Here is a 57671-nt window from a genome sequence, read left to right as displayed (position 1 = left end):
TCAACTAAGAAATTAGTTGTAACTTTATTTTTATGATGAAGCCTTTTTTGTTTCTGTTGATGTTGTTCCCGGGCTGGTGTTTTGCGCAAATTAATATTAACGGTAAAGTGAGTGACGGCGTTACACAGAAGCCCGTGGCTGATGCAAGCGTTTTCTTAAGCAATGCCACGGTGGGTGATAAATCAAATGCTGAGGGCCTTTTTAAATTGCAGCAGGTGCGCCCCGGCAAGTATGAGCTGGTGGTAACCGTTGTGGGATACGAAACCTACCGCCAGAATGTAGCTGTTGAAAATAAAAACATCGAGCTGCAGAACATAATGCTCGTTCCCAAAACCACCCAGCTTAAAGAGGTGACTATTATGCCGAATAAAGATTGGGAGATGTATTATGCTATGTTTAAACGCGAGTTCCTGGGCGAATCTGAAGTTGCTAAACAATGCAAAATTCTGAATCCTGATGTGGTTGATCTTGAGTATGATAAAAAAGCTCGCCAGCTTACAGCATCATCGGCTGATTTTATTGAGGTGGAGAATAAGGTTTTGGGCTATAAAGTAAAATACCTGCTCAATAAATTTATTAAAGACAACAAAACAGGGTGGACATATTTTGAAGGATCGACCCTTTATGAACCCATGACAGGTAGCGACAGGCAGCAGCGCAAATGGCTTAAAAAGCGCCGCGAAGTATTTGATGGCTCAAACATGCACTTTTTACGGGCGGTGCTAAGCAATACGGTGAAAGAAAGCGGCTTTGAAGTAATGCGATTGATACGCAAGCCTAACCCCGCTTATCAGCCTGGTTCACTCAAAGACAAATACATACAAACCCTGGTGAACCAGCCGTTAAAAACCGAGGAGTTTACCAGCATTACCGACAAACGCGGCACCTTTGCTTTAAATTTTAATGATTGCTTGTATGTAATGTATACCAAACGAAACGATCTGCAACCCGACCGCAGCCTGCAAAAGCCGTTAACGGCACCTAATTATGAAACCAGCATAGCCTCATTTACCGATGAGTATCCACTGTTTGATTATAACGGCGTTATCGAAAACCCGGCTTCGCTCATTTTTGAAGGTCATTGGGGTAAAAATCGTGTAGCCGAAATGCTGCCGGTTGATTATATGCCCGAGCAGAGCAAATAACCTCAACAAAAAAGCCCGCCTATAAATAAGCGGGCTTTGATATTTATTAAAGAATAGCTTATTTCTGCTCTTCTTCTTTTGGCTCTTTGTTTTCGCCTTTTTGATCGATAACTTTTATTTCGTTGGTTTCTTTGTCGTAATCAACTAATAAAACATCGCCTTCGTGCATTTCGCCTTTAAGGATCTCTTCGGCAATTGGATCTTCCAGGTATTTCTGGATGGCGCGTTTAAGCGGCCTTGCACCAAATTGTGAATCGTAACCTTTCTCGGCAATAAACTCTTTGGCTTCAAGCGTAAGCTCTACTTTATAACCCAGGCTGTTTACACGGCCAAACAGGGCAGCCAATTCGATATCGATGATCTTAAAGATCTCTTCTTTACCCAATGAGTTAAACACGATAACATCATCAATACGGTTCAGGAACTCGGGTGCAAAAGCGCGTTTTAACGCGTTCTCTATCACACCACGAGAGTGAGCCTCTGCCTGTGTGGTTTTGGCAGCCGTAGTGAAACCTACACCTTGTCCAAAATCTTTCAACTGGCGTGCACCAATGTTTGATGTCATGATGATGATGGTATTCCTGAAGTCAACCTTACGGCCTAATGAGTCGGTCAGCTGGCCTTCATCCAACACCTGTAACAAGATATTGAACACATCAGGGTGAGCTTTCTCTATCTCATCCAGTAATACTACTGCGTATGGTTTACGGCGTACTTTCTCAGTAAGCTGCCCGCCTTCTTCATAACCTACGTAGCCCGGAGGCGCACCAACTAAACGAGATACCGCAAATTTCTCCATGTACTCGCTCATATCAATCTGGATAAGCGCATCCTCAGTATCGAACATAAAGCGGGCAAGCTCTTTGGCAAGCTCGGTTTTACCAACACCGGTAGGGCCTAAGAAAATAAATGAACCGATTGGTTTCTTCGGATCTTTCAAACCTGCGCGGGTACGTTGTATAGCGCGGGTCAGTTTCTTAATCGCATCATCCTGACCGATAATTTTACCGCTGATGGTTTCGCTCATGGCAAGCAGTTTGGCACTGTCTGCCTGGCCAACACGTTGTACAGGGATACCTGTCATCATGCTTACCACTTCGGCAACGTTATCTTCGGTTACGGTGTAACGTTTTGCTTTGGTTTCGGCTTCCCATGCTGCTTTAGCCTGGTCAAGCTCTTCAAGCAGGTGTTTCTCGGTATCACGCAGTTTGGCAGCTTCCTCGTATTTCTGGCTGCGTACCACTTTGTTCTTCTCGATCTTGATCTGCTCTATCTTAGCTTCAATATCCAGGATGTTCTGCGGAACATGGATATTGGTTAAGTGCACACGTGAACCGGCCTCGTCTAAAGCATCGATAGCTTTATCCGGTAAAAAGCGGTCGGTAATGTAACGGGTAGTTAAACTAACACACGCATTGATAGCTTCGTCAGTATAAGTTACACCATGGTGCTCTTCGTATTTCTCTTTAATGCGGTTAAGTATCTCAACAGTTTCATCAGGTGTGGCAGGTTCTACCATTACCTTTTGGAAACGGCGGTCTAACGCGCCATCTTTTTCAATATACTGGCGGTACTCATCCAATGTAGTTGCACCTATGCACTGGATCTCTCCACGAGCCAAGGCCGGTTTAAACATGTTAGATGCATCTAACGAGCCCGAAGCGCCACCAGCACCTACAATGGTGTGGATCTCATCAATGAACAGGATCACATCCGGAGATTTTTCCAGCTCATTCATTACGGCTTTCATGCGCTCCTCAAACTGGCCGCGGTATTTGGTACCTGCAACCAATGAGGCAAGGTCTAAAGTAACTACGCGTTTGTTGAACAATACGCGGGATACTTTGCGTTGCACAATGCGTAATGCCAAACCTTCGGCAATGGCAGATTTACCAACGCCCGGTTCGCCAATCAAAATAGGATTGTTCTTTTTACGACGGGATAAGATCTGCGATACACGCTCAATCTCTTTCTCGCGGCCAACGATAGGGTCTAAACGGCCTTCCTCGGCAGCTTTGGTCAAATCACGACCGAAGTTGTCCAATACAGGTGTTTTTGATTTAATGTCCGACACCTTTTTAGGCTGGGTGAAAGAATCATCCTCTTTAAAGTCGTCGTCGCCACCGGTTGATGAACCCGGCATCTCGTCGGTAATATCGTTTTTGCTCGATTCAACTTCGCTTTTAAATACCTCATAGTTTACATTAAACTGCATCAGTATCTGTGAAGCAATATTGTCTTCATCGCGCAGGATAGACAGCAGCAGGTGCTCGGTGCCTATCACATCACTTTTAAATATTTTGGCTTCAAGATAAGTTATCTTTAAAACCTTCTCGGCTTGTTTGGTTAACGGGATACTGCCTATATGTACATTTGTGCCTATTGTTCCTTTCACAGCATCCTCAACAGCACGGCGTAGTTTAGCGGTATCAACGGTTAGCCCTTTTAATAGTTTAATTGCCACACCATCACCATCACGGATGAGGCCAAGCAAAAGGTGCTCAGTTCCAATATAATCATGACCAAGGCGCAATGCCTCTTCGCGACTGTACTGTATCACATCTTTAACCCGTGGCGAAAATTTAGCTTCCATATATACCTTTCTGATTATGATCGTCCTAATCTAATTTTTTGTTTTCGTCAGTTAAGTCCGATTCTTTAAACTTTCATCAACAATATTGCCAACTTTTTTTGACCGGTTGTTAACAGACAATTGAATGATAAACGCCTGTTAAAATTAAATCTTTAAAGCCCCTTATTGTTTCAAATAACACTTAAAAAACCGCTGAGCACAAGTATAAAACAAGTAAATACTTTATTATTTGATGTTGCACCGCCCAAATAGTTTAAGATAACCGTTAAATTATAGCAACTATGTTAGCAGGCAGGGCAATTAGTCATGTTTTATGACAATACGGCATGGCTTGCGAAAAGGATGCCGCCGTATATAAATACGTTGTTAGCAAACCAAACGATTTACTTTGAAAGATACAAATTATAAGATGAATTTGTGATGAAAATTATGGAATATGCTGCCCGGATGCATCAATAAATAAAATGAAACCATTTATGAAAACAGCTTTAATTTTAATGTTACTAATCGCACCTATAATCGCTTTCGCGCAGGACGGAATACTGCGGCCCGGTTTGCATGCCCTGGAAAGCAAGAAAGTTACTTTTGTAGTAGATTCGATAGCGAAGGATATGGATATCTATGTTGATTTTATCGACCCTAAGGACATCGAAAATGTACGCCGGAAAAAGGATCTGAAATACCCTGATGGTGTAATTTTTATCACGTTAAAAAATCATAAAAAATTAACTGATCTAATAAACGACAGGCTTATTTCATTAAAGGAAATAGCCGATGTCAATATAGCAATGGCAGATAAAAAGAAGCCTTTGCTTTATATTATGGATGACAAAATACTTACCGACACAAACCGAGTCCGCATTCCGTCCAAACATTTTTACAAAGTAGATGTAATCAAAGCATCGGATTTACCATATTTTAAAGTTGCGATGCCCGAGCTGTTAATATTAAAGATAATTACTAAGCCCGAGCCTATATACTTAAGATAAACAGTTCATAAGTGGGTACTTTAGAAATTACTAAAACCTAAACAGTATTAATCAATTTTTCCATCCTATATTTGTCTCCTCTAAAATTATAACCAATAATGGCTGACGAAAAGATCATTTTTTCAATGGCCGGCGTAAGCAAAGTTTACCCGCCGCAAAAAACAGTTCTGAAAAATATATACCTGTCGTTTTTTTACGGTGCCAAAATCGGTGTTATCGGTTTAAACGGTTCAGGTAAATCATCCCTGCTGAAAATTATTGCCGGTATTGATAAAACCAACATAGGCGAGGTGGTATTTTCGCCGGGCTACAGCGTAGGCTACCTGAGCCAGGAGCCCGAGCTTGACCCTGAGAAAACCGTACGCGAAATTGTGGAAGAAGGCGTTGCCGAAACAACTGCCCTGTTAAAAGAGTACGAAGAGATAAACGAGAAATTTGGCTTAGAAGAGTACTACAGCGATGCCGATAAAATGGATAAGCTGATGAACCGCCAGGGCGAATTGCAGGATAAAATTGACGCCACCAATGCCTGGGAGTTGGATACCAAGCTGGAACGCGCCATGGATGCTTTGCGCTGCCCTGAGCCGGATACTAAAATTTCGGTACTATCTGGTGGTGAGCGTCGCCGTGTGGCTTTGTGTCGCCTGTTATTACAGGAGCCGGACGTTTTGTTGCTGGATGAGCCTACCAACCACCTGGATGCTGAATCTATTGACTGGCTGGAGCAACACTTGCAACAATATAAAGGTACCGTTATAGCCGTAACGCACGACCGTTATTTCCTTGATAACGTTGCCGGCTGGATCCTGGAGCTTGACCGTGGCGAGGGTATCCCATGGAAGGGAAATTATTCCTCATGGTTAGATCAGAAAGCCAAACGTTTGGCTGCCGAAGAGAAGAGCGAAAGCAAACGCCAGAAAACTTTAGAGCGCGAGCTGGAATGGGTGCGTATGGGTGCTAAAGGCCGCCATGCAAAATCAAAAGCCCGTTTATCAAACTATGAGAAACTGGCCTCTGAAGAAACCAAAGAGCGCGAAGAAAAACTGGAACTGTTTATTCCGCCGGGCCCGCGTTTGGGTAACATCGTTATCGAAGCCAACAACGTAACTAAAGCCTATGGCGATAAGGTGTTGTTCGAGAACCTGAGCTTCTCGCTGCCGCCTGCGGGTATAGTAGGTATCATTGGTCCTAACGGTGCCGGTAAAACCACTTTGTTCCGTTTGATAACAGGGCAAGACCAACCGGATGCCGGTACTTTCCGCGTAGGCGAAACCGTGGCGTTGGGTTATGTTGACCAGATGCATGATGACCTTGACCCTAACAAATCTGTTTGGGAAAACGTAACCGGCGGCCTGGATAACATTATGGTAGGTAACCGCCCGCTTAACTCACGTGCTTACGTATCAAAATTTAACTTTAATGGTGCCGATCAGCAGAAGAAAGTTGGAGTGCTATCTGGTGGTGAGCGTAACCGTGTGCACCTGGCTATCACGCTTACTAAAGGTTCAAACGTATTACTGCTGGATGAGCCTACCAACGATATCGACGTGAACACGCTACGTTCGTTAGAAGAGGCCCTTGAAAACTTTGGCGGCTGTGCCGTTATCATCAGCCACGACCGCTGGTTCCTTGACCGTGTATGTACCCACATCCTGGCATTTGAAGGTAACTCGCAAGTTTACTTCTTCGAGGGTAACTACAGCGATTACGAAGAAAACCACCGCAAACGTGTAGGCGATGTAACTCCGAAAAGGATAAAGTATAAGAAGTTGACGGCTTAGTTTTTGAGATTCAAGAATCAAGAGCCAAGAATTAAGACAAGAAAAGCCCGGTTGCGTTAGCAATCGGGCTTTTATGTTTTTCGTGCTATTTCTAAATCATGTCATTGCGAGGAGCGTTAGCGACGCGGCAATCTCATAGGCATATCCACAATCTGCTTGTCCTATGAGATTGCCACGCTATCGCTCGCAATGACATATCGGGATGTTTGTCTTGATTCCTGATTCTAATAGTCCTGACTCTCTTAATTTTCTTTCACCATTCTCTCCAGCGCATCAATCCACTTTGGCTCGGCATTTAAGCTTTCTACCAGTTGAACGTGCTCGCCGCCTAAGGCTTTAAATTCGTCGCCGTACTCATGGGTTACTTCAAAAACGGTTTCGAGGCAGTCGCTAACGAAGGCAGGACAGAATACCAATAGGCGTTTTTTGCCTTCTTTGGCCATTCGCGCAATTACTTCGCTGGTGTAGGGCTGTACCCACGGGTCATTACCCAGGCGCGATTGGAAACACACCGAATATTTCTCTTTCGGCAGGTTCATTTTAGCGGCGATCAATCTTGCTGTATCGTGTGATTGTGCCGAGTAGCACAATTTATTGGTATCATTTAATGTATCGCAGCAGCCATCTTTTTGCAGGCAATAGCTGCCGGTATGGTCGCATTTTTTTAGCTGGCGTTGTGGCAGTCCGTGGAAACTGAACAACACGTGGTCGTAGCTATCCGGGTTGTGCCGTTGTGCGTTATCGGCAAAGGTCTCAATCATCAGGTCATCGTTATGGAACGAGTTGATGAAAGTGATCTGCGGAACAGTTTGCCAGTCTTTAACAATGCTCATGATCTTCTCATGTACCGAGCCGGTACTTGCCGATGCATATTGCGGGAACAAGGGGATAACTACGATATCGCCGATCAAAGCCTCTTTCAATCGGGCTAAAGCAGCATCGATAGAAGGGTTTTGGTAGCGCATGGCCAGTTCAACAACATAGCCGTCGCCAAGGCGTTCCTGCAGCATTTTTTGTTGTAAAAGGCTGTAATGTAACAGGGGCGAACCGGTTTCTTTATCCCAGATGGCCTGGTAAAGCTTAGCCGATTTTGGTGCCCTGAACGGAACAATAACTGTTTTAACCAGGAAAGTACGCAGAACAGGGTTAACATCGATAACCCTTGCATCCATCAAAAACTCATTAAGATACTTGCGTACATCCGCTGTCGACGGACTATCCGGTGTACCCAAGTTCACCAGTAAAACTCCCTTTTTTGCCATAATTATTTGAGCTGCAAATGTACAAAAAAATGACCTGACGATTTGTGGCTGTGTTCATTATTGCAAAATGATGATACCCTTACGCTTCTCTACTTTTTGCTTGATCAAAAAGTAGCAAAAAATCAAGTCAGCAAAGAGGCTTCTATACGCACAGGGCCTTTGCCCTGCAAGCATCCAGAACCACGGGCTGGGAATCTATCACCCAGCCCCTTAATCCCCTCGCTGCTGTAATAGATTCCGCAATGCCCTGGCGGCCGCACAGCCCACCATCGTTCTGTCAGCTTTCGCCCGAAGCTTTTTTGCTGACAGGATAAGAAAAGAGAAAGCACAGGCAGAATGCCAGCGAACAATGCGACATAGTGTAACGTGCGGATAGTAAAGGCATTGATAAAGCACTAACATTGTAGCGCGTTACCAAGTCGCGAGTTTTCTTTGGTTACTTTCTTTTGCGGAAAAAGAAAGTGACATCCACTGACGATTTATATTACTCACTGCCATTCCTCACTAAAACTACCTAAGCCTTCGGTGGTTCCGGCGCACGCCACAACTTCCACCACGGCAGCCACGGCGACTCATGATGTTCATAATGGTACCCGAAAAAGTAACAGCTAAAAAAAGCAAATACATGGTTGCGTGCTAAACTGCGCGATTGGTGTTTATTATGGTGCTCGCCTTTGTGCGGCAGGTAGGTTCCAAAGTAAAATAATTGCAAAGTGCTCAGCAACGATGGTGCAACCCAAAAAAGTAACAGGTTAGCTTGCGGGATCCACAGTTTTAAAACGTTAAACACAACCGCCATTACCACTATCTGCCACACCGACAAATAGTTTTTGATGAACTGCACATACCATTTAAAGAAACTACCATCATAATAATCAGGATCTTCATGTGTATGCACATGGTTGTGATGCTGGTGATGTTTGGTATATAGTTTTGGGTACCAGAATGATGCGTATAAAAATGTGCTGGCAAAACCAACGGCTTTGTTTATCCATGGCTTGGGTGCAACCGAGCCATGCATGGCATCGTGTGCGGTTATGAACAAACCTGTGTACAAATGCATCTGCAATAAAATAAACAGGTAAAGCAACGGGTTACTGAAATCTACCTGCCATTGCATCAGTAGTACAATAGACAGCCCCCAGCAACCAATTACGGTTAAGGCGACTAATAGACCTGTATATGTGGGTGTTTTTTGCAATGCAGATATTTAAAGCAGTGGATGGCAAAAGCCGTTCCGTTATTTTACACGGTTACCATGCGGGTCAATATAGAACCATTTGGTGCTTACCCAGCCGGTATGTTCATCGCCTAAGTCAACAAGTTTGCAATCATTGCTCACCTTTGAGAAACCGTTGGCAAAGTTATAAGCACAGCTGTACTGCGGTTCAATAACAATTTTACCGGTAGTATCGGCAAACCCTATTTTATTGTTATCGTCAACAATGCGAAAGTAGCCTTCAGATGGATAATCGGGGCCATTATCAAAAATGAAAGGCTTAAACAATACCTTTTCTTCACGGTCAATAGCAATCATCTTGTTATCTTTAGTTACCACAAAGGCAAAGTTTTTGAAAGTATCGGTAAGGCAGTGCTTGTATTTGCCGGGTGTGATAATGGTATCATGTTTGGCATTAATGTAGCCCTCATTATCGGTAATCGTATCGCGGATCAGATACAGATCACCTTTATGCTCCGCATTGCAGGCAGATAGCATTATAAGTGCAAGTATAAATACCGGCAGTATCCGCATATTAATATTTCTCCAGTTCGGCTTTAACCTGCTGCATTAACCACATTGGGGTTGATGTAGCGCCGGCAATGCCTATGGTATCATTAGGGGAAAACATGCCCGGGTTTAACTCATCTATTGACGATACGAAATAGGTATCAGGATTATGCTTTTTACATACCTCGTACAACACCTTTCCGTTTGACGATTTTTTACCCGATACGAATACTACTTTATTGAATTTGGTAGCAAACAGCGGCAGGTCTTTATCGCGGTTACTTACCTGGCGGCATATAGTATCATTGGCCTTTACCTCGTAGCCGCGGGCCAGCAGTTGTTCTTTTACGCTGTAAAATTTCTCCATGCTTTTGGTGGTCTGGCTGTACAGGGTAAAGCTGGCAGGCAAATCGGCATCTTCCAACTCGGCAATATCCTGGAAAACCAGTGCATCGCCATTGGTTTGGCCTTGCAAGCCAATCACTTCAGCATGGCCATGCTTACCAAATATCAAGATGCTCTCGTTATTATCGTACGATGTTTTGATACGGTTCTGCAGTTTTAGCACTACCGGGCACGAGGCATCAATCAGGGTAATATTGTTCTCTAAGGCTGTACGGTAAGTTTCAGGAGCCTCGCCATGCGCGCGGATCAACACTTTCTCATTACGCAGGTCTTTAAGGTCATCATGACCGATAATACGCAGGCCTTGAGCTTTCAAACGCAACACTTCCTCATCGTTATGTACAATATCGCCGAGGCAGTACAGGTAGCCATCTTCGGCCAAAATCTCTTCGGCCATGTCAATAGCGTAAACCACCCCAAAGCAAAAGCCCGAGTCCTGATCTATGGTAACCTGTAAGTTGTGTGTGCCCATTGGTACAAAAATACTAAATTCTGACGATGTGAAACGCTAAATTATAAACGGTTAATTTTGAAAATAGTGTGTGCTAACTCCAAGTTTGTCATTGCGAGGAGCCGGAGGCGACGTGGCAATCTCATAGGCAGTTTCATATGCTCGTCCTAAAGAGATTGCTTCGTTCCTCGCAATGACGCGTTGGGGAGATTTCTTGATACTCCAATGCTAACTTTCCTGCTCCCCCTTCAGGGGGCTGGGGGGCTACAAATTCAACACCCCAAAAAACACAAACTGTGTTATCAGTAACACCAACGCAGCCATATTCTGTTTTTTAAAACGGAATAGCTCAAATAGGCTTAACAGCAAAATACTCAGGCCAAACCAGCAGCCGTAATTCTTTAGCGGGATACCGGCGCTTTCCCAGTTCCAGTAATCAAAACGAATGGCTACGGGTTCTATCAGCACATCAAGCAACACCAGTATCGCTGCGCCCAAAAGTATCCTTATTAATGCATTTCTTAAGCGGCTGTATTGTATCAAAACGCCAACGCTGTAGATGAGCAGAAACCAGTTTACGCCTATCAATAAGGGTATATCTAATAATTTATAGCCTAAAGTTGGGCCATAGCTGTAATCACCAAAGATCCAGTATTTGTGCACGCCCAGCCACTCGGCGGTAAACCCAAGTACGGCTATCAGGATAATAAAAATGAAGAATTTTGCATCCACCCATTTATGCGAAAAGATGATCACCAGTAACATCAGCAATAAATGGTAAGGTACCAGTTGTTTAAACAGCGACTGAAGTGATGGTATGCAAAAGCCAACCAGGCCTACCAAATGGAACAGGATGATAATAACGATGGCCGCACGGGCGGGTTTTATGATATCTTTCTGCCTTTCCATACGGTTGTTTTTGTGAGGCGTTGCTGTATTGAGGTAACACCGATGTGCAGCAGCGCCAGCATTTGCACCGGATGCCACAGGAAGTTTCGCAAAGCGTTTTGCCCGGCGGATAAGGAGATCATCAGTCGCGCTGATAGGATGAGCGTTACCGCCATGGATATCAGTCCCGGTTTGCCGGTAGCAATAACCAACACCGGCCCACCGATAACGATGAGCAGGTACAGCGAAAAGCCAATGATATTATAATTAAAAGCTGCCAGAAAATTTTTGCCAAAACCATTAAGGGCCTCGTTGTAGTTTTTATACATGCGGCAGCTGATCATGCCGTTGGCCAGCAGGGCTTCGCCGTTTAGTTTGGATGCTTTTACCAATTTCATGATCTCTACATCCTCTACCACTTTATTTTTTACCAGTTGGTGCCATTGGTACTCGCTATAAACGGATGCATCAAATAACATGAACTGCCCGCTGGCTGCCGATAGGGCGGGGCTGCGCAAAAGATAAACCAGTCGTAAAGGCAGCAGGTTTAATAATATATAATGCATCAGTGGCACGGCTATCTTTTCGCCGGTGCTGCGCATTTCCTGGTTGGTGAACAGGCTTAGCAGGCTCAGTTGGCGTAAACTCATGCGGTGTATGGCGCTATTGAGTAAGCCATTGTAAACCTTTTCGTCGGCATCTAAAAACATAAAATAATTGCCGGTTGCCAATTCTGACAGTTGGTGGCAGGCGTAATTTTTTCCAAGCCAGCCTTTGGCCAGCGGCTTGCCTTTTATAATTTTAAACTTTGGGTGCTCAGCAGCAAAGGCTTCGCAAATGGCGAAAGTGTCGTCTGTGGAGTTATCATCAAGGATGATCACCTCATAGTTCTGGTAATCCTGCGCATGGATGGATTGCAGCAGGGTTAAAATGTCTTCGGCCTCGTTGCGGGCGGGGATAAGGATAGATACCTTATCATGGTAATGCCTTACAATACGCGGCAGTTTTGGGTTCGATAAAAAATTGAACAGCGTAACCGTAAAGCGAAGGATGAGAAAAAAGAAAGTTACGTAGAGGGCTATGATCACTTTATACGGTTATTTGGGTTTGCTGCCTGCGTGTATCATCGTAATGCTGCTGATAGGCCTGCTGTAAATTTATTACGGTATCGCCACTGTTTTGTTGGGCAATATCCTTTAAATAAACGTTTGCCGTTGGCATTTTATGCTCAAAGTTCTCCACAAATGTTACCGATAGCACAGTTTGATATTTTCGCCCGGCCTTTTCAATTATCCGTGAGAGGCCTTTTTCAAACTTTACCTCATCTACAAAATTTGAATGCAGCTCTCCCTGCGGGAAAATGAGCACCATATTTTTCGGGTCGTTCAACAGCTCGGCAGCATAATCTAAAGAAGCTATTATTCCCTTTGATCCTTTGCTTACCGAAAATGCACCCAGGTATTTAAAGAAACTCACTTTTTGCATGGTTTCCTCAATCACCATCACATGAAAATTCTTCTTCAATAGTTTGTGGTTGATATAATACATCAAAAAACCATCCCACCAGCTAAAGTGGTTAGCCAGCAATAAAATTGATTTGCTGCCGTCTATTTCAATACTATTAAACTTTACGTCCTGGAAATCGCGCCCTACTATCCGCAAAATGTAGTTATGGAAAAACCACCTGATGAATTTATTTTTCTGCGGATATATCATGGTGGTTAATGCTCAACGTTTACCTGGGCAGCCAGCGCCTGTTTATGAAAAGTGTTTATCTTTTCAGATAACTCTGTAAAACTTACCTCACCGGCCAGGCCGCAATCAAATAAATGAAAATATACCGATGGCTTCAAACTCTCAAAGTAATCTATCAAAGCGCAGTTGTAAACTATCTGGCAGGGGCCTTTAATATTGCGTAGCAACAGCTCGATACCGCGCTCTACTTTTATCTCGGTAGTGTGGTTGGATATTAGCTCGCCTTGGGGGAATACTACTACCAGGTTCTCAGGGTTAGCCAACAAGCCGGCAGCATACTGCAGGGATTTGATCATCTCGCGCGATTGGCGGTTGATGGAAAAGCCACCGAACAGGTTTAGCAACATGCGTTTTTGCAGGTGATCTTCCTGCATCATGATGTATAGCTTGCGGTGCAGGTGCCAGTAGGCCAGGTAATTGCCCCACAGGCCATCCCACCAGCTAAAGTGGTTGCAAAGCAGTAACACAGAGTGGCCGGGCTTAGGCGTAAAAGGCATTACCTCTAAACGGTTAAAAGCCTTACGCATGCGATAGCGCATGTATCTGGCAAACCAGTTACTAAAAAGGGTTACTCTGCGGGCTGGGATCATTGTGGTAAATTAACTAAATATTCGTCCAGTTGTTTGGTAACCAGCCAGTGGCCCATATCTACCTCGTGTACCTTAGCATTTTGCACACTGCCAATAAATGGCAGCGCCGCTTTTTTAGGGAACAGATTATCGTGCTTACCAAATATCAGGGTACATTTAATGTTATGCGTGTTGATAAGACTGGCTATCTTGTTTGTATCAGGCTTTAACAGGCGAATAAGGTTCAATGTATAATAAACATCTAAACGTTTCTGCTCCGTATCTATCTCATTATAGGCAATGGTATAAAGGCTTTGGTCAATAAAGTTTACCCGTTTAAGGTTCTTCAATAGGGTAGGTGCCAGCCATTTGCTTTTGGTGACCACCTTAAACATATACCTGCCCCAGGGCCTGTTCATCAAAATGTCGAAACCTTTGTAAACGGCAAGACCATCGGGTGCCATTAATATTACTTCATCTATAAGGTCGGGATATTCTTCGGCCAGGATAAGTGCCAGGTTGGCGCCAATGGAATAGCCCATTACCGAGAAACGCTGGCGGCCATGTTGCTTAAACCACTCTTCCGCGTAGGCTTTTACCAAATCGCGCGGCATGCCGGTTAGGATCTGTTGCTCTGTCCAGCCGTTCAGTTTGCTCTCACCATGAAAAAAATGGTCGAAGCCGTAAATATGGTGATCCTGTAGTATCGATTTCTCCAGTACGTGGAACTGCCTGCCCGTCATGCCGTAACCATGAAAAGCCAGCATAGGCTTGCTGCCTGTGCCATATTCATGGTAATGTGCCTTACCTAAACCATCGATATCCAGAAAACCCATAAGTGGCAATATTAAGAAAATGTTAGTGAATTGCCTGAATTGGGATGAATAGGATTAAAGGGTGATTATAATAAATTATGTATGTCATTTCGAACGAGCGACAGCGAGGAGGAATGACAATTGTTTAAAAATCAATGCCTCTCTTTCACGTACCCCAATATTGCATCAGTAGCACCCACGTTTTGCTTAACATAATTTTTAGCAACAACTGCCGATACATGGCGCGCCTGTTCGTCATTCATTAGTTTATCGGCAATGCAGTTCAAGGCTTCTTGGGTGCTGATGGTGAAGCTGCCCTTTAATTCTACAAGATCGCGGGCTTCTTTAAACTTTTGGTAGTTAGGGCCAAATATTACGGGCATGCCAAAAGCAGCAGCTTCCAGCGTGTTGTGAATACCGGCGCCAAAACCACCACCTATATAAGCAATGTCGGCATATTGGTATAGCGATGATAGCATACCGATGTTATCGATAATGAGACATGAGATATGAGATGTGAGATGTGAGATTTGTGAAAATCTTAGCGTTGTATCTTTTGGTAGCACCCCTTCAAGATGGCTTATTTTATCCTCGCCAATTTCATGCGGGGCGATGACGAATTTCCAGTCCGGGTGTTGTTTGATGAGATTGGCTATCAGCGCCTCATCCTGCGGCCAGGTGCTGCCTGCTATGAAAAGTTTTTTGCCGTCTTTAAATTTTTCAATTTCCGGTAATGCTTTTGGCTTTTGTGCGTTGGCCCAAACACGGTCAAAACGGGTATCGCCGCTGATGGTTACATTGGTGATGCCAATGTCATGTAATAAATGTTTGGAGTCGGCATCCTGCACAAAGAACCATGTTACCATTTTTAGCATTTTGCGGTGCAGGCTGCCATACCATTTAAAAAATACTTGCTTAGGCCTAAATATACTTGATATTACATATAGCGGCACGTGCTGCTTATGCAATTGGTTAAAAAAGTGAAACCAGTACTCGTACTTGGTGAATATGGCCATTTTGGGCTGTAACGTATCCACAAACCGCCTGGCATTAGCAGCGGTATCTAAAGGCAGGTAATACACCGCATCGGCAAGCGGGGTGTTCTTACGAATTTCATATCCCGAAGGAGAAAAAAAAGTAACTACAAATTTCTCATCAGGATATAATTTCCTCATTTCCTCTAAAACAGGGCGGCCCTGTTCAAATTCGCCAAGTGAAGCAAAATGAAACCAGATACAACTTTTTAATGGTTGTATTTGCTGCTTGCGCCGCCCATTTACCCACAATTTTGCCTTATTAGAAAAAAGAGAAACTAAACAGGCAACCCAGTGGTATATAATGATGCCGATGTTGTAAATCAAAAGCATTTTTTATTCTAATAGTATTATCTTCGTCGGGTATAAAAGTAATAAATAACAATACATAACTATGAAAATCGCTGTAGTAGGTACAGGCTACGTTGGGCTTGTAACCGGCACATGTTTAGCCGAAACCGGAAACCAGGTTACCTGCGTTGACATTAACGAACAAAAAGTTAAAATGATGCAGGAGGGTAAAGTGCCAATTTACGAACCTGGTCTCGAACTGCTTTTCCATCGTAACATTAGCCAAAAACGCTTACTGTTTACCAGTGTGCTTGCTGATGCAATTGCCGATGCAGAGATCATTTTCCTGGCGCTGCCAACGCCTCCGGGTGGTGATGGTTCTGCAGATCTGAGCTATGTGCTTGGTGCGGCTAAAGACATAGCTAAATTAGTTACCGACTACAAAGTTATTGTAACCAAATCTACAGTGCCTGTAGGTACTGCCGATAAAGTAAAAGCGGTGATGAAAGAAAATACCAGCATTGAGTGCGCGGTAGTATCAAACCCCGAGTTTTTACGCGAAGGCGTTGCTGTTGATGATTTTATGAAGCCAGACCGTGTGGTTGTTGGTACTACAGACGAACGCGCACGCAAATTAATGGGCGAGCTTTATGCACCTTACGTACGCCAGGGTAACCCGGTTATATTTATGGACGAGCGCTCATCAGAACTTACCAAATACGCAGCCAACTCTTTCCTGGCTACCAAAATATCTTTCATGAATGAGATAGCTAACCTGTGTGAACTGGTTGGCGCCGATGTGGATATGGTACGCCGCGGTATAGGTTCAGATAACCGTATTGGTAACCGCTTCCTGTTCTCAGGTATTGGTTACGGCGGTAGCTGTTTCCCTAAAGATGTGCAGGCGCTTGCTAAATCATCAGAAGAAAACCAGTACGATTTCCAGATCCTTAACTCGGTAATGAAGGTTAACGAGATCCAGAAAAAAGTGTTGGTTCAGAAATTAAAGAAATATTACAAGGATACCCTTGCCGGTAAACATTTTGCCATGTGGGGCCTTGCCTTTAAACCGGAGACCGATGATATCCGCGAAGCCCCTGCTTTGTATATCATTGATGAGTTACTTGCCGCAGGCGCAACCGTTACTGTTTATGACCCGGAGGGTATGAACAATGTAAAAGCTCTGCTTGGCGATAAAATTAAATACGCTGCAGACCAGTATGAAGCATTAAGCGGTGCCGATGCATTGTTAATTGTAACCGAATGGTCTGTTTTCCGTACACCTGATTTTGAAAGACTGGTAGATCTGTTACCAAGCAAAGTAATTTTTGATGGCCGTAACCTTTACGACCTGCAAAAAATGGTAGATCTTGGTTTTTACTACAACAGCATTGGACGTAAAATTATAAGCTAATGGCCGAACGTAAAAGAGTATTAATTACAGGTGCAGCCGGGTTTCTCGGCTCGCATCTTTGTGATAGGTTTATAAAAGAAGGTTTCCATGTTATTGGCATGGATAATTTGATCACAGGCGATCTGCGCAATATAGAGCACCTGTTTAAATTAGAGAACTTCGAGTTTTACAACCACGATGTTTCCAAATTTGTGCATGTATCGGGCGAATTGCACTATATACTGCACTTTGCTTCACCGGCCAGCCCGATAGATTACCTCAAGATCCCTATCCAGACTTTAAAAGTGGGTTCTTTAGGTACGCATAACCTGTTGGGTTTAGCGCGTGCTAAAAATGCACGCATGCTTATAGCATCAACCTCAGAAATTTACGGCGACCCAACCGTTAACCCACAGCCCGAGGAATACTGGGGTAATGTAAACACAGTTGGCCCGCGTGGAGTATATGATGAGGCTAAGCGCTTTCAGGAATCAATCACTATGGCGTACCACACCTTTCATGGTGTAGAAACCCGTATAGTACGCATCTTTAATACTTACGGCCCACGCATGCGCTTGAATGATGGCCGTGTACTGCCCGCTTTTATTGGCCAAGCTTTGCGTGGCGAGTCATTAACCATGTTTGGCGATGGTTCACAAACACGTTCGTTTTGCTACGTTGACGACCTGATAGAAGGTATTTACCGCCTGCTGTTTAGTGATTACGCGCAACCTGTAAATATTGGTAACCCTGATGAGATTACTATACGCGAGTTTGGCGAAGAGATCATTAAACTTACCGGTACCGACCAGGAACTGATAAGCCTGCCACTGCCAACCGATGACCCTAAACAACGCCGGCCGGATATTACCAAAGCCAAAGCCATTTTAGGCTGGGAGCCAAAGGTATCACGTGCCGAAGGTTTGAAAATAACGTACGAGTACTTTAAATCGCTGCCCGAGCAGGAGATAAAGCACAAGGATTTTACCTACTACAATAAGTAAGCAAAAGGCATTGGACAGTAAATAATTAGCTGTACATTTGCTGCTCCCTAAACACGTCTTTACATGAAAATATTAGTTACCGGGGGATTAGGCTTTATAGGTTCGCACACAGTTGTAGAATTGGTAAATGCCGGTTATGACCCAGTTATTGTTGACGATCTGTCAAACTCAAGCGTTAAAATTTTAGACCAGTTAGCAAGAATATTAGGCTTTAAGCCTAAGTTTTATGAACTAAACCTGTGCGATGAGGCATCGGTTAAGTTACTTGCTGCAGAGCAGTCTGATATTAGTGGCATTATCCATTTTGCAGCTTCAAAAGCAGTTGGCGAATCGGTGCAAAAGCCACTTAAATATTACTACAACAATTTTTACTCGTTAATAAACCTTTTAAGGTTTTACGAAGGTAAGCCACTCAATTTCGTGTTCTCATCAAGCTGTACTGTTTACGGCCAGCCTGATGTTTTGCCGGTAACAGAGAGTGCCCAGGTAAAAGCAGCCGAGTCGCCGTATGGTAACACCAAACAAATAGCCGAAGAAATTTTAAAGGATGTAACCGCATCGGGCAGTAAGTTTAACATTACAGCTTTGCGTTATTTTAACCCGGTTGGCGCGCATGAAACATCCCTTATAGGCGAGCTGCCGATAGGTGTGCCGCAGAACCTGGTACCTTTTATTACCCAGACGGCCATTGGTAAACGCGAAAAATTAACCGTTTTTGGTGATAAATATAATACACCTGATGGTAGCTGTATCCGCGACTACATTCATGTGGTTGACCTGGCAAAAGCACACGTTGCTGCCATAAAACTAATGGAGAAACCTGATTTTAAAGGTTATGATGTTTTCAATATCGGTACGGGCACAGGCTCATCGGTATTAGAAGTTATTAAAGCATTTGAAGCAACTACAGGTGTTAAGTTAAATTACCAGATAGGTGAACCGCGCGAAGGCGACGTGGAGCAGGTATGGGGCGACGTAACCAAATCAGCAGAGAGGTTGAACTGGAAAGCAGAGCGCGATCTTACTACCATGATGGCATCTGCCTGGGCGTGGGAGCAGTATATTGCGGCCAACCCGCTTTAGAATAAACTTACCATGAAGAAAATCATCATTACCGGCGGGGCCGGCTTTATTGGTTCGCATGTTGTGCGCAGGTTTGTAACTAATTATCCAAACTACCAGATAGTTAACCTGGATAAATTGACCTATGCCGGCAATTTGGCCAATTTAAAAGATATTGAACACCTGCCAAACTACCGTTTTGTAAAAGGCGATATTGTTGATATAACTTTTATCAACACGTTATTTGAGCAGGAGCAGCCTGATGCTATTATCCACCTGGCTGCCGAGTCGCATGTTGACCGTTCAATAACCAACCCGCTCGAGTTTGTGATGACTAACGTGGTAGGTACAGTAAACCTGCTTAATGCAGCAAAAAACCTTTGGAAAGGTAATTACGAAAATAAGCGTTTTTACCACGTATCAACCGATGAGGTGTATGGTACGCTTGGTGATACAGATATGTTTAGGGAAGATACAGCGTATGATCCGCATTCGCCGTATTCGGCTTCTAAAGCAAGTTCAGACCATTTTGTAAGGGCTTATTATGATACCTACGGCTTACAAACCGTTATATCAAACTGCTCAAATAACTATGGTTCTTACCATTTCCCTGAGAAGCTGATCCCGCTGGCAATAAACAATATCAGGCAAAATAAACCTGTACCTGTTTATGGCAAAGGCGAAAACGTACGCGACTGGCTTTGGGTTGAAGACCACGCCCGTGCAATTGATGTAATTTTTCACAACGCTGCGGCGGGTTCTACGTATAACATAGGCGGACACAACGAGTGGAAGAATATTGACCTGATACACCTGTTGTGCGAAATATTAGATCGTAAACTGGGGCGCGAGCAAGGGGAATCTGCTAAGCTGATCACCTATGTAACAGACCGCGCCGGGCACGATCTAAGATATGCAATTGATGCTACCAAGCTTAAAACAGAGCTGGGCTGGGAGCCATCAATTACATTTGAAGAAGGACTGGAGAAAACCGTAGACTGGTACCTGGCTAACCAAAATTGGCTGGATGATGTTACAAGTGGCCACTACCAGGACTATTATAACGAGCAGTACGCCGACCGATAAGAGATGTTTGGATTATTTAAGAAAAAGAAAGAAGCAACCGCGCGCAACCCTAACCTTAGCTATAGTGGTATTATAGTAGATATGCACTCGCATGTTTTACCCGGTATTGATGATGGTGCGCAAAACCCGCAAGAATCTATAGTTCTGATACAGAAAATGATGGAGCTGGGCATAAAGAAAATTATCGCCACGCCCCATATTATGGTTGATTATTACCGTAACGAACCGGAAACCATTAATGCGGCACTTGCTGTTTTAAAAGCTGAACTTGCCGCTCAGAATATTGATATAGATGTATCTGCTGCTGCAGAGCACTATTTTGATGAAACTTTTGAGAAACGTGTTACCGAGCGCCGGGTGATGACCATGGGCGATAACTATGTTCTTTTTGAATTATCATTTATTAACCAACCGCCCAACGTTATTGCAATAATTCAGAAAATGAAAGATATGGGTTACAAGCCTATCCTGGCACACCCCGAGCGTTATGGTTACATGAGTATCGAGCAAATGGAAAATATCAGGAGCTGGGGATGCGATCTGCAGTTAAATACCATATCGTTAACGGGCTACTACGGCAAGCACGTACAAAAAAAGGCCGAAGAAATGGTTGATAACAAGATAGTAGATTTCATATCAAGCGATATGCACCATCCAAGGCATGCCGCCGCTTTTGAAAAAGCCCTTGGTACAGCTTACCTGGAGAAACTATTGACTGATTATCCGCTTAAGAATAGCCTTTTGTAAATATGCAAATGTGCAGATTTCAGATATGCAAATCATTTAAAAAGAAGGCCGCTTGTTAAACAAGCGGCCTTCTTTTTATAATCCAATATGTCATTTCGAATGCACTGCAGGCCGTTCCGTCATTGCGAGGAGCGACAGCGACGTGGCAATCCTCGATAGGCAGGGCCGCTCTGTAAGTAGGGGATTGCCACGTCGCCTACGGCTTCCTCGCAATGACGCACAGGTGTATACTCCGGCGTTTCTATTCGTAAGAAAACACAGGAGAGAAATCTTGATTCCTGACTCTAACAGTCTTGATTCTCTACTCGTACCTCAGCGCCTCAACCGGGTCCAATCTCGATGCTTTTTTTGCCGGATAGAAACCAGACGATAGCCCGATAATGGTACATAACCCAATAGCCGAGAATAGCCAAAACCATGGTACTACAAATGTTCCGCTGATGTTTACCGCGATAAGGTTACCTGCGGCCATCCCTAAAATAATACCGCCTACGCCACCCATCAGGCATATCACGATAGCCTCTATCAAAAATTGTTTGCGAATAACCGCAGGCGTGGCACCAATGGATTTCCGAAGGCCTATCTCTCGCGTGCGTTCGGTAACAGACACCAGCATAATATTCATCAAACCAATGGCTGCTCCCAATAAAGTAATAATACCAATGGCGAAACCCGCTATGGTCATACCCGTAAGCTGGCCGGATAGTTCCTGCTGAATAGAATCGCTGCGCGAGATCTCAAAATTATCAGCCTGGCCAATGCGGAGGCCACGGATGTTACGCATAAGCGATGTAGCCTCGCCTATACTGGCATCCAATACATCGGGGCCGTTTACACTCACCGTTATTGCGTATGACATTTTGCGCGAGGTATCAACCATTTGCCTTGCACGCTGTAGTGGCACTATACAAAATTTATCGCCGCCAAAGCTATTACTGCCTTTTGGCGCAACTACGCCTATAATACGCAGCTTACTGTTCCCTAAAAGGATGTACTGATTAACAGGGTCCTGGTTTTTAAAAAGTTTGGTTTTTACTTCGTCGCCTACAATTACCACATTGGCGCCATGCTCCAGCTCTGAGGCTGAGAAATTGCGTCCAAATGCCAGCTTATGACCCTTAATAGCCAGGTAATTATCGTTACTCCCCGTTACAGAAATATTAGGGTTTGATTTTATGCTGTTATATTTAGCCACAGCCGTACCGGTAACACTCAGGTCAACACTGGTGCGGGCAGGCAGTTTGTATAATTTCAGGAACCTGTCGGCCTGTGCGTAAGTAATAGTAGGGTATATTTTGCGATGCCCGCCGTTGCCAAAGCTCACACCCGTTCCCCTGTTTTGAACCGTAAATGAATTGGCCCCTAAACCGGCAAACGCATCGTTAGTAAATTGCTTAATACCTTCAATAGCCGTTAAAATACCAACAAGCGCCATAATACCTATAGCAATAATAAGCGCCGTTAACGAGGTGCGCAAACGGTTACCGCCTATTGATTGTAGGGCAATAGATATATTTTCTCTCAGGCTTGTTTTTACGGCCATGGTGTAAATTTAGGGAATTTGCTGGTTTGACTATCATGCCCGGCGTTTTGTTACATGCGCAAAACTATTTATCTGCCATTGCCTTGTTAGCCGCAATTTGTATCTTAGATGCACCAAAACCATTATCATTAATGAAAAAAATATTCTCTCTTATTATAACGATAATTTGCTGCTCTTTATGGGCAAGTGCCCAACAACAAAAATCGGGTGTTGTAGTCCGTTCAGCAGGGCCACTTGAAAACCGAAAGATGATCGACTCTACCGGTAAAGTATTAGAGCCTGAAGAATGGCGCGAGTTATTAAGCACCGGGCATTACAGTACAAAACCCGTTATTGGAACCGATACTGTTAAAGTGATAAAACTGACTGACAGGGAGTATGAACGTGCCGAAGCTACCGCTCCGCCTCCATTTGCTGCTGCCGCTTTCCCTATAGGTGCTAAAATGGAAATGTTTACTGCTAAAGATATCAACGGCAAAAAAATAGATCCAAAGGCATTAGAAGGCAAAACAGTGGTGTTAGATTTCTGGTTTATTGCCTGCCCGCCGTGCAAAGCCGAGATTCCCGAATTAAATAAATTGGCTGCGGCCTACAGCGCAAATCCCGATGTTGTTTTTATTGCCGTGTGCCTTGACCAGCGCTGGGACATAAAGGATTTTATGAAAACCAAACCCTTCAATTTTACGCAGGTGGCAAACGGGCGTGAAATAGCAGAAGGCTTTAATGTAACCAGTTATCCAACCAGTGTGGTGCTTGATACTAAAGGCATCATCCGCTATAGTTCGCAAGGCTTTGGTGTGGGCTACGCTCGTTATATGAAAGAAGCGGTTGAAGATAGTGTTAGCGGCAACTAACAAAAAAGGCGCCCAATAGGCGCCTTCGCTATATAAAAACGATATGTTGTTATACTGAGAATGATGTACCACAACCACAAGTGCTTGCTGCATTAGGGTTGTTAAAGGTAAAGCCACGGGCGTTAAGGCCATCCTGGAAATCTATCTGCATACCGGCAAGGTAAAGGCCATGCGCTTTGTGCATAAACACTTTAATACCTTCTATAAAATATTCCTGGTCGCCGTCTTTTTTCTGGTCGAAACCTAAAACGTAGTTCATGCCCGAGCATCCACCACCTTCAACGCCTACGCGCAGGCCAAAATCGTCGGCAATTTCTTGCTGCTCTCTTAGTTTATAAAGTTCTTTTACGGCGCCTTCGGTAAATGTTACGGGGGCGGTTAAAGTTTCAACGGTAGCACTCATCTTATTTTTTATTAAACTATACAAATATAAATCTAAAATACGGATTTTTGTTGGCACCCTATTATTTATGACCTCTGCCTAACAGAAACAACATGGCCGCATTTAGTTATTTATTCTTACTCGATATTTTAAAGTACACAGTTGCCGGCATCGGCATTATCTACGTAGCGTTTTATTTGTTTAAGCCCTTGCTTGATAAATCGCAAACCTTACAGGCGCTCGAGATCCGTAAGGCTATCAGTAACCAAACCCTGCCTATGCGTTTGCAAGCTTATGAGCGTGTGGTATTACTAATAGACCGTATTGATCCTTCAAATATGATCATCCGTTTAAATGCTAACGCTTACAGTGCCGCAGAATTATACCAGATCATATTAAATGAGGTTCGCACCGAGTATCAGCACAACGTAACCCAACAGATCTACGTGAGTCCGCAAGCCTGGGGCGCTGTTAGGCGTATAAAAGAAGATACGATTAACCTGGTGACCAACGCCACCCAAAGCCTTCCGCCCAGCGCTACAGGCCTCGACTTAGGTAAAGCGGTGCTTAATCACCTGGCTACGCTGGAGAGCAACCCGTACGAGATTGCCATTGCTATTGCACGCAAGGACATGGACAATATATTTTAACGCGCCATGGCCGATAAAAAATTCACCACAACTTCCGGGATAAAGTTCGACGAGGTTTATACTGAGCCATCCGGCATGAGCGAACTGCCGGGGCAGTTCCCTTATACCCGTGGCATCCAAAAAGATATGTATCGCGGCCGCCCGTGGACCATGCGCCAGTACGCAGGTTTCTCAACCGCAGAGGAATCGAACAAGCGGTACCATTACTTGCTTAGTCAGGGTACTATGGGGTTATCCGTAGCGTTTGACCTGCCCACCCAAATAGGCTACGACAGCGACCACGCCCTTGCCGAAGGCGAAGTTGGTAAAGTAGGGGTAGCTATTGATTCGTTAAAGGATATGGAGACATTGTTTGATGGGATCCAACTGAAGGATATCACCACATCCATGACCATTAATGCAACGGCATCTATATTATTAGCGATGTACATAGCCCTGGCCAAAAAACAAGGGGCAGATATCAGGCAGATCTCAGGCACCATCCAGAATGATATATTAAAGGAGTATGCCGCACGCGGTACCTATATCTACCCGCCGGAGCCATCCATGCGGTTAATCACCGATATATTTGAGTACTGCAGCAAAGAAGTACCCAAGTGGAATACCATCTCCATATCGGGCTACCACATCCGCGAAGCAGGATCTACAGCCGTACAGGAGCTGGCCTTTACGCTAGCCAATGGTAAAACCTATCTGAAGGCGGCTTTAGAGAAAGGCTTAGATATAAATGTATTTGCCAAACGATTATCCTTCTTCTTTAACTGCCATAACAACTTTTTTGAGGAGATAGCCAAATTCCGAGCGGCACGCAGGATGTGGGCTAATATTACAAAAGAACTGGGTGCGACAGATCCGGGCGCGCAAAAATTGCGTTTCCATACGCAAACTGGCGGATCAACCTTAACTGCCCAGCAACCCATGAATAATATTGTGCGGGTAAGTAACCAGGCTTTGGCTGCGGTATTGGGCGGTACGCAATCGCTGCATACCAACGGTTATGACGAGGCATTGTCGCTGCCAACCGAAGCCGCTGCTAAAATTGCCCTGCGTACCCAGCAGATCATTGCTTTTGAAAGCGGCGTTACCGATACGGTTGACCCATTGGCAGGATCATACTTTATAGAGGCCCTCACCAACGAGCTGGAAGCTGCTGCTTATACCTATATAGATAAGATAGATGCAATGGGCGGATCAGTAAAGGCCATTGAACAGGATTACATACAGCAGGAGATAGCAGCCGCTGCCTACGAGTATCAGAATGATATTGAAAGCGGCGACCGCGTATTGGTTGGTGTAAACAAATTTACCCAACAGGAAGAAGTTACACCGCCCGTGTTCCGTGTGGATGATTCTATCCGTATCCAACAAACTCAAAAACTCGAAACCCTAAAAAGTGAGCGCGATAACGAAGCCGTTAAAGCCGCTTTACAAAATTTAAGTGTTGCCGCAAAGGGTACTGAAAACCTGATGCCGTATATTTTGACGGCCGTAGAAAGCTATGCTACCCTCGGCGAAATAGCAGATGAGTTACGCCGGATTTTCGGAGAATATTAGAAAGAAAATTATTGCTTATTAGTATAATTTCATCTCGTTAGAATTGATGAAATTTATATTGAAAAATTTGCAACTTTTTGCACCCGATTGTTGTTCAAACTCGTAAAAATGCGATAGGAGAAAACTGAGGGCTTTTTTGCTCACTTACCCGCGAAATATAATATTAAATATGTATTTAAGCTATAAAAAGGGCATTTTTTTGAAAAAATATATTTGTTAAAAAAGTTCAATTTTAATTTTTTAATCCGCCTTTTTTTTGAATATTCGATGTTCCGTAATGAGCCCAAAAGCTCTGTGGTTGGGAGACTGGAAATCAAGAAATTACTGATACTTATATGGAAAAAACTTGTACTAACGTTTGGAATAGTTGCCTTCAGATCATCAAAGATAACATACCGGCACAGAGCTTTAAAACCTGGTTTGAGCCGATCAAAGCTTTGCGCATGGAAGGTAGCGTCCTTACTATACAGGTACCAAGTTTATTCTTTTACGAATGGCTTGAGGAGCATTACGTAGGCCTGTTGCGCAAAACAATAAAAAAGCAACTGGGCGACGAAGGCCGACTGGAATATAACATTGTTGTAGAGCAGTCGTCATCGCCAAAGCCGTACACTACAAATATGCCTTCAAATGGAAATGGTGCCGAAGCAAAGAATCAGTCTATGCCGATACCTATTTCGATAAATAAAGATATTAAGAACCCGTTTGTAATACCGGGCCTTAAAAAGCTGAACGTTGACCCTCAGCTTAACCGCAACTACACCTTCGAGAACTTTGTTGAAGGCGATTGCAACCGTTTAGCGCGTTCTGCAGGTTATGCAGTAGCAGCCAAACCGGGCGGTACCTCATTTAACCCGCTCATGATATACGGTGGTGTTGGTTTAGGTAAAACCCACCTGGCACAAGCTATAGGTAACGAAATTAAACGCACCCTGCCGGATAAATTGGTTTTATACGTAAGCTGCGAGAAATTTACCCAGCAGTTTGTTGACGCCCTTAAACACAATAACATTAACGACTTTGTGAACTTTTACCAGGCGATAGATGTACTCATCATGGATGACGTACACAACTTTGCCGGTAAAGAGAAAACACAGGATTTCTTCTTCCACATATTTAACCACCTGCACCAAAGCGGCAAACAGCTGATCATCACATCAGATAAAGCCCCTAAGGATCTGGCCGGTTTAGAAGAGCGCTTGTTATCACGTTTCAAATGGGGTTTGTCTGCCGATTTGCAGGTTCCTGATCTGGAAACCCGTATGGCTATCCTTAAGAACAAGATCTATCAGGACGGTATCGAACTATCGCACGAGGTGGTTGAGTACGTTGCCCACAACATTGATAACAACGTACGTGAGTTGGAAGGCGCAATGGTATCATTATTGGCCCAATCAACCCTTAACCGTAAAGAGATAGACCTGAATCTGGCTAAGCAGATGCTTAAGAATTTTGTAAAAAATTCTGCCAAAGAAATTTCAATGGAATACATCCAGAGCTTGGTTTGCGAGTACTTTGAGGTACCTATCGAGATGGTTAAATCTCAGACCCGTAAACGCGAGATCGTACAGGCCCGCCAAATCTCAATGTATTTGGCAAAGGCACATACCAAAAGCTCACTAAAATCTATCGGTCACTTCTTTGGCGGCCGCGACCACTCAACGGTTATCTACGCCTGCCAAACGGTTGAAGACTTAATTGACACCGATAAAAAATTCAAAGGTTACGTTGCCGATATCCAAAAGAAACTAAAAATGTCCTAACCGGTTATAAACCAAAAGCCCTGCAACCGCGGGGCTTTTTTGTTTTATAGCTTTTGATTTACTAAGTGTTCGATAGAAGCGGAGAACCTTGCCGATCTCATGTTGATCAAAGCTTCGTTCCACAAGGCTTTGCCTAATAGCAGCTGCCCGTCGTATGTAGCAAGGCTAAGGCTGCCGTTACCCAGTCGTTTTTTAATATCTGCTAAGTTTGCGTGCATATCGTTATCATGTGGTGTACCGTTAAGCCTTCCTTTATCGGCCAACTGAAACATCAGCATAGCGTAAACCAATCTGCATATTTGCCGCATGATAAAGAACCGTGCTTTGTGGTAGTCGGTTAAATCGTTTTCAAAATATGCGCTCAGGAAAATATGCTCCTGCTCATCCGTTGATACATAAAAATTAGCGGCGATAGCTAAGTCCACATACCGGTCGTTTTTAAAAGCGGCATCCCAATCAATAACCCATATCTTTTGGCCATCAAAAATGATATTGTTAGGATTGAGGTCATTATGGCTTGATACGCGGCCGGGATCATCCCATGGATAATTTTCTTTGATGGTATTGTAGAGTGCTAAACATTCGTCAATAACCGGTCCTGTTAGCGTAGCTGCTGTTTTAAACTGGTGCAAAAGTCCGTCTACCGTGTTTTTTAAATTGCCGTCTTTTTCAAAAACAGGCAGACTGTGAATTGCTCTGATTGTATTTGCAAGTTGAGGAAGCAATGCCTCAGCAGAGCCATACACCGAACTGAGCGGCATCTGCTCAATAAAAGCAGTAATAGAAATTCCGCTGCTTTTATCCAAATAGATAACCGGCGGCGCTATACCGGCCAAAGCCGCAACTTCCATGCAGCTTGCCGACAGATCATTGACCGGGACTGATGGAGTGTCTGATTTTAAAGTATAGTAACACCCGTTAACTTTTATCTTGTAAACAGAAGAGGCAGACAAACCGCCCGCCAGAATTTCGATTTCTTCAACATCGGCAACACCAAACGCATTTTTAAGGGCATTTTCTGCAGCGGTTATTTGTGACGGTTTTAAAGTGTTATGTATTAAATTCATTTGAGGATAGTATAGGTGCTTGCTTATAAGCCGGCAAGCAGACCGATCAGTTGGTCGGCTTTTTTTAATTTATCAGGCGGCAGTATTTCGGCAGCTAAATTTTCGGCGGCGTTTTTTGTATTACTAAATATTTGCTTCCCTGCATCAGTGAGGGTCGCATAGCTTACGCGGGCATCGCGTTTATCAGCCTCACGGCCAACCAGGCCTGTTTTTTCCATAGGCAGTAAAAGGCGCGTAACTCCCGATGCTGTTAGGCCTGTGCTTTCTGCAAGATCTATCCGCCTTAGTTTCCCTTCGGCCGATTCATGTAGCAGGTACAGGATAATAAACTCGGTAAAGCCGATGCCATAAATGTTTAACTTGTCAAACCTGCGCGATACCACTGCCTGCGCTTTTGACAGGTTTATTAATAAAATAAGCGACTGATCTATTGTTGACATATACTTGAGTACTCAATTATATTGCAAGTATATAAAGTATTGTTTGATTTATAAAATAAACACCCTGATACTTTTGGAACACTGATTTTTAAGGGTTGAACTTTTTACTTAAATTGCTTTACTTAAAGCCTTTTATTATGAAAAGATTTTTATTTTCCCTAATGCTATTAGCAACAGCTGCCCCGGCTTTTGCCCAAACAGATAAAGACGATATTAAAAAGACCATCGATACCATGTTTGAAGGTATGAAGAAAGGAGACACTGCTTTGCTAAGCTCAACTTTTCATAAAGATATGGTGCTGCAAAGCGTAGCCAACAAAAAGGATGGCTCTGTGGCATTGATCACCGAGAAAGCCGAAGACTTTGTTAAACAAGTAGGCACCCCACATAAAGATATTTACGACGAGCGCATTACCTGGGGCGATATTAAAGTTGACGGCGCACTTGCCAGCGTTTGGACACCATATAAGTTCTACATCGGCACCCAATACAGCCATTGCGGCGTTAACTTTTTTCAGCTCATGAAAACCGCTGCCGGCTGGAAGATCATCTACATTGTTGATACCCGCCGCAAGGATAATTGCCCGGAGTAAACAATAGATTATGTCATTTCGAACGAGCGAAAGCGAGGAGAAATCTTGTTATTTCAGCAAATCTCGCGTGTATGGAGTAACAGGATTTCTCCTCGTTCCTCGTTCGAAATGACATTATTTTTGGGTGTCTGTTGTTTGTCTTGATTCTTGCCTCTTGGTTCTTGATTCTTGTCTCTTGCTTCCTTTCCTCTTGCTTCTCTCGGGGATGGGTTACCTTTTTCTCATGGATGGTATCAATAGAAAAACCAATCAAAACCATGAAAGCAAAAATCATCATCGCAATAGCGGGCATTGCCTTACTGGCTGCCTGTAAAGCAAATACTGACAGAAGGTTTGACTCAAGCGAAGCGGACACCGTGTCGGCAACCCAAAATGCACTATCAGTTAACGATCCAAATACAAAAGAGAAGCTGGTTAAAACAGCAGATATGAACTTTAAAGTTCACGATGTTCAAAAAACAGGTGATTCCATTGCCTCGCTTACCGCCAAGTTGGGCGGCTTAGTGATGCATCACCAAATGCAGTCTGAAAAAGAAAACGGTCGTGACATCCGTATCAGTGCCGATTCTGTTCGCCAAATAAGCGTTTACAATAAAACAGCAGATATGACAGTACGTATTCCGTCAGAGAAGCTGGAAGATTTTATGAACCAGGTGAGCCGCATGAGTATTTTAACAGTTACCCGCAAAATGGATATCGAGGATAAAAGCCTCGACTATATATCTGCCCGTATGAAAGCTCAGAACCGCAAAGAATGGGTAGAAGGCCAGGATAAATTAAAAGCAACCGCGAATAACTACGACGCTACCCTTGCTGTAAAAGATAACATAGTTAATGAGAAGGTCAATAATTTAAAGACCGATGCAAATGTTAAGTATAGCGTTGTGGTGTTAAGCTTCTTCCAGAATAAAACTATCACCAAAGAGATAGTCACTAACGATGATCCCTCTGCATACCGACCGCCATTCTTCAACAGGTTGTTGATGAGCTTGTCAAATGGCTTGGATATGTTCTCTGAGTTTTTGCTTGTTATTGCCAACCTTTGGGTGCTTGTATTAGTTGGTATTGCAGGTTGGATAGGCTTTAAAGCCTACAGGAAAAAATATGCAGTGTTGAAGGTATAGAAACAATGTCATTTAGAACGAGGAACGAGGAGAAATCTTCTACGCGCGATAACCATGTTTCCAAGTCGCATGCAGAAGATTTCTCGTCGCGCTCTCGCTAACGGCCACCCTTCTGCTCGCTCGAAATGACATTCTGTATTTCATCTTAAACCAACTCACTCACAATTTTAGCCGATAACAAACACAGCGGTATCCCGCCGCCCGGGTGCACGCTTCCACCGCAGAAATATAATCCCTTAACTTTTGATGAGGCGTTAGAATGTCTTAAGAATGCCGCAAAGCGATTGTTAGAACTGGTTCCGTAAATAGAGCCTTTGTATGATGAGGTGCGGCTCTCGATACTGCGCGGATCAAGAATGCTTTCGCTTTCTATTAAACTGTTGATATCCTCTCCAAGCAATCGTGATAACTTATTAATAATGTTATTGCGGGCAGTGCTGATAAGTTGCTCCCAGTCCTGCCCGTTGTTGGCGGGTACGTTGATCATTACAAACCAATTCTCGCAGCCGGTTGGGGCATCATCGGGTTTAAGTTTTGAACTAATGTTAAGGTACACCGTCGGGTCGTAATAGATGTTTTGCCGCTGCCAGATATGGTCGAACTCCGCCTTATAATCAGCGCTGAAGAATATATTATGCAGATCAAGCTGAGGGAACTGTTTTTTTATCCCCCAGTAAAATATCAGCGCCGAACTACTGCGCTCCTGGTTTAGCGTTTTCTGCGGATGCCAAGCAAGATGCTTAGTCAAAAGCTTTTTGTAGGTGAACCAGATATCCATGTTAGAGATCACGATGTCGGATTCGATGTTTGTTCCCTTTGCCCGTACGCCTTTGGCAATACCGTTAATAACAACTACTTCATCAATCGGGCTATTATAGTTAAATTTCACGCCAACTTCCTCAGCCAGTTTAACAAGGCTTTGCGTGATACTGTACATGCCACCTTGAGGGAACCAGGCACCAAAATGATGCTCCAGATGAGGGATGACGTTCAGTGTAGCGGGCGCCTGATAGGGGTCGGAACCGTTATAGGTGGCGTATCTGTCAAAAAACTGAATAACTCTCTCATCCTGAAAAGAAGAAGCATTGGCTTTATGCATAGTACGCATCGAATCTATCTGCGGCAATCTGAAAACCGAACGCAAAGTATCCCAACGCAAGTAAGTTTGCAGGCGATGCAGAGGCCGCTCTAAGAAAACATGATTGGTGATATCGTAAATGTCGCGGCTGTTTGCCAGATGTTTGATGACAGCCCGGGCCGGTTCACCGGTTTTATTGGCTATTTCCTGTGTGAATTTTTCGGTGTCGGCCCAGGCTTGAAGTTGCGTGCCATCCTCATAAAAATAGTTACACACCACATCCAGCTTTCGGTAATTGAAGTATTGGCGCGGATCTTTGCCGGCGAGTCGAAACAACTCGTCTACATACTGCGGCATGGTGAACAGGCTTGGGCCGGCATCAAAGCGGTAACCGCTCTGTTCAAATTGGGCGAGCTTGCCCCCAGGGTAGCTGTTGGCCTCAAAAACCTCAACCGCGTAACCTTTAGCCGCCAAACGTACAGCCGTTGCAATACCCGCTACACCCGCACCTATAATAACAGCTTTTTGTTGAGGCATGCGGTAAAGATAAGGGAAAGCACTTAAGCATGAAGAGAATTAATGACGAACACTGAATTTCGATTTTAGAATAATGAAGTTAAATACTTCGAAATTCGGCATTCAAAATTCAGTGTTCGTTATTTACTTTTCGTCAGACTGGTTTACTTTACGCATGTACCCCTTCGGCAATTTCTTCTATCGTTTTTTTGTTAAAAGCATCCAGATCATCCGGTCGGCGGCTGGTTACAAGGCCGTTATCGGTCACTACTTCTTCATCCACCCAGTCGGCCCCGGCGTTTTTAAGGTCGGTTTGCAGGGAAGGGTAGGATGTGAGGCGACGGCCCTGTAATTCGCCGGTCTCAATTAAAAGTTGTGGTCCGTGGCAAATAGCGGCCAGCGGTTTGCCCGCGTCTAAGAATGCTTTGGTAAAGGCCACTGCATCTTTATTCTGGCGCAGTTTATCAGGATTCAAAACCCCGCCCGGCAATACCAAAGCGTCATAGTCATCCGGACTGGCGGTGCTCAGTTCTTTATCAACGTCAATCTCAATACCCCAGTCGGTATGGTTCCAGGCTTTTATTTTGCCGCTTTTGGGTGAAATGATGTGTACGGTAGCACCGGCAGCTTCCAATGCTTCTTTAGGGCTGGTTAGTTCAACCTGCTCAAATCCTTCTTCGGTAAGTATTGCTACTTTTTTATTGCTTAAATCAGCCATAACATGTGTTTTTAATAGGTTATCTATTATTAACTACAAGTGGTTGATTTTATAGTTTTAAGAAACTTTAAACGCGAGCTATCTTGTCATGCTGAGGTACGAAGTATCTGAGGCTGTATTGAGAACGCGATTAGATTCTTCGCTGTCGCTCAGAATGACAAGCGGCGTAACAAAAAAGGGATAACCAACCGGCTATCCCTTTCTAATATTTGATGATCAAAACTAATCTTTGATCACAAGTCTCTAAACTCTAAACAACAACACTCTGGCCTATCAAATTCTTTGATGCCAGGTATTCTGCAATTTGTACAGCGTTGGTAGCAGCACCTTTACGCAGGTTGTCTGATACTATCCAGCAGTTTAAAGTGTTCGGCTGGGTCTCATCACGGCGAAGGCGGCCAACAAAAACCTCATCTTTATCGTGTGCATCAAGCGGCATTGGGTATTTAAGGTTGGCAATATCATCAACTACAACCACACCCGGCGCATTTGCTAATACTTCACGTACTTCAGCCAGATCATACTCGTGGGCAAACTCAATGTTTACAGATTCTGAGTGACCACCCATAACCGGGATACGTACAGTAGTTGCGGTAACCGCAATACTGTCATCGCCCATTATCTTTTTGGTCTCCAGTATCATTTTCATCTCCTCTTTGGTGTAACCGTTCTCGGTAAACACATCTATCTGAGGGATAACGTTAAGGTCGATAGTGTAAGGGTAAACCTTAGGGCCATCAACACCGTTGCGCTCGTTGAAAAGTTGATCAACCGCTTTAACGCCGGTACCGGTTACCGATTGGTAGGTTGATACCACAACACGTTTAATTTTATACCTGTCGTGCAGTGGTTTTAAAGCCACTACCATTTGTATGGTTGAGCAATTTGGGTTGGCGATGATCTTATCTTCGGCAGTTAAAACATCAGCGTTAACCTCGGGCACAACCAGTTTCTTGGTAGGGTCCATACGCCATGCCGATGAGTTGTCAATAACGGTAATACCCGCATCGGCAAATAACGGGGCCTGCTCCAATGAAGTGCTGCCACCGGCGCTAAAGATAGCAACATCGGGCTTCTGCTTTATCGCATCCTCGGCAGAAACAATCTTGTATTGCTTACCCTTAAAAGTGATCTCTTTACCAATACTTTTAGCGGATGCAACGGGAATTAATTCTGTAACGGGGAAGTTGCGTTCATCAAGAACCTGCAACATTTTAGTGCCTACCAGGCCGGTAGCACCAACAACTGCGACTTTCATTGTTTGTATATGTATAATTGTTAATTAAATAGCTTCAAATATGCAGTTTTTTTTAAGAACCTGCTAATAAAATGTCTACTATTTTAGTATAATTTTATTGAATGATTTGTAAACATTTAGTTAGAAACAGCGGTTTCTAATAGTAGAGAACCGAGGCTTTAGTTTCAATTTCCTACATTTGTACCAAACTGTGTTTGAATGACCGAAAAGATATTCGTGATCGGCGCCAACGGACAAATTGGTACCGAACTGGTAGCTGCTTTAAGAAAAATTCATGGTGCAGAAAATGTAATTGCATCAGATATAAATAGCCCAAACTACGCCCTCCGCAACACCGGCCCGTTTGAATACGCAAACGTGCTTGATAAAGAAAACCTGCACCACCTTTTTGATAAACACCGCCCAACCCAGGTTTACCTGCTGGCGGCCATTTTATCTGCCGTAGGCGAGCAAAAGCCCAAAATGGCCTGGGACCTGAACATGACCGGCCTTTTGCATGTGCTTGATTTTGCTGTGGAGTTTAAAGTGCAGAAAGTTTTCTGGCCAAGCTCTATAGCTGTTTTTGGGCCGCACTCGCCGCAGCATAACACGCCACAGTATTGTGTAATGGACCCTAACACGGTTTATGGTTTCAGTAAACTGGCAGGCGAGCGCTGGTGCGAGTACTACTTTGAAAAATACGGACTGGATGTGCGCAGTTTGCGTTACCCCGGTCTGATAGGCTGGCGTGCCAATCCGGGCGGCGGTACTACAGATTATGCCGTACACATTTTCCATGAGGCATTAAAGCATGGCAAGTACCAGGGCTTTTTATCTGCACAAACAGCTTTGCCAATGATGTATATGGATGATGCTATCCGCGCTACCTTAACATTGATGGATGCACCGGCAGAGCAGATCACCATACGATCGAGCTATAACCTGGCTGGTATCAGCTTTACTCCCGAAGAAATTGCTGCTGAAGTTAAAAAACTGATTCCGAACTTTGAGATGAGCTATGCCGAAAGCGACCCACGCCAGGCTATCGCCGACAGCTGGCCAAAATCAATAGATGATAGCCAGGCACAGCAGGATTGGGGCTGGCAACTGGAGTACGATCTTCCAAAGATCACGGAAGATATGTTAACTAATTTAAAAAGTGTAATTTAGAGCCCCTAACCCCTTAAGAGGGGGAGAGGTTTTAATGGTATAACAATAAAAAAAAGTCCAGCTACTCCGCCAAACGGCGGATGCTGGGGGGCACTATGGGAAGAGCATTCGAATTCCGAAAAGAAAGAAAATTTAAGCGCTGGGCCAAAATGGCGGTGCAGTTTACCCGTTTGGGTAAAGAGATAGTAATGGCTGTTAAAGCCGGTGGTGGTGATCCTAATACCAACTCGCGCCTGCGTACTGCTGTGCAAAATGCCAAGGCAGTTAACATGCCTAAGGATAGAGTTGAGGCGGCTATTAAACGTGCATCAAGCCGTGATGAGAAAGATTACGATGAATTGGTATATGAAGGTTATGCCCAACATGGTGTAGCTATATTAGTAGAAACCGCTACAGATAACACCAACCGTACGGTTGCTAACGTACGCAGTTATTTTACTAAATACGGCGGTACACTAGGTAAAACCGGTTCATTGGATTTCGTGTTCGCACGTAAATCTGTATTCAGGTTTGACCCCGCAGAGCGCGACCTGGAAGAATTGGAGTTTGAACTGATAGACGCCGGTTTAGAAGACCTTTTTGTGGAGGCCGATGAGGAAGGAAACGACGTAGCCGTTATCCATACCGCTTTTGAAGATTTCGGTAAGATGCAGAAAACTTTAGAAGAGATGGGTATCGAAACCAAATCTGCCAAACTGGAGCGTATCCCGCTATCAACTACAGCCGTTAGCGAAGAGCAAGCCGTAGATGTACTAAAAATTGTTGACCGCTTAGAGGAAGACGACGACGTACAGGCGGTTTACCATAACATGGCGGAGTAAATAACCCCACCCAACCATCCCTTGAAGGAGAGGGCTAAAAGAAATGAAGTTAACCTGCGCGGTTTTGACTTTTGACTTTAAACTTTTGACTTAAGATGCCTTTACTATCAACACGCAAACAGGAAAAAAAGGTTAAAGTAACCTTTGCCAATGGTTTACTTTTTGTAGAGAAAGAAGACGGGAAGCAACAGGCTTTTCCGCTGGAGTGGTTCCCAAAATTGTTGAATGCTACCGATGAGGAGCGTGCAGACTGGAGCCAAACCGATAAAGGCATCCGCTTTAACCAACTGGATACTGACGTATCTTTGTAAGAGAATCAAGAATTAAGAATCAAGAACCAGGACCGAAATAATTTCTTTGTCTTGATTCTTGATTCTTGGCTCTTATATCTAATAACAAATGACTTTCGAAGAGTTTTTTAAAAAGAAGAGGATAGATCTGATGGCCCTGCAATCGGGGCAGCCGGGTTTGTTCTCTGAGTTTAAAGAACATTACGAGGCCATGGGCGAGAAAAGTTTCGACCATACCAAAAAATATTGGTTCAATAAACTGCGCCTGCAGTATCACCTTGCCCCCGAAATAAAAGAGGAGAAGGTGATCATAGAGAACCGCCTTGCCGAGCAAACCATTGTAGAATCGCTTACTGAGCCCGCAACCGCCAGTGTAGGTTTTAAACCACGCTTTAAAGCAGGCTCAACAACTGCCAAACTGGCTGCTGAGGCCGCACCAGAGTTAGTTGCTAAAGCAGAGGAATCTAAAGAGGCTGCTGCATCATCAGACACCGAAACATCGGTCGCGCCAAAACCTGCTGGTTTTAAACCGCGTTTTAATGCCAAAGCAATGGCCCCCAAATCGGAAGAGCCTGTAGCTGAAGATAAGCCTGCAACAGAAGCGCCGGCTGAAACAACCACTGCACCAAAACCTGCTGGCTTTAAGCCAAGGTTCAACACAGCGAAGATGGCACCGAAAGTTGAAGAGGGTGTTGCTGAAACTAAACCGGCAGAAGAAATACCTGCGGAAGCATCAGCACAAATTGAATCACCTTCTGCGCCGAAGCCAGACGGTTTCAAACCAAGATTTAATGCTGCAAAGATGGCTCCTAAAAAAGAAGAGCCTATTACTGAAGAGAAACCTGCAGAAGAAACATCTGCCGAAACTTCAACACCGACTGAATCTGCCGTAGACACACCTGTTGCACCGAAACCTGCCGGCTTTAAGCCAAGATTCAATGCTGCAAAGATGGTTCCTAAAAAAGAAGAGCTTGTTGCTGAAGAGAAACCGGCAGAAGAAACAACCATCGAAGCCATTGGATCTGCAACTCAAGTAACAGAGGAGCCCAAAGCAGAAGAGCAGGAAGCAAAAACTGCCACAGAGGCCGCGCCCAAATTAGGCTTTAAACCACGTTTTAACCCAAAGACCACAAAACCTCAACCACCAAAAACTGAGGACTGAGATATGAATACCGAAGAACTTTTTAACCAGGACAGAGGAAGCAGCGAGAAGAAAGAGCAAAAGCAAAGTCCGCTGGTGAGCCTGGAGCGCGACCTTAAATTCTTTAACGAATCTATAAAAGAAGTTGCTGTTGATATTATGGTTGAAGGCCTTTCGGCTACGCCAATATTTGTTGCCCACCAGCACGAGGTTAAACTGGGCGAAGTGATACTTGACCGCAACGAACTGAACACCGAGTGGAGCATCCATGCCTCAACCATAGAGGAATTTATCGATCGTGGTATCATCAAGCCCGAATTAAAAGAACGTTTCCTGAGCAGCTATAAGAACCCTAACGAGTTCATGTGCCTGTTTGTGATAGTGCCCGAAGGTGCAAATTTTGTGTACTATCCGTACGTAAAAAGCTAAGAAGGGTACCTCGCGGTTTATGCCCTAATTTATTTCTCAAACGGAGTAAATAGTTAAGGATTGTGGTACAGATTTTATCCGTACATTTATTTCAATAACCTTACTTTATCCGGCAATTCAATGGGCTTCGGCTTTAACCTGGCATTTATATTTATCGTTTGCCCCCTGGCGATGATCATCGCGCTTTTGTGGTTAATATCCCGCAAAAAAATATTTGGCATACTGTTATTGGTGGGTTTCTTAGGCTTATGCAGCCTGATAGCGCTATCGGCACTTATGGAGTTTATAAACGCCAGGAAAGTTCTTACCCGCCAGGATATTTATGGCGAGTATGTAATTGACCGGCCTATGTTTAAAGGCAAACAAGCCGATTGGCAGTATGATCACTTTAAACTGGAACTTACTCCGCAAAACAAATTCAACTTTTATCTGCTGGATAATGGGAAAGTGATAAAAGCCTATAATGGCAACATCTCATTTAATAACAACTACACCAGCCCCCGGCTGGGCATACAGCCCGATTCTCCTGTGCATCACATCATCTCCGGCAATCCAACATTATACCGTGGCAAGTTTTCTTATTATTACGTTTTTGAGTCGGCTAAATTTGGCAATGTATTTTTCAAAAAAGGCAAATGGAAGCCGATAGAATAGTTTTTAACTGAGGCTTTGAATAAAATTGTTATCTTGAGAACTGATTTTCCCCCTTATGAAACCTAAATACTTTATCCTTATTGCATCATGTTTTATCATGATGTCAACTTCGATCGCATCGGCACAAAATACCACTACCCTTAATAGGTATTACTACTTTAAAATATGGGGATTTTTAAAATATAAGCACCCTGTATTAGCGTCGGGCAAACTGGATGCAGACAGCGTTTTTCTCAAAAATTTACCGGCAGTAGATAAGGCAAAAACTAACGCGGAATTTAATGCTGCCATCTCAAATATGCTTCAGCAGTTAGGTGTTGTGAAAAGACTGCCTGCACCTATCAAGCAGCCCGCCGCGAAAGTTATCACCAACAATATTGATAATAGTTGGTTTACGTCGGCTAAATATCTGTCTGAAGCTAACAGCCAAAAGCTGCAGTTCATCTACCAGAACCGTTACGTAAGTGCCTCACCATATTACTACACCGAAAAATCTTTCGGTACTGATATTCCGCACGAAAAGTCTTATCCTTTTGCTGATAGTGTAAATATCCCTTATGCGTATCGTATGCTTACTGTGGCTAAAATGGCTGCGGCTGTCGATTATTTGTATCCGCATAAATACTTAATGGACAGTAACTGGGATAAGGATGTAAAAGAATTTATCCCGCTGTTTGTTAACGCCGATACACGTATTGAGCACGAAATGCTGATGCTTAAACTAAGCGCTTTGATCACCGATACCCATTCGTTTCGCTTTTATAAGCAGATGAAAAACTCCAGAAAGATCCTGCATGTAGGCCTTTATCCGCCGTTTGATTTCAGGTTAATGGATGATAAGCAAGTGCTGGTAACTAAAATACTGATCCCTGAACTATGCCAAAAGGCAGGTATACAGGCAGGCGATATCATAACCGGTTTTGGCAACCAAACCACAAAGCAAAGGGTAAATGAACTGGCGGGCTTGCTGTCTGCATCAAACCGCAGCGCGTTGCTGAGCAATTTAAGTATCTATAAAAACAACCTGCTTTTTGCAACCGATAGCCTGCAAAGCAAGATCAACTATCAGCGCAAAGGCGTATCAAGATCAACCGTGTTGCAGTGGGCGGGTGAGGCAGAACTGCCTGTTATTATTGAATATCTTAAGGCAAAAATGAAATTTGATTATGAAGGTACCGAAACAGATTATGTAAGCCCTGAGATTGTGAGGTTTAAGATTGCCGAAATAACACGGTATTCCAGCAATTTGCCCGAGGGACGCTTTTACGAGGGGATGGACTCCATTTTCAATATTGCAGCCAAAGCCAAAGGGCTGATATTTGATATGCGCGGCTACCCCCGATGGGGCGGTTTTTTAAATTTTGTTTACAAGAGGTTTGGTCAGGATAGTAAGCTTTTTGCTCATTATTATAAACAGGATTTTGATGATTTCGGCAGGTATATCTTATCAACAGATTCAACAACGTACCGCCCGCCGGGCATACATCCGGAGCGCGATTTATATAAAGGCAAAGTAGTCATTATTACCGACGGCCAAACGCTAAGCTTAAGCGAGTTTCAGACCATGTACCTGCAGGGTATATTCCCTAACGCGGTTACTATCGGCGAACAATCGGCCGGTGCCGATGGTGACGAGAAAATGCTGATGCTACCAGGCGGTTATGAGTTCAATTTTACCGGCAACGCCATATTTTATCCCGATGGTACCCACGCCCAGCGTAAAGGTGTACGGATAGATAAACTTATGCACCCGCTTGCCGCAGACCTGCTAAGCGGCAAGGATACCCTGCTACAGGCGGCTATCGACATGATAAATAGCAAAAATTAAAAGCGGCAATTATCATTAATGCTATATTTACGCTTTAAACAGCATTACCCATGTCAGATAAAAAGATCCTCGTTTTAAACAGCCAGCAAATACAGCAAAAAATTGACCGTATTGCTTACCAGGTGCTTGAGGATAATTTTGATGAAGAAGAAGTAATTATTGCGGGCATCCTTCCGCGCGGTAACCAGGTGGCAGACCGATTGAAAGCCGTGCTGGAAAAGATTGCGCCATTTAAAATAACGCTGCTGAGTATTGAGCTGGATAAGCAAAGCAGCCAGCTGCACGCCAGTACCAACTTTAAGGTTGAGGATTGCGCCAACAAAGTAATTATTTTGGTGGATGATGTGCTGAACAGCGGCAAAACCCTTGCTTACGGTTTCGGCGTTTTCCTGGATGTGCCTTTGAAAAAACTGCGTACCGTTGTATTGGTTGACCGTAACCACAAAAACTTCCCCGTAACTACCGACTATGCCGGTGTTGCCCTTTCAACTGTTATTAAACAACATATTGATGTAGTGCTGAATGTAGCAGGCGAGGAAGACGCAGTTTATTTACGATAATCTATCTGCCAAATTTTCCTAACTCCCGCTCTATATCGCTCAGGTAAACCTGGTCAGGTTCTTCGCAATAGGGGTCATTACGGTGGTAGCCCGTTTTGGTAAACAGCGTTTTTGCTTTGATAAATTGCTCCTTTGCCTTTTTAGGCTGCCCCATTTTTTTATAACATAGCCCCAAGTAATAATAAGTATCCGCCAGCTTTTCGTATTTCTTCGTTTCGCGCTGCAGATCGGCGATGGCGCCTTTGTAGTCTTGGGCCAGTAGGTGGGTTACGCCCAAGTGCAGGTAATCATACAAGCCCACCCAGTTTTTCTTCTCGTGGTCGGCAATGCATTCTTTAAAATATTTGAGGGATAGGTTATAGTTGCCCATGTATCGTTGATTGAGCGCCATTATGATACGCAGATCATAATCGCCATCGCTGGAATAGCCGGGTTGGCCTTTGGCGATATCATAAAGGCGTTTCAAATCATTAAAGGAGTTTTGATAGTCGCGCAGAAATTTGAACAGGCACCAGCCGCGGTCGGCAAGCCATTTTGGGTCAGCATTTACGGCGCGGTCCATCAGTTGTTTCCAGTTGTAGAAATCGCCCTGTTTTAAATACGGCACCGACATTTCATGTAACGATGGCCCGAATGTAGGGCATGCTTGCAACGAGCGCTGAAATAGTAATTGCGACTCGCGCGAGCCCTGGTTATATTCAATAGCCTGCTGATACAGCAAGCAGGCATTTTTGTGTGCCTTATCTGTATACAGGTCGCAATTGGTTTGTGCTTTCAATAAAGCAGGTGTGCAAAATAACAGGAGAAGGATAAAGTACCTCATGGTGTTATCTCCTTTATTCGGCCCCTAAGCATTTTAAAATTAAGATAGTAATAGGTGTTTGCCTTGCGCTGATCAGTACCGCCGGCCACCCAATTGTTCAACGATTGGCAAAGTTTTGTAAGGTGGCTAATAAACCCTGCATTAAAAGTGGTTTTTTGATAGTGCTCATCTATCTGCAATACCCGGAAGCGATCTGTTTGCGCACGGCAGTTCACCACAAAGCGGACGGTTACGTAACCCGTGATGTTTTTGTAAGCAGGTTTGTACTGATAGTGCTTAAGTAGATATTGTTTAAGCGCTTTAGTGCCGCCTTTGTAGGTAGTACCCGTACCGTAGTATTGATAAATGTCGCCATCGCAAAGCTTAAAATCGGCTCTGTCTGTTTTAGGGTCAAAGGTGATATCGCCAACTTGTTCGGGGTAGCTTTTGGCTTTCGTAATATCCTGGGCCATTAACGAATTGCAGAAGAGCAAAATAGCTAACAAAAGGCCGCAGGTAAGCTTCATACTACTATTGGCGGGTGCTGAGCAGGTACATAATATTCTCCGGCGTCAAGTCAGCAAAGCTTTCGGCTACAACTGCGGCTTTGCCGTAATGCGGTTCGCGTTCAGCGAGTTTGGTTTCAATAAACTCTACCAGTTCCTGGCCTTTTTTACCTTGCAACACCGGGCGCGGGGTTTTAGCGTTCTCCAGGCGTGAGGCCAGCATTTTGGGCGTAAGTTTCATATAAACGGTTTGGCCGTTGGCATTCATCCAGTCCATATTATCAAAAAAGCAAGGCAAGCCACCGCCGGTTGATACCACCGCTTTCTCAGGATATTGGGTTTCTTTAAGGATGTTTGATTCCATTTGGCGGAAGGCATCTTCACCATGTTCGGTAAAGTATTCGGCAATGCGCATGCCGGCCTGCTCCTCAAACTTATGGTCAAGATCGATAAATTCGTAGCCCAAAGCTGCCGATAATTTGCGGCCCATAGTGGTTTTACCGCAACCCATAAATCCAACTAAAAATATCAAACTCATTATTGCTTGCTCAGGTACTCCTTAACCAGATCGTCATACTTAGGCATGTTGTGGTAATGCCACTTATTAACTACAGTGCCGTTTTTTAACAGCATAATGCCGGGGTTGGCCCTCACCATGCTTTTCAACGGAACGCCATCGGCATAAAATAATTCGCTTACCAGTTTATGCTCCTTTGCAAAAGCCTGCGCCTGCTCGGGCGCGTTTGAGGTAAGGAAAATAACACGTGTGTTATAATTTTGAATAAGGTTGGCTGCTAAAGCATTGGCTTTTGCAACCGCATCTATATTGGTTTTTGACAGGTCATAAGCCACAATTACCAGGCTATAGAAAGGGTTGCTTAGTAATTCCTTGTTATAATTATTGCCCTGCGCATCTTGGATGTTTAGGTCGCGGATCTTCGGCTCAAAGCCTTTCTTCACTAATCTGCTTTCTGGGTTGCCCTTTACTTCCCAGTTGGTATCTTTCCAGATGCCGCTGCTCAGATACTCTTTGTCGGTTATCTTTTTGGTGGCTTTGGTTTTCTTGTTCACCAGGTTATAGGTCAACTCGAACTCATCAGGCTTAGCGCCCGGCGGTATCTCCATTTCCTTAAGGATATTCGCCCCCACTTTGTACGGCAAAAAATCTGCTATTGGCGAAAAATTATATGTGTATAAACCGAAACCTAATGAAGCAATGGTTGCAATAATGATAGCCTTATCACCGGCGGGAGCATTAAACAAAGGTTTGATGGCTTTGCGATTAACAAACAATACCAATACCAGTGCCAGCAACACCATGTCTTTACTAAATGATTGCCATGGTGTAAGTGGTATTGCATCGCCGAAGCAGCCGCAGGTTTGCACCACTTTAAAGAAAGCCGAATAAAAAGTTAGGAAGCCGAAAAAGATGATGAGCAACAGCAGTCCCCACACTACTTTGATGGCGCGTGCGCCGGTAAGTAGGGCAAAGCCTAATATCATCTCCAATGCGCACAGAACAATGGCCATGCTTAGCGCCAGGTTATTCAAGAAGGTAAGGTGGAAAACCTCAAAGTATTCCTCAAGCTTATAAGAAAAGCCAAGCGGGTCGTTTGCTTTTATCAATCCGGAGAAAATAAAAAGCAGCCCCACGGCTATCCGGCAGAACCATATCAGTCCGTTTTTCATTTTACTCCCAGTTTTATCAGCGCAAATACCGAATAGTTGAGCATATCCTGGTAATTGGCTTTTACACCTTCTGATGCCAGGGTTTGGCCCTGGTTATCTTCGATTTGTTTTACTCGCAAAAGTTTCATCAGTATCAGATCCGTTAATGAGCTGATGCGCATATCGCGCCATGCCTCGCCGTAATCGTGGTTTTTGGCAAACATCAGGTCGCGCGTCTCTTGCACCTTGCTGTCAAATATCATTTCCACCTCGTCGGGGTTCATCTCCAGCGGGGTAGCATCGTTACAATCCAACTGCATCATGGCAATAACGCAATAATTTACAATGCCGATGTATTCGCCGGTAATATCATCGCCCACTTTTGATACCTGTTTTTCCTCAAGTGTGCGGATGCGCTGCGCTTTGATAAAGATCTGATCGGTGATGGATGATAATCGTAAAATACGCCATGCGGTACCGTAGTCGCGGGTTTTTTTAATAAACAGGGTGCGACAAACGTTTATAACTGCGTCAAATTCTTCTGCTGTGTTGCTCACTTCGTTGTTGTAAAGTTGGAATGTTGCAAGGTTAAAATATTAATACAATGAGATAGAAAGATTTGCAAAGTAATAACTTTACAACCTTAAAACCTTTCAACATTTTAACCAAGGAACGTGGCTAAAGATACATTTTTTCAGAAAAAGACGACCATAAATGCAGGTGGTAAATTGATAGACCTGGCATTGCCAAAGGTGATGGGGATTATCAATATCACACCCGATTCGTTCTATGCTGACAGCCGTAAAACGGATGCAAAGTCTGTTTTGCAGCAGGTTGAGAAGATGTTAAATGACGGTGCTGATTTTTTGGATATAGGCGCTTACTCGTCGCGCCCGGGCGCGGCTGATATTTCAGCACAAGAAGAGATGGATCGTTTGTTGCCTGCTGTTGAGACCATTGCAAAAAAATACCCTGAAGCTATTATCTCTGTCGATACCTTCCGTGCTGATGTGGCCGAAGCCGCTATAAACGCCGGGGCACATATCATTAATGATATAGCCGGCGGCGAACTGGACACTGATATGTTTGCCACAGCCGCCCGCCTGCAGGTACCTTATATACTGATGCACATGAAAGGCAATCCGCAAACCATGCAGCAATTGGCCGAATACGATGATATTTTTGGCGAGGTGTATGATTACCTGGTTAAAAAGATTTATACCCTAAGGCAGTTAGGCGTTTACGATATCATTATAGACCCAGGCTTCGGGTTCGCCAAAAAGCCGGAGCATAGCTATGCGCTGATGAGCCGCATGCAGGAGTTTGAACGATTGGAACTACCACTGCTTACCGGCATCTCCCGCAAAAAAATGATCTACGGTTTATTAGGCACCACTGCCGAAACTGCACTTAATGGTACCACTGCATTAAACACAATAGCTTTAATGAAAGGCGCCAACATCCTGCGTGTGCATGATGTAAAGGAAGCCGTTGAAGCTGTGAAGATCTATCAGGCTACTTTATCCTAATGTATTGCCAGCTTGGGCCGTCGGCTACAGAAGTACCTACAGTAAATGTGTCGGTTCTAATACTGTAAACATCCTCATAATCAGGGTTGGTTAATTTGATCTTGCCAAATTTGGTGCCGTTGTCTTCGCCGGTAGGTGTTAATGTATATTTGCCCTGTATTTCTATCTTGTTTTGGGTGTATTTGGTGTAGCTGCCATCTGCCTTAAAAGTGTATTTGTTGCCGTTGCCGGCATCGTAGTTTTTGGGCATGGTCCAGCCGGTGGTAAATAGTCTCAACTCCCAGGTACCTACAATATTGCCGCTTTCGGGTTTAGGTGCATCATTTTTATTACAGGCCGCGAATGCAAATACGAATGCCACAATGAGTAAATAATTTTTCATGTTCGGTTTATTTTATTTTGACATAGGTTGAGATCATACCATCGGCGTAAACGGTGCCTATTGATATGGTATCTGCTTTTGCGGTAAACATCTCATCATCGTCAACCCCATCAAATTTGATGGTGCCATATTGCCTATCTTTTTCCTTACTTGTTATATTGATGCGGAAACCGCCGCTGCCTATAAGCCTGTCTTTTTCGGTAAATGTATAAGTACTGTCGCCGTTAAACTGGTAGATCTCACCGTTACCCGCGGCATATTTCGTAGTGATACCTGTAAAACCACCCGAGCGCGAGCGCAATTCCCATTTGCCGAAAAGGCCGCTACTGATATTTGAGCTATCTTTTTTGCAGGATGCTAAAGCAAAACCAATTGCAAGGAAGAGTAGATACTTTTTCATGATCAACTAATAAAAAACAATCTGTTGTTACTTTACTCTCGCGTATTTATAGCTCGGCGCATCGGCTATTGAAGAGCCAATGACTATTGTATCACCTTTAAAAGAAAATGCTTGTGTATCTTTTGGATTACTGAAGGTGATGGTGCCGAAACGACGACCGTCATACTCTTCGGTAAACGCGACGTTAAAGTTGCCCCTTGTTTCATTCTTATCAGGTGTAATTCTAACGTATTGGTTATTTGTATTGAATTGATAGGAGTCCTTGTCTTTTTCAGCAACAACATAGTCGGGAGAGTTGCTTATCACAGCATAAAGTCGCCATGTGCCATAAATAGTTGGAGTAACGGGTTTATCTTTCTTACAGGCTGAGAATGCAACAATTAATGCCGGGATGATAAGGTACTTCTTCATTGGTTTTAAGTTTAGTTACTAAACTTACGTAACTGGAACTTAAAACGCTACAGCTCAGTACTAATTATTACTAACGAAAGTTGTTAGCTCCAGAATGGCATCTACATACTCGCGGGTATTAGCCAAACGGGGTACCTTATGCTGACCGCCAATTTTGCCGCGGGTTTTCATCCAGTTAAAGAAAGTATTTTGCTCCATAATGCGTACAACAGGGCGGCGCAGGGCCATATCCTTAAAGCGCTTGGCATCATAATCAGAATTTTGCTTGCGCAGGTTTTCATCAAGCAGGTCAACAAAGCGTTCAAACTCTGCCGGATGTTTTTCAAACTCTATCAACCATTCGTGCGCACCGCATTCGTTATCACTAAAGTAAACAGGAGCGGCAGTGTAATCGCGAATGATAGCCCCGGTTTGTGAACAAGCTTCTGCAAGGGCACGTTCGGCGTTATCAATGATCAATTCCTCACCAAAGGCATTAATGAAATGTTTGGTACGGCCCGTTATCTGGATCCTGAACGGCGATAGCGAGGTGAATTTAATGGTATCGCCAATCATGTATCGCCATAAGCCTGCATTGGTACTGATGATGAGTGCATAGTTCTTATTCAATTCAACCTCGTCTAAAGTGAGGGTATGCGGATGCTCATCATGCAGATGCTCTAAAGGAAGGAACTCATAGAAGATACCATAATCCAACATCAACAGCATATCGCCTGGCTCTTCCAGGTCCTGTATGCCAAAGAAACCTTCAGATGCATTGTAGGTCTCCAGGTAGTACATATCATCCTTAGGGATGAGTTTTTTGAACTGCTCGCGGTAGGGGGTAAAGTTTACTGCGCCGTGGAAATATAACTCAAGATTTGGCCAAACTTCAAGTAGGTTGTTTTTACCGGTAATCTCCAGGATGCGTTTAAATAGCAACAGGTTCCAGGTAGGTACACCGGTTATGCTGGTTACGTTAACGTCTTTGGTGGCATAGGCCATCTTTTCGATCTTCTCCTCAAAATTCTCCAGCAATGCAATATCCAAATGCGGGGTACGGTAGAACTCGGCCCAAAGGGGCAGGTTCTTCATGATAACGGCAGAGAGATCACCGAAAAATACATCGGTATTAAGCTGGCCAACCTGATGGCTGCCGCCCAGTGTTAAACTTTTACCTGTAAAAATGCGTGCGTTAGGTCGATTGTTGAAGTAAAGGGTAAGCACATCCTTACCGCCTTTAAAATGGCATTCTTCTAATGATTCTTCACTAACGGGGATAAACTTGCTTCGGTCATTTGTGGTACCCGATGATTTGGCAAACCAACGGATCTCTGACGGCCATAATACATTCTGCTCGCCTTTTAGCATGCGCTCAATGTAAGGCTTCAGCGTATCATAGTTTTGGATGGGAACACGCTCCTTAAACTGACCAAGGTTCTCGATGCTTTTGTAGCCGTATTTTTTGCCCCATTCGGTGTTTTCGGCACCGGCAACCAGTTGCTCAAACCATTCTTCCTGCACCTCATTAGGGTACTTCATAAAAAGCTCTATCTGGTGGATACGCTTCTTCATGAACCAGGTAAACACGGAGTTGAAAAGGGTCATACTTTTGGCTTATGGTTCATGGTTGATAGTTCATGGATGCTAAAGCGCTGCCATGAATCATGATCTATTGGCTATGAACTTCTCAAATATATAAGTTACTGCGGAAATACTTTTCTTTTCAGCACAAAGTTTGCGCCCAGGTATACTTTACGTACCAGCTCGTTCTCGGCCAAAACCTCGGGCACGCCCGATTCCAGGATCTTACCCTCAAACAGCAAATAAGCCCTATCAGTAATGGATAGGGTCTCCTGTACGTTGTGGTCGGTAATAAGGATGCCGATGTTGCGGTGTTTTAGTTTTGCCACCATGGCCTGGATCTCTTCAACCGCAATAGGGTCAACACCGGCAAAAGGTTCATCAAGCAGGATAAAGTTTGGCTCGGCTGCAAGGGCGCGGGCAATCTCGGTACGGCGGCGCTCACCACCCGATAGCAGATCGCCGCGGTTTTTGCGTACTTTGTGTAAGCTGAACTCATCTATCAGTTCTTCCAGTTTATCGCGCTGTTTATCCTTAGGCATTTTGCCCATCTCCAACACCGCTTTGATATTATCCTCAACCGATAGTTTGCGGAAAACAGAGGCTTCCTGCGCCAGGTAACCAATACCTTTTTGCGCACGGCGGTACATGGGGTCGGTGGTTATTTCTTCATCTTCCAGAAATATCTTGCCTTCGTTGGGTTTGATGAGGCCTACTATCATGTAAAAAGATGTGGTTTTACCGGCACCATTTGGCCCAAGTAAACCCACAATTTCGCCCTGCGATACATTGAACGTAACATCGTTAACAACGGTACGCTGCTTATATTTCTTTATTAAATGCTCGGCACGTAAAATCATAAGTTGAGAATTCAAAAGTCAAAATTAAAAATTCAAAAGGGGAGCAGGTATTATGCCGACAGGTTTTTTGACTTTTTAATTTTGACTTTTTACTTTAATCTAATTCCTTTTATATTCAATTGTATAGTGCGTTGTTCGCGCCATACATTTTCTTCAATGGTGTAACAAATATCAAACGGTACGCCGTTTTTAAGCTCGGGCAGTAATTCGCCCTGGTTAAAGGCAATGCAACTGAACGCCGACGAGCCGGACTGCATCACAAACATTTTTAAGTGTTTGGCGCCTACTAAACTGGCTGCCCCGCTAACATACACATTTCTGGTCATGAATACGGGTGCCATATTCTCCGGCCCGAACGGGGCAAACTGGTTCAGCACTCTGAAAAACTTCGCGTCGATATCCGTAAGGCTAATCTCTGCATCAATGCTGATCTGCTGCACCAGCAATTCGTCGGGTATAGTTGAGCTTACCACCTCTTCAAACTTGGCCATAAAAGCGGGAACATTCTCGGGCTCCATGGTTAATCCCGCAGCATATTTATGCCCGCCAAATTGGATGAGCAGGTCGCTGCAGCCGCACAAAGCCTCGTACAGATCGTACCCCAAAACAGAACGCGCTGAGCCGGCCACATGCCCGTTTGAACGGGTGAGCACAACAGTAGGGCGATAATATTTCTCGGTAAGGCGCGATGCCACAATGCCAATAACGCCTTTGTGCCAGTTCTCGTTAAATACCACGGTTGATTTGCGGGCGATCAGAACATCATCATTATCGATAATGCTTAAAGCTTCATCTGTAATTTGCTGGTCGTGGCCTTTACGTTCAACGTTGCGCAGGTTTATCAGGTCGCCTTTTTCGCGGGCATCATCTTCATGGCAGGCTATTAATAATTGTACAGCATGCTTGGCATCATCAATACGACCGGCAGCATTAATACGCGGGCCTAACTGGAAAACTACATCGGATATGTTGTAATCTTTGCCTTTCCCGGCCACTTCCATCAGCATTTTTACACCGATGCAGGGTGCTTCGTTTATTTTAGTTAAACCCAGATGTGCCAATACGCGGTTCTCGCCGGTAACGTGCACAATATCGCAGGCCACACTGATAGCAACCAGATCAAGGTATTCGGCAACCTCTCCAAAAGGGATATCATGCACAACAGCATAAGCCTGTGCAAGTTTAAAGCCGATACCGCAGCCGGATAGTTCTTTATAAGGATAATCGCATTGCGGGCGTTTAGGATCTAAAATAGCAACCGCCGCAGGCAATTCATCGCCGGCCAGGTGATGGTCGCAGATAATGAAATCGACACCCAAAGTATTCGCGTAAGCAATTTTATCAACCGATTTAATACCACAGTCTAAAGCGATGATTAGGCTGAAATCGTTTTCGGCAGCATGATCGATGCCCTGGGTGGATATCCCGTAACCTTCTTTATAACGATCGGGGATGTAGTATTCCATATTGCTGTAGCGCTTGCTGAAAAAGCTGTACACTAAAGCAACGGATGTAGTGCCATCCACATCGTAATCGCCGTAAACAAGTATCTTTTGGTTTTGGGCGATAGCTTCATCAATACGGTTAATGGCCTTTTCCATATCGGCCATCAGGAAAGGGTCATGCAGGTGCAGCTCGCTTGGGCGAAAGAAATACCGCGCCTCTTCAAAACTGGTTACGCCGCGCTGAACAAGGATGTTAGAAAGAACGGTGCTGATATTGAGGTCGGCAGATAAGTTTTTCACCGTTTCTGCGTCGGCCGCGTCTTTTAACACCCATCTTTTGTTCATAGTTTATGTTTTCGCTTAAAAGGTATAAAGATAACCAATGGTTGATAAACGCAGATGCTCCCACAAAATTTTAGTGACATAAAAATTACTGAGGATTATTTTGAAGAAGAGACATTAAGCTATATGTTTGCATAAACATACTAATTAGTATGTTATAAGATAGAAAGATGTCAAAAGCCGCCGAGACCCGCCAGATGATATTGCAGAGATCATTCGAACTGATATACCGCCAGGGATATCAGGCAACGAGTATTGATAATATCCTTGCCACCACACAAGTTACCAAAGGTGCGTTCTTTTATCATTTTAAAAGTAAAGATGATATGGGCCTGGCTATGATAAACGAGATATTATACCCCGGCATGTACGCCAGTTTGGTTACGCCATTGCTTAAAGCGGGCAACCCGGTGAACGAGATCTATCAGATGATGCGCACCGTATTATTAAAAGTTCCTTTTCTGCAAGCAAAATACGGTTGCCCGGCCATTAACATGATAGACGAAATGGCTCCGCTGAACGACGATTTTAGAAAAGCTCTTGTGCGCTTAACACAGCAATGGCAAAACGCTATTGCGCAATGCCTTGAGCAAGGTAAAGAAACGGGTGAGGTGAGAGGGAATGTGAATACTGAAAATGCGGCCTGTTTTATTGTAGCCGGATACGGCGGTATCCGCAACATGGGCAAAGCATTAGGTTCGGATTGTTATAGAACTTACCTGAAGGAATTAGAAAATTACCTGATGTTGTTAGAATAATTTTTTTTGCTCATAAACATACCAATTGGTATGTTTTAATAACTGATATATGTTTGATGTTTTACTCTTTGTCCATTCCCTTATGCGGTGGACTGTATTGATAAGCCTTCTAACCGCTATTTACAAAGCTTACGACGGCTATGCGCAACGCCGCACATTTACAAATACCGATAATAAAATAAGGCATTGGGCGGCTACCATAGCCCACATTCAGCTAATGGTGGGTATGTTGGTTTACACGCAAAGCCCAAATGCTAAATTCAGTTTTAAGCAGCCGGTATTCTACGGGCACCTTACACCGGCATTCTTTTTCGGCGTATTGCATTTGCTCATGATGTTATCTGCCATTGTATTAATCACCATCGGCTCTGCCATGGCAAAACGAAAATTCGACGACAGGGAGAAGTTTAAAACCATCCTCATCTGGTTCGGCGTAGCGTTGCTGGTTATCCTGCTGGCTATTCCATGGCCGTTCTCGCCATTGGCACAAAGGCCTTATCTGCACAGTTTAAATTAAAATCCCCCCTGAAAGAAAATGAGATCATTATTATCTACGCACATCGGCAGGTTACGTATCATCGCGTTTTTAGAAGGTGTATCGCTGCTGGTACTCCTGTTTATTGCCGTGCCCCTGAAGTATGCAGGCCACAACCCCGCCATGGTAAAGGCCATGGGGCCAATACATGGTACACTGTTCCTGCTTTTTATTTATAACACTATAAGTGTGGGCATTGAGCAACGCTGGAAGCGAGATACCATCACCAAAGTATTGCTGGCCTGCATTATTCCCTTCGGTACGTTTTATATTGATAAGAAGGTGTTGAGAAAGGGGTAAACCCCCTCTAAATCTCCCCCGATAGGGGAGACTTTGAAATGTCATATTTAATAAACGATGTCATTTCGAACGAGTGATAACGAGGAGAAATCTTGTTACTCTGTAATTCCATCTTTTAGACTAACAAGATTTCTCGTCGCCCAATCGCACATTTCCCACCCTATGCTCGCTCGAAATGACATAGCGCGGTTTTAGGCTCTCTTACCTTCCACTCAGCGTTTGGTACTTACTGCCATTAGCAGGGTCAACAGCGTTGAGGATATTCATGGCAGCCATGCGGTCTTGTGGAGCAGCGGCGCTGAAAATGGAGATCAATTCGTTGTTTTTGGCCGTGAAAAAAGCCAGCGGGAAGTATGAACCCAGGCGTTTCCTGTCCACATCATTTAACACCGGTAACAGGCTGCCGATATACTTACGGGCTTTGGCAGGGTTATCTGCCATCATATCCAAACCGTTGCGGTGGTAATCGTATATTAGTTCGCGCAGGTTGTTGTAGATCTTGTTGTTAAGATTCTCTACCAGCCAGTAGCGGTTTACGTTGCTGTTGTCAAAACCTTTCCATCCTTTGTATGATGATGTTTGGGCGTTAATGGCAACGGTTTGCGCATTCAGGAAATAAGGCGTGCCGCCAAACTTAGAGAACGAATCATAATCCATCCCCACAATAATGTAGGCGTAAAATGCCATCACCGAACTTAGGTTACTCTGAAAATTCTGATCGGTATAGTCAATGGTTTGGCCATCGGTATAAGTAAAGTCAACATCCTTATCATTAATGTTGAGCAGGGTAGTGGTGTAGGTTGAGTTATACACCGGCCTTGATGATTGTACCTGTAACTCGCCGCTAAAACTGCTGCTGCCATCCCAATTGGTAATGTTCAGCACAAAGTTGCAATCAATGCGCTCATTGGGAGCAATATCATCAGCACACCATTTGCGACCGTTCAGGAAATCCTTCATGGCACGTTCAAGCGTTTGAAAAATGCGGGTATTGGTTGTTTGTATTTTAGGGGCTACAACTTTAACACGAGCGTTCAGATCCTGCGCTTTTGCGTAAAAGCAGCAAAGAGATAGCAAGGCAAAAGTTAGTAATCTTTTCATTTGGTGAGCAATTGGGTAACCTTTAAACATATATCATGCGCTACCTCGGTTTTGCTTTTAAGGTCGTAAACGGTTTTGTTAAGGTTGCGGTCTATCAAAGTTACTTTATTGGTATCACTTTTAAAACCCGCGCCACTGTCATTTAGCGAGTTTAATACGATAAGGTCGAGGTTTTTCTTCTGCAGCTTTTCTTTGGCGTGCAGTTCCTCGTTGTTGGTTTCCAGGGCAAAACCTACCAATACCTGGTCATCGCGTTTTTGCGCGCCGAGGGTTTTTAGTATATCGGTGGTCTTCTTCAGTTCGATATTAAAATGGTCTTCGGTTTTTTTGATCTTTTGGGTTGCTACCTGTGCAGGTGTATAATCGGCCACAGCAGCGCACATTACACATGCGTCGGCATCAGCAAAATTATCCAGGCAAGCGGTAAGCATATCTGCAGCACTGGTTACATCAATACGCTTTATGCTGTTATACTTGCTTTTTAGCGCAACAGGCCCGGCTATTAAAGTAACATCGGCCCCAAGCGAAGCCAGTTCATCGGCCAAAGCAAAACCCATTTTGCCCGATGAGTGGTTGCCTATAAACCTAACCGGATCAATAGCCTCATAAGTAGGCCCGGCAGTAACCAGTACTTTTTTATTCACCAGCGGAAGCTTCTTTTTAATATCAGCCTCTAAAAAGGAAACGATCTCTTCCGGCTCGGCCATGCGGCCTTCGCCGTGTAAACCACTGGCCAGTTCACCGCTGCCCGGCGGTATCAGTATATTCCCAAAGGATTGTAACTGTGCAATATTATCGCGCGTAGCGGTATGCTTCCACATATCAAGGTCCATGGCAGGGGCAAAATACACAGGGCACTTTGCAGACAGGTATACCGCAGTAAGCAGGTTATCAACCAAACCACCGGCCATTTTAGCCATAGTATTGGCGCTTGCAGGTGCTATGATCATGGCATCGCCCCAAAGCCCAAGCTCAACATGGTTATCCCATTCGCCGTTCTCAGGGTTAAAGTATTGGAAGTGCACCGGGTTTTTAGAGAGGGTAGATAGCGTAAGCGGTGTAATAAAGTTAGTGCTATCGGGTGTCATCACCACCTGCACATTGGCGCCGGCCTTTACCATTAGCCTCACCAGCGTAGCCGCCTTGTAAGCCGCAATGCTGCCGCAAACCCCTAAAAGAATGTTTTTACCTTCAAGCATAAGCCCCCTAACCCCCTAAAGGGGTAATTAAAAACCAAATATATAAATAAGCTAATGTTATTAAACAAACAAAGCCCCTCTCGTTGCGAGAAGGGCCTAAATTTTATCCAACTCCCCTTTAGGGGCCGGGAGCTTACAGTTCCCTTGCTTCTTTAGCAGGATTACGGTAGTAGATTTTGTTATCTAAAAACTCCTGTACCGCTACCAAAGTAGGTTTAGGCATTTTTTCGTAGTGTTTAGATATCTCAATTTGCTCACGGTTTTCAAACACCTCTTCAAGGTTATCGTTTGATGAAGCAAACTCAGATAGTTTTTGGTGTAACTCTTCTTTAATGTTATTTGAGATCTGGTTAGCACGTTTTGCCATTATAACCAGAGATTCATAGATGTTATCAGTTTTAACATCCAGCTCGCGCAAATCGCGGGTTACTGTGCTGCTTGCAACAGCCGGTTTATTTGTGTTATTAGCGGTCATATCTTTTATATTACTATTGTTCTTATGGTATTTTTTGGTACGTTCTGTCTTTAATTGATGGCGGCGTAGTTTTAGTCGTATCCTTTCTCATCAATTTCTCAGCAAATTTCCTGTCTTCTGCAGCCTGGGCTATTACACGTTTCGTGCGTTCAATGCCGCTGCGGCTATCCTTAACATAGTCATTAGCGCTTTTTGTAAATTTGCTGTTAGGGTATTTTTCGGTAAACTGCTCAGCATATTCAATGGCCTGCTGGTAACGTTCTTCCTGCTTTAGCTCAAGGCTAATGCCCGCGTATTTATACTGTGCCTGTATAGTTAAATACTCCAGCTCTTCGGCATATTTAGTATCAGGGTAATCGCGCAGCGTATTATTAAACGCAATAACGGCCGATTGATAATCACCTATAGTTAAATAAAGTTTTGCATTAGCATAAGCTTTTTGCTCCAGTTTATCGCGAAGATTTTGTATCAGCTTACCTGCCTCGGTAACACGGTCGCTTTTTGGGTACAGGTTAATAAACAATTGTAAAGCCTCAATAGCTTTATCGGTATTTTCCTGATCTAACGAGTAAACAGGCGAGTCGAGGTAGAAACAGTAAGCAGCAATAAAGCGGCACTCCTCGGCACGCGGGCTTGATGGGTAAGAATCGGCAAAATTCTTAAAATGGAACCTGGCCGATGTATAATCTCTAAGCCTGTAGTTGGTGTAAGCGTAGTAGTAAAATAAGTCCTCAGCCTCGGTACGGCCACGGTAGCGCGGCGCCAGGTCTTCAAACAAACCAAGAGCTTTGGTATAGTCCTTTTTATTGTAATACTTTATGGCCTCCTGATATTTCTTAGCGTTATCATTACTTGCTTTAAGTTTATCGTACTGGCTTTTACAACCAGCCATCAAAACGCCAACAGCTACAATACCGACTAAAAATATACGGGTCAGTTTTTTAAACATTTTGCAAAGATAAGTTATTAGTACAGAATGGGCAATTATTTATTTAGGCTACTAATATAGCTGCTCAGTTTCACACTGTATATATATAGTATACGCATTTAACATCTTTTAACGTTGGCCGGGCACTTGTATGATGAGTCGGTCAAAATAAATCGCGTTGGTTTTATATATTATATACTATAGGGTATATTCCCATTAGATCTTCTTGTATATATATTAATATATGGGCGTTGCCTGCGGCCCGCGCTATTCGTTCATACGCGCACAGGCATTAAGCGCAAGGCCGGTATCCACTACTATCGCTAACGCAAGAGTCTAACCACGTTTATGCCGAACCATGATCATCCTGATTAAAGGACTTTCTTGATCTCGTAGCAATACATCAAGTGATCTCTTAATCCTTCCATCTTTGTTCAAACAGTTTTAAAGCCCCTCTCCCTCGGAGAAGGGTTGGGGAGAGGCCTCTTTTCCGAACCATGTACTATAATAGTGAATAACCCACCTTAAGTTGCCACCAAATCCGCCATTAATTGCACAGATTAGTAAGAGTAGCAACAGCGTTTAAATTTTTCTACCTCAAATACAGTGTGTTAAATATACACTTATGCTATTTCTTTAAAAACGTTTGCAAAAGCAGAAATGATGCGTACCTTTGCAGCCCGCAAACGAGATAGCGGGATGTTCTCTGAAAAGAAAAACAAGCTTAAAAATTAAAAAAATAAAGTTTGTAACTAACAAAAAAGCTGCTACCTTTGCAGCCCGCAAGTCGGATAGATAAGCGGTAACTTTTGAAAGTTAAAACAACGTAAAATATTTATTAAAATAATATTTGCGAAAGAGAAAAAGAGTTGTACCTTTGCAGCCGCTTCGGAGACGAAGAAAACAAAGAAAGGAGAGAGCCGCGAAGGTTTTCTTAAAAAAAAGATTGAAAGTTTGAGGTCGCAATGACTGAAAAAAAATAAAGCGGATCCGTGAGGTGAAGCGATAAGTTCTTAAAGGTAATAGAAAAGATAAAGAATGCAGCGTAACAGCGGA

Annotated in this window: 59 protein-coding genes; 26 read left to right on the top strand and 33 right to left on the bottom strand. The window is 43.9% G+C overall.

The annotated features are described in order from the left end of the window. The first annotated feature begins 32 nt into the window (after positions 1-32). Positions 33-1145, top strand: coding sequence for a carboxypeptidase-like regulatory domain-containing protein (locus D0C36_RS09900; RefSeq protein ID WP_117391473.1), 1113 nt, complete (start codon positions 33-35; stop codon positions 1143-1145). Positions 1146-1203: 58 nt separating this feature from the next. Here D0C36_RS09900 and D0C36_RS09895 read toward each other — a convergent pair whose 3' ends face one another. Beyond that, positions 1204-3738, bottom strand: a complete 2535-nt coding sequence (locus D0C36_RS09895) for an ATP-dependent Clp protease ATP-binding subunit (protein WP_117391472.1) — start codon at positions 3736-3738, stop codon at positions 1204-1206. Between the two features lie 476 nt (positions 3739-4214). Here D0C36_RS09895 and D0C36_RS09890 point away from each other — a divergent pair, with 476 nt between their 5' ends. Both D0C36_RS09890 and ettA read left to right on the top strand, forming a co-directional pair. Then, the gene (locus D0C36_RS09890) at positions 4215-4727 is read left to right on the top strand and encodes a hypothetical protein (protein WP_147321979.1); all 513 of its coding nucleotides are present in this window, start codon (positions 4215-4217) and stop codon (positions 4725-4727) included. Positions 4728-4825: 98 nt separating this feature from the next. Further along, positions 4826-6508, top strand: coding sequence for an energy-dependent translational throttle protein EttA (gene ettA, locus D0C36_RS09885; protein WP_117391470.1), 1683 nt, complete (start codon positions 4826-4828; stop codon positions 6506-6508). A 242-nt stretch (positions 6509-6750) separates the two neighbouring features. On the opposite strand, the gene hemH is transcribed toward ettA, so the two are convergent. The 10 genes from hemH to D0C36_RS09835 all read right to left on the bottom strand — a co-directional run bounded on the left by hemH (position 6751) and on the right by D0C36_RS09835 (position 15749). Continuing rightward, the gene (hemH, locus tag D0C36_RS09880) at positions 6751-7770 is read right to left on the bottom strand and encodes a ferrochelatase (protein ID WP_117391469.1); all 1020 of its coding nucleotides are present in this window, start codon (positions 7768-7770) and stop codon (positions 6751-6753) included. A gap of 514 nt (positions 7771-8284) precedes the next feature. Continuing rightward, positions 8285-8890, bottom strand: coding sequence for a fatty acid desaturase (locus D0C36_RS09875; protein ID WP_117391468.1), 606 nt, complete (start codon positions 8888-8890; stop codon positions 8285-8287). A gap of 120 nt (positions 8891-9010) precedes the next feature. Beyond that, complete coding sequence (locus D0C36_RS09870) at positions 9011-9523, bottom strand: WG repeat-containing protein (protein WP_199502000.1); 513 nt, start codon at positions 9521-9523, stop codon at positions 9011-9013. A 1-nt stretch (position 9524) separates the two neighbouring features. Beyond that, complete coding sequence (locus D0C36_RS09865) at positions 9525-10376, bottom strand: 4-hydroxy-3-methylbut-2-enyl diphosphate reductase (protein ID WP_117391467.1); 852 nt, start codon at positions 10374-10376, stop codon at positions 9525-9527. Between the two features lie 243 nt (positions 10377-10619). Next, a complete protein-coding gene (locus tag D0C36_RS09860) occupies positions 10620-11264 on the bottom strand; it encodes a carotenoid biosynthesis protein (RefSeq protein ID WP_233524461.1) in 645 nt (214 codons plus the stop codon). Beyond that, complete coding sequence (locus tag D0C36_RS09855; RefSeq protein ID WP_117391466.1) at positions 11240-12331, bottom strand: glycosyltransferase; 1092 nt, start codon at positions 12329-12331, stop codon at positions 11240-11242. Before D0C36_RS09855 ends, D0C36_RS09860 begins: the two co-directional genes overlap by 25 nt. Position 12332: 1 nt before the next feature. Next, positions 12333-12959 (bottom strand): lysophospholipid acyltransferase family protein, encoded by a 627-nt coding sequence (locus tag D0C36_RS09850; RefSeq protein ID WP_117391465.1) that lies wholly within the window; start codon positions 12957-12959, stop codon positions 12333-12335. Between the two features lie 5 nt (positions 12960-12964). After that, positions 12965-13588 (bottom strand): lysophospholipid acyltransferase family protein, encoded by a 624-nt coding sequence (locus D0C36_RS09845; RefSeq protein ID WP_117391464.1) that lies wholly within the window; start codon positions 13586-13588, stop codon positions 12965-12967. Beyond that, complete coding sequence (locus D0C36_RS09840; protein WP_117391463.1) at positions 13585-14403, bottom strand: alpha/beta fold hydrolase; 819 nt, start codon at positions 14401-14403, stop codon at positions 13585-13587. The genes D0C36_RS09845 and D0C36_RS09840 overlap by 4 nt, the downstream gene beginning before the upstream one ends. Before the next feature lie 131 nt (positions 14404-14534). After that, entirely contained in the window at positions 14535-15749 is a 1215-nt protein-coding gene (locus D0C36_RS09835; protein ID WP_117391462.1) for a 3-deoxy-D-manno-octulosonic acid transferase, read from the bottom strand. A 61-nt stretch (positions 15750-15810) separates the two neighbouring features. On the opposite strand from D0C36_RS09835, the gene D0C36_RS09830 reads away from it, so the two are divergent. From D0C36_RS09830 to D0C36_RS09810, 5 genes are all read left to right on the top strand, one after another. Beyond that, entirely contained in the window at positions 15811-17121 is a 1311-nt protein-coding gene (locus tag D0C36_RS09830) for a UDP-glucose dehydrogenase family protein (RefSeq protein WP_117391461.1), read from the top strand. Then, positions 17121-18104 (top strand): UDP-glucuronic acid decarboxylase family protein, encoded by a 984-nt coding sequence (locus D0C36_RS09825; protein ID WP_117391460.1) that lies wholly within the window; start codon positions 17121-17123, stop codon positions 18102-18104. The genes D0C36_RS09830 and D0C36_RS09825 overlap by 1 nt, the downstream gene beginning before the upstream one ends. A 63-nt stretch (positions 18105-18167) precedes the next feature. After that, positions 18168-19187: a UDP-glucose 4-epimerase GalE gene (gene galE / locus D0C36_RS09820; protein WP_117391459.1), complete on the top strand. Its 1020-nt coding sequence runs from the start codon at positions 18168-18170 to the stop codon at positions 19185-19187. A 12-nt stretch (positions 19188-19199) separates the two neighbouring features. Next, the gene (gene rfbB / locus D0C36_RS09815; protein WP_117391458.1) at positions 19200-20252 is read left to right on the top strand and encodes a dTDP-glucose 4,6-dehydratase; all 1053 of its coding nucleotides are present in this window, start codon (positions 19200-19202) and stop codon (positions 20250-20252) included. Between the two features lie 3 nt (positions 20253-20255). Beyond that, positions 20256-20999 carry a tyrosine-protein phosphatase gene (locus D0C36_RS09810; protein WP_117391457.1) on the top strand — a complete coding sequence of 248 codons (744 nt, stop codon included), beginning with the start codon at positions 20256-20258 and terminating at the stop codon, positions 20997-20999. Between the two features lie 301 nt (positions 21000-21300). On the opposite strand, the gene D0C36_RS09805 is transcribed toward D0C36_RS09810, so the two are convergent. Continuing rightward, entirely contained in the window at positions 21301-22542 is a 1242-nt protein-coding gene (locus D0C36_RS09805; protein ID WP_117391456.1) for an ABC transporter permease, read from the bottom strand. Positions 22543-22673: 131 nt separating this feature from the next. On the opposite strand from D0C36_RS09805, the gene D0C36_RS09800 reads away from it, so the two are divergent. Beyond that, positions 22674-23396: a peroxiredoxin family protein gene (locus D0C36_RS09800; protein WP_158557100.1), complete on the top strand. Its 723-nt coding sequence runs from the start codon at positions 22674-22676 to the stop codon at positions 23394-23396. 49 nt (positions 23397-23445) lie between these two features. Here the strand turns inward: D0C36_RS09800 and D0C36_RS09795 are convergent, their stop codons facing one another. Continuing rightward, on the bottom strand, positions 23446-23799 hold the full coding sequence (locus D0C36_RS09795; protein ID WP_117391454.1) for a HesB/IscA family protein: 354 nt from the start codon (positions 23797-23799) through the stop codon (positions 23446-23448). A gap of 92 nt (positions 23800-23891) precedes the next feature. Here D0C36_RS09795 and D0C36_RS09790 point away from each other — a divergent pair, with 92 nt between their 5' ends. From D0C36_RS09790 to dnaA, 3 genes are all read left to right on the top strand, one after another. Continuing rightward, positions 23892-24428: a DUF7935 family protein gene (locus D0C36_RS09790; RefSeq protein ID WP_117391453.1), complete on the top strand. Its 537-nt coding sequence runs from the start codon at positions 23892-23894 to the stop codon at positions 24426-24428. A gap of 6 nt (positions 24429-24434) precedes the next feature. Beyond that, positions 24435-25982, top strand: a complete 1548-nt coding sequence (locus D0C36_RS09785; protein ID WP_117391452.1) for an acyl-CoA mutase large subunit family protein — start codon at positions 24435-24437, stop codon at positions 25980-25982. A gap of 335 nt (positions 25983-26317) precedes the next feature. Further along, positions 26318-27745 carry a chromosomal replication initiator protein DnaA gene (gene dnaA, locus D0C36_RS09780; RefSeq protein ID WP_095702173.1) on the top strand — a complete coding sequence of 476 codons (1428 nt, stop codon included), beginning with the start codon at positions 26318-26320 and terminating at the stop codon, positions 27743-27745. A 44-nt stretch (positions 27746-27789) separates the two neighbouring features. Here dnaA and D0C36_RS09775 read toward each other — a convergent pair whose 3' ends face one another. Together D0C36_RS09775 and D0C36_RS09770 are read right to left on the bottom strand one after the other, a co-directional pair. Further along, positions 27790-28812: a phosphotransferase gene (locus D0C36_RS09775; protein WP_117391451.1), complete on the bottom strand. Its 1023-nt coding sequence runs from the start codon at positions 28810-28812 to the stop codon at positions 27790-27792. A 23-nt stretch (positions 28813-28835) separates the two neighbouring features. Further along, complete coding sequence (locus D0C36_RS09770; protein ID WP_199501999.1) at positions 28836-29252, bottom strand: MarR family winged helix-turn-helix transcriptional regulator; 417 nt, start codon at positions 29250-29252, stop codon at positions 28836-28838. 137 nt (positions 29253-29389) lie between these two features. On the opposite strand from D0C36_RS09770, the gene D0C36_RS09765 reads away from it, so the two are divergent. Both D0C36_RS09765 and D0C36_RS09755 read left to right on the top strand, forming a co-directional pair. Next, positions 29390-29845, top strand: coding sequence for a nuclear transport factor 2 family protein (locus D0C36_RS09765; RefSeq protein WP_117391450.1), 456 nt, complete (start codon positions 29390-29392; stop codon positions 29843-29845). Positions 29846-30102: 257 nt separating this feature from the next. After that, positions 30103-30969: a DUF4349 domain-containing protein gene (locus tag D0C36_RS09755; protein ID WP_158557099.1), complete on the top strand. Its 867-nt coding sequence runs from the start codon at positions 30103-30105 to the stop codon at positions 30967-30969. 145 nt (positions 30970-31114) lie between these two features. Here D0C36_RS09755 and crtD read toward each other — a convergent pair whose 3' ends face one another. From crtD to D0C36_RS09740, 3 genes are all read right to left on the bottom strand, one after another. Further along, positions 31115-32584, bottom strand: coding sequence for a 1-hydroxycarotenoid 3,4-desaturase CrtD (gene crtD / locus D0C36_RS09750; protein ID WP_117391447.1), 1470 nt, complete (start codon positions 32582-32584; stop codon positions 31115-31117). A 148-nt stretch (positions 32585-32732) separates the two neighbouring features. Beyond that, entirely contained in the window at positions 32733-33281 is a 549-nt protein-coding gene (locus D0C36_RS09745) for a type 1 glutamine amidotransferase domain-containing protein (protein WP_117391446.1), read from the bottom strand. A 250-nt stretch (positions 33282-33531) separates the two neighbouring features. Then, the gene (locus tag D0C36_RS09740; protein ID WP_117391445.1) at positions 33532-34539 is read right to left on the bottom strand and encodes an aspartate-semialdehyde dehydrogenase; all 1008 of its coding nucleotides are present in this window, start codon (positions 34537-34539) and stop codon (positions 33532-33534) included. A gap of 198 nt (positions 34540-34737) precedes the next feature. On the opposite strand from D0C36_RS09740, the gene D0C36_RS09735 reads away from it, so the two are divergent. The 8 genes from D0C36_RS09735 (at position 34738) to D0C36_RS09700 (ending at position 41411) form a co-directional block, all read left to right on the top strand. After that, entirely contained in the window at positions 34738-35688 is a 951-nt protein-coding gene (locus tag D0C36_RS09735) for an NAD-dependent epimerase/dehydratase family protein (protein WP_117391444.1), read from the top strand. A gap of 95 nt (positions 35689-35783) precedes the next feature. Then, complete coding sequence (locus tag D0C36_RS09730; RefSeq protein ID WP_117392716.1) at positions 35784-36509, top strand: YebC/PmpR family DNA-binding transcriptional regulator; 726 nt, start codon at positions 35784-35786, stop codon at positions 36507-36509. A gap of 95 nt (positions 36510-36604) precedes the next feature. Next, the gene (locus D0C36_RS09725; RefSeq protein ID WP_117391443.1) at positions 36605-36820 is read left to right on the top strand and encodes a DUF2442 domain-containing protein; all 216 of its coding nucleotides are present in this window, start codon (positions 36605-36607) and stop codon (positions 36818-36820) included. A gap of 88 nt (positions 36821-36908) precedes the next feature. After that, positions 36909-37961 carry a hypothetical protein gene (locus tag D0C36_RS09720; protein WP_117391442.1) on the top strand — a complete coding sequence of 351 codons (1053 nt, stop codon included), beginning with the start codon at positions 36909-36911 and terminating at the stop codon, positions 37959-37961. Between the two features lie 3 nt (positions 37962-37964). After that, a complete protein-coding gene (locus D0C36_RS09715; RefSeq protein WP_117391441.1) occupies positions 37965-38369 on the top strand; it encodes a hypothetical protein in 405 nt (134 codons plus the stop codon). Positions 38370-38429: 60 nt separating this feature from the next. Continuing rightward, the gene (locus D0C36_RS09710) at positions 38430-39023 is read left to right on the top strand and encodes an efflux RND transporter permease subunit (RefSeq protein WP_147321977.1); all 594 of its coding nucleotides are present in this window, start codon (positions 38430-38432) and stop codon (positions 39021-39023) included. Between the two features lie 55 nt (positions 39024-39078). Next, positions 39079-40851: a S41 family peptidase gene (locus D0C36_RS09705; RefSeq protein WP_117391439.1), complete on the top strand. Its 1773-nt coding sequence runs from the start codon at positions 39079-39081 to the stop codon at positions 40849-40851. Between the two features lie 50 nt (positions 40852-40901). Beyond that, a complete protein-coding gene (locus D0C36_RS09700; protein ID WP_117391438.1) occupies positions 40902-41411 on the top strand; it encodes a phosphoribosyltransferase family protein in 510 nt (169 codons plus the stop codon). A 1-nt stretch (position 41412) separates the two neighbouring features. Here the strand turns inward: D0C36_RS09700 and D0C36_RS09695 are convergent, their stop codons facing one another. From D0C36_RS09695 to D0C36_RS09675, 5 genes are read right to left on the bottom strand one after another with little or no spacing between them, the layout of a single operon-like run. Further along, positions 41413-42234 (bottom strand): tetratricopeptide repeat protein, encoded by an 822-nt coding sequence (locus D0C36_RS09695; protein WP_117391437.1) that lies wholly within the window; start codon positions 42232-42234, stop codon positions 41413-41415. Beyond that, entirely contained in the window at positions 42231-42740 is a 510-nt protein-coding gene (locus D0C36_RS09690; protein ID WP_147321976.1) for a hypothetical protein, read from the bottom strand. Before D0C36_RS09690 ends, D0C36_RS09695 begins: the two co-directional genes overlap by 4 nt. Positions 42741-42744: 4 nt before the next feature. Next, positions 42745-43257, bottom strand: coding sequence for a shikimate kinase (locus D0C36_RS09685; protein ID WP_117391435.1), 513 nt, complete (start codon positions 43255-43257; stop codon positions 42745-42747). Next, positions 43257-44408, bottom strand: a complete 1152-nt coding sequence (locus tag D0C36_RS09680) for a BT_3928 family protein (RefSeq protein ID WP_117391434.1) — start codon at positions 44406-44408, stop codon at positions 43257-43259. The genes D0C36_RS09685 and D0C36_RS09680 overlap by 1 nt, the downstream gene beginning before the upstream one ends. After that, on the bottom strand, positions 44405-44944 hold the full coding sequence (locus tag D0C36_RS09675; protein WP_117391433.1) for a DUF1599 domain-containing protein: 540 nt from the start codon (positions 44942-44944) through the stop codon (positions 44405-44407). Before D0C36_RS09675 ends, D0C36_RS09680 begins: the two co-directional genes overlap by 4 nt. Positions 44945-45061: 117 nt before the next feature. Here D0C36_RS09675 and folP point away from each other — a divergent pair, with 117 nt between their 5' ends. Beyond that, a complete protein-coding gene (gene folP, locus D0C36_RS09670) occupies positions 45062-45916 on the top strand; it encodes a dihydropteroate synthase (RefSeq protein WP_117391432.1) in 855 nt (284 codons plus the stop codon). Here the strand turns inward: folP and D0C36_RS09665 are convergent. From D0C36_RS09665 to recJ, 6 genes are all read right to left on the bottom strand, one after another. After that, the gene (locus D0C36_RS09665) at positions 45903-46298 is read right to left on the bottom strand and encodes a hypothetical protein (RefSeq protein WP_147321975.1); all 396 of its coding nucleotides are present in this window, start codon (positions 46296-46298) and stop codon (positions 45903-45905) included. The genes folP and D0C36_RS09665 overlap by 14 nt on opposite strands. 7 nt (positions 46299-46305) lie before the next feature. After that, on the bottom strand, positions 46306-46698 hold the full coding sequence (locus D0C36_RS09660; RefSeq protein WP_117391430.1) for a hypothetical protein: 393 nt from the start codon (positions 46696-46698) through the stop codon (positions 46306-46308). Between the two features lie 27 nt (positions 46699-46725). After that, positions 46726-47109, bottom strand: a complete 384-nt coding sequence (locus tag D0C36_RS09655) for a hypothetical protein (RefSeq protein ID WP_117391429.1) — start codon at positions 47107-47109, stop codon at positions 46726-46728. Positions 47110-47169: 60 nt separating this feature from the next. Further along, positions 47170-48696, bottom strand: a complete 1527-nt coding sequence (locus D0C36_RS09650) for a GH3 auxin-responsive promoter family protein (protein ID WP_117391428.1) — start codon at positions 48694-48696, stop codon at positions 47170-47172. 95 nt (positions 48697-48791) lie between these two features. Beyond that, on the bottom strand, positions 48792-49532 hold the full coding sequence (lptB, locus tag D0C36_RS09645; RefSeq protein ID WP_117391427.1) for an LPS export ABC transporter ATP-binding protein: 741 nt from the start codon (positions 49530-49532) through the stop codon (positions 48792-48794). A gap of 89 nt (positions 49533-49621) precedes the next feature. Then, positions 49622-51322, bottom strand: a complete 1701-nt coding sequence (gene recJ, locus D0C36_RS09640) for a single-stranded-DNA-specific exonuclease RecJ (RefSeq protein WP_117391426.1) — start codon at positions 51320-51322, stop codon at positions 49622-49624. Between the two features lie 167 nt (positions 51323-51489). On the opposite strand from recJ, the gene D0C36_RS09635 reads away from it, so the two are divergent. The 3 genes from D0C36_RS09635 (at position 51490) to D0C36_RS09625 (ending at position 52912) form a co-directional block, all read left to right on the top strand. Beyond that, positions 51490-52077 (top strand): TetR/AcrR family transcriptional regulator, encoded by a 588-nt coding sequence (locus tag D0C36_RS09635; protein WP_117391425.1) that lies wholly within the window; start codon positions 51490-51492, stop codon positions 52075-52077. 82 nt (positions 52078-52159) lie between these two features. Beyond that, positions 52160-52594, top strand: a complete 435-nt coding sequence (locus tag D0C36_RS09630; RefSeq protein WP_233524460.1) for a hypothetical protein — start codon at positions 52160-52162, stop codon at positions 52592-52594. 18 nt (positions 52595-52612) lie between these two features. Continuing rightward, a complete protein-coding gene (locus tag D0C36_RS09625; RefSeq protein ID WP_117391423.1) occupies positions 52613-52912 on the top strand; it encodes a DUF3817 domain-containing protein in 300 nt (99 codons plus the stop codon). 201 nt (positions 52913-53113) lie between these two features. Here the strand turns inward: D0C36_RS09625 and porD are convergent, their stop codons facing one another. From porD to D0C36_RS09605, 4 genes are all read right to left on the bottom strand, one after another. Next, positions 53114-54013 carry a type IX secretion system protein PorD gene (gene porD, locus D0C36_RS09620; protein WP_117391422.1) on the bottom strand — a complete coding sequence of 300 codons (900 nt, stop codon included), beginning with the start codon at positions 54011-54013 and terminating at the stop codon, positions 53114-53116. Beyond that, positions 54010-55212, bottom strand: a complete 1203-nt coding sequence (gene coaBC, locus D0C36_RS09615; RefSeq protein ID WP_117391421.1) for a bifunctional phosphopantothenoylcysteine decarboxylase/phosphopantothenate--cysteine ligase CoaBC — start codon at positions 55210-55212, stop codon at positions 54010-54012. Before coaBC ends, porD begins: the two co-directional genes overlap by 4 nt. Positions 55213-55345: 133 nt before the next feature. After that, entirely contained in the window at positions 55346-55687 is a 342-nt protein-coding gene (locus D0C36_RS09610; RefSeq protein WP_117391420.1) for a DNA-directed RNA polymerase subunit omega, read from the bottom strand. A gap of 22 nt (positions 55688-55709) precedes the next feature. After that, entirely contained in the window at positions 55710-56636 is a 927-nt protein-coding gene (locus D0C36_RS09605) for an outer membrane protein assembly factor BamD (protein ID WP_117391419.1), read from the bottom strand. Positions 56637-57671 lie beyond the last annotated feature (1035 nt).

Origin of the sequence: Mucilaginibacter conchicola (assembly GCF_003432115.1) — a bacterium.
GTDB classification, from domain to species: domain Bacteria; phylum Bacteroidota; class Bacteroidia; order Sphingobacteriales; family Sphingobacteriaceae; genus Mucilaginibacter; species Mucilaginibacter conchicola.
Note: the sequence above shows the minus strand (reverse complement) of the source record. Positions and strands in the feature narration are given on the sequence as shown.

What these genes read in the sequence shown, in the direction of transcription:
- D0C36_RS09900 (WP_117391473.1), top strand. Translation starts at nt 33, where the DNA reads ATGATGAAGCCTTTTTTGTTTCTGTTGATGTTGTTCCCGGGCTGGTGT.
- D0C36_RS09895 (WP_117391472.1), bottom strand. Translation starts at nt 3,738, where the DNA reads ATGGAAGCTAAATTTTCGCCACGGGTTAAAGATGTGATACAGTACAGT.
- D0C36_RS09890 (WP_147321979.1), top strand. Translation starts at nt 4,215, where the DNA reads ATGAAAACAGCTTTAATTTTAATGTTACTAATCGCACCTATAATCGCT.
- ettA (WP_117391470.1), top strand. Translation starts at nt 4,826, where the DNA reads ATGGCTGACGAAAAGATCATTTTTTCAATGGCCGGCGTAAGCAAAGTT.
- hemH (WP_117391469.1), bottom strand. Translation starts at nt 7,770, where the DNA reads ATGGCAAAAAAGGGAGTTTTACTGGTGAACTTGGGTACACCGGATAGT.
- D0C36_RS09875 (WP_117391468.1), bottom strand. Translation starts at nt 8,890, where the DNA reads ATGCAATGGCAGGTAGATTTCAGTAACCCGTTGCTTTACCTGTTTATT.
- D0C36_RS09870 (WP_199502000.1), bottom strand. Translation starts at nt 9,523, where the DNA reads ATGCGGATACTGCCGGTATTTATACTTGCACTTATAATGCTATCTGCC.
- D0C36_RS09865 (WP_117391467.1), bottom strand. Translation starts at nt 10,376, where the DNA reads ATGGGCACACACAACTTACAGGTTACCATAGATCAGGACTCGGGCTTT.
- D0C36_RS09860 (WP_233524461.1), bottom strand. Translation starts at nt 11,264, where the DNA reads ATGGAAAGGCAGAAAGATATCATAAAACCCGCCCGTGCGGCCATCGTT.
- D0C36_RS09850 (WP_117391465.1), bottom strand. Translation starts at nt 12,959, where the DNA reads ATGATATATCCGCAGAAAAATAAATTCATCAGGTGGTTTTTCCATAAC.
- D0C36_RS09845 (WP_117391464.1), bottom strand. Translation starts at nt 13,588, where the DNA reads ATGATCCCAGCCCGCAGAGTAACCCTTTTTAGTAACTGGTTTGCCAGA.
- D0C36_RS09840 (WP_117391463.1), bottom strand. Translation starts at nt 14,403, where the DNA reads ATGGGTTTTCTGGATATCGATGGTTTAGGTAAGGCACATTACCATGAA.
- D0C36_RS09835 (WP_117391462.1), bottom strand. Translation starts at nt 15,749, where the DNA reads ATGCTTTTGATTTACAACATCGGCATCATTATATACCACTGGGTTGCC.
- D0C36_RS09830 (WP_117391461.1), top strand. Translation starts at nt 15,811, where the DNA reads ATGAAAATCGCTGTAGTAGGTACAGGCTACGTTGGGCTTGTAACCGGC.
- D0C36_RS09825 (WP_117391460.1), top strand. Translation starts at nt 17,121, where the DNA reads ATGGCCGAACGTAAAAGAGTATTAATTACAGGTGCAGCCGGGTTTCTC.
- galE (WP_117391459.1), top strand. Translation starts at nt 18,168, where the DNA reads ATGAAAATATTAGTTACCGGGGGATTAGGCTTTATAGGTTCGCACACA.
- rfbB (WP_117391458.1), top strand. Translation starts at nt 19,200, where the DNA reads ATGAAGAAAATCATCATTACCGGCGGGGCCGGCTTTATTGGTTCGCAT.
- D0C36_RS09810 (WP_117391457.1), top strand. Translation starts at nt 20,256, where the DNA reads ATGTTTGGATTATTTAAGAAAAAGAAAGAAGCAACCGCGCGCAACCCT.
- D0C36_RS09805 (WP_117391456.1), bottom strand. Translation starts at nt 22,542, where the DNA reads ATGGCCGTAAAAACAAGCCTGAGAGAAAATATATCTATTGCCCTACAA.
- D0C36_RS09800 (WP_158557100.1), top strand. Translation starts at nt 22,674, where the DNA reads ATGAAAAAAATATTCTCTCTTATTATAACGATAATTTGCTGCTCTTTA.
- D0C36_RS09795 (WP_117391454.1), bottom strand. Translation starts at nt 23,799, where the DNA reads ATGAGTGCTACCGTTGAAACTTTAACCGCCCCCGTAACATTTACCGAA.
- D0C36_RS09790 (WP_117391453.1), top strand. Translation starts at nt 23,892, where the DNA reads ATGGCCGCATTTAGTTATTTATTCTTACTCGATATTTTAAAGTACACA.
- D0C36_RS09785 (WP_117391452.1), top strand. Translation starts at nt 24,435, where the DNA reads ATGGCCGATAAAAAATTCACCACAACTTCCGGGATAAAGTTCGACGAG.
- dnaA (WP_095702173.1), top strand. Translation starts at nt 26,318, where the DNA reads ATGGAAAAAACTTGTACTAACGTTTGGAATAGTTGCCTTCAGATCATC.
- D0C36_RS09775 (WP_117391451.1), bottom strand. Translation starts at nt 28,812, where the DNA reads ATGAATTTAATACATAACACTTTAAAACCGTCACAAATAACCGCTGCA.
- D0C36_RS09770 (WP_199501999.1), bottom strand. Translation starts at nt 29,252, where the DNA reads ATGTCAACAATAGATCAGTCGCTTATTTTATTAATAAACCTGTCAAAA.
- D0C36_RS09765 (WP_117391450.1), top strand. Translation starts at nt 29,390, where the DNA reads ATGAAAAGATTTTTATTTTCCCTAATGCTATTAGCAACAGCTGCCCCG.
- D0C36_RS09755 (WP_158557099.1), top strand. Translation starts at nt 30,103, where the DNA reads ATGAAAGCAAAAATCATCATCGCAATAGCGGGCATTGCCTTACTGGCT.
- crtD (WP_117391447.1), bottom strand. Translation starts at nt 32,584, where the DNA reads ATGCCTCAACAAAAAGCTGTTATTATAGGTGCGGGTGTAGCGGGTATT.
- D0C36_RS09745 (WP_117391446.1), bottom strand. Translation starts at nt 33,281, where the DNA reads ATGGCTGATTTAAGCAATAAAAAAGTAGCAATACTTACCGAAGAAGGA.
- D0C36_RS09740 (WP_117391445.1), bottom strand. Translation starts at nt 34,539, where the DNA reads ATGAAAGTCGCAGTTGTTGGTGCTACCGGCCTGGTAGGCACTAAAATG.
- D0C36_RS09735 (WP_117391444.1), top strand. Translation starts at nt 34,738, where the DNA reads ATGACCGAAAAGATATTCGTGATCGGCGCCAACGGACAAATTGGTACC.
- D0C36_RS09730 (WP_117392716.1), top strand. Translation starts at nt 35,784, where the DNA reads ATGGGAAGAGCATTCGAATTCCGAAAAGAAAGAAAATTTAAGCGCTGG.
- D0C36_RS09725 (WP_117391443.1), top strand. Translation starts at nt 36,605, where the DNA reads ATGCCTTTACTATCAACACGCAAACAGGAAAAAAAGGTTAAAGTAACC.
- D0C36_RS09720 (WP_117391442.1), top strand. Translation starts at nt 36,909, where the DNA reads ATGACTTTCGAAGAGTTTTTTAAAAAGAAGAGGATAGATCTGATGGCC.
- D0C36_RS09715 (WP_117391441.1), top strand. Translation starts at nt 37,965, where the DNA reads ATGAATACCGAAGAACTTTTTAACCAGGACAGAGGAAGCAGCGAGAAG.
- D0C36_RS09705 (WP_117391439.1), top strand. Translation starts at nt 39,079, where the DNA reads ATGAAACCTAAATACTTTATCCTTATTGCATCATGTTTTATCATGATG.
- D0C36_RS09700 (WP_117391438.1), top strand. Translation starts at nt 40,902, where the DNA reads ATGTCAGATAAAAAGATCCTCGTTTTAAACAGCCAGCAAATACAGCAA.
- D0C36_RS09695 (WP_117391437.1), bottom strand. Translation starts at nt 42,234, where the DNA reads ATGAGGTACTTTATCCTTCTCCTGTTATTTTGCACACCTGCTTTATTG.
- D0C36_RS09690 (WP_147321976.1), bottom strand. Translation starts at nt 42,740, where the DNA reads ATGAAGCTTACCTGCGGCCTTTTGTTAGCTATTTTGCTCTTCTGCAAT.
- D0C36_RS09685 (WP_117391435.1), bottom strand. Translation starts at nt 43,257, where the DNA reads ATGAGTTTGATATTTTTAGTTGGATTTATGGGTTGCGGTAAAACCACT.
- D0C36_RS09680 (WP_117391434.1), bottom strand. Translation starts at nt 44,408, where the DNA reads ATGAAAAACGGACTGATATGGTTCTGCCGGATAGCCGTGGGGCTGCTT.
- D0C36_RS09665 (WP_147321975.1), bottom strand. Translation starts at nt 46,298, where the DNA reads ATGAAAAATTATTTACTCATTGTGGCATTCGTATTTGCATTCGCGGCC.
- D0C36_RS09660 (WP_117391430.1), bottom strand. Translation starts at nt 46,698, where the DNA reads ATGAAAAAGTATCTACTCTTCCTTGCAATTGGTTTTGCTTTAGCATCC.
- D0C36_RS09655 (WP_117391429.1), bottom strand. Translation starts at nt 47,109, where the DNA reads ATGAAGAAGTACCTTATCATCCCGGCATTAATTGTTGCATTCTCAGCC.
- D0C36_RS09650 (WP_117391428.1), bottom strand. Translation starts at nt 48,696, where the DNA reads ATGACCCTTTTCAACTCCGTGTTTACCTGGTTCATGAAGAAGCGTATC.
- lptB (WP_117391427.1), bottom strand. Translation starts at nt 49,532, where the DNA reads ATGATTTTACGTGCCGAGCATTTAATAAAGAAATATAAGCAGCGTACC.
- recJ (WP_117391426.1), bottom strand. Translation starts at nt 51,322, where the DNA reads ATGAACAAAAGATGGGTGTTAAAAGACGCGGCCGACGCAGAAACGGTG.
- D0C36_RS09635 (WP_117391425.1), top strand. Translation starts at nt 51,490, where the DNA reads ATGTCAAAAGCCGCCGAGACCCGCCAGATGATATTGCAGAGATCATTC.
- D0C36_RS09630 (WP_233524460.1), top strand. Translation starts at nt 52,160, where the DNA reads ATGCGGTGGACTGTATTGATAAGCCTTCTAACCGCTATTTACAAAGCT.
- D0C36_RS09625 (WP_117391423.1), top strand. Translation starts at nt 52,613, where the DNA reads ATGAGATCATTATTATCTACGCACATCGGCAGGTTACGTATCATCGCG.
- porD (WP_117391422.1), bottom strand. Translation starts at nt 54,013, where the DNA reads ATGAAAAGATTACTAACTTTTGCCTTGCTATCTCTTTGCTGCTTTTAC.
- coaBC (WP_117391421.1), bottom strand. Translation starts at nt 55,212, where the DNA reads ATGCTTGAAGGTAAAAACATTCTTTTAGGGGTTTGCGGCAGCATTGCG.
- D0C36_RS09610 (WP_117391420.1), bottom strand. Translation starts at nt 55,687, where the DNA reads ATGACCGCTAATAACACAAATAAACCGGCTGTTGCAAGCAGCACAGTA.
- D0C36_RS09605 (WP_117391419.1), bottom strand. Translation starts at nt 56,636, where the DNA reads ATGTTTAAAAAACTGACCCGTATATTTTTAGTCGGTATTGTAGCTGTT.